Raw genomic sequence first — 56,890 nt, forward strand, 5'->3', positions numbered from 1 at the left:
TACAGCAGGAATCACAGAGCTATAGACAAATTGTCGAGGAAGTACGTATGTCATACGCTCTTTCTCAGTTGCAGTCGACGAAATTACCGATTGGTGAGATTGCAATACGCTGTGGCTATATGTCTGGTTCGAGATTTACGGCAAGATTCCGCCAGCATTACGGGTGTCTGCCGAAGCAGGTACGTTAATGGTATTCACATTTACAGTGTGAAAGTATGCCCATTTACAATAAGAGGGAGAACCTCCATGTCGAAAGTCTGCATCATTGCCTGGGTACACGGTCGGGTACAGGGAGTGGGATTTCGCTATACGACGCAGCATGAAGCGCAGCGACTCGGATTAACCGGGTATGCGAAGAATATGGATGATGGCAGCGTAGAGATTGTCGCCTGTGGTGAAAGCCAGCAGGTGGAACAACTGATGAAGTGGTTAAAAGCCGGTGGGCCACGCAGTGCCAGGGTAGACCGGGTTCTCAGTGAACCGCATCGCCCTGGCGACGAACTAAAGGGATTTAGTATTCGTTATTAAATACATTTTACCGGTTTTGGCAGGCCTGCGATTTTTGTCGCCTGTTTTGCCGGACCTTTGGGAAACAGGCGATAGAGATAACGACTGTTGCCTTTCTCTTCGCCAAACTTATTAGCCATCGCTTTTACCAGCATGCGGATTGCCGGAGAAGTATTAAACTCCAGATAGAAATCGCGCACAAAACGCACCACTTCCCAGTGTTCAGCCGAAAGGGTGATGCCTTCATTCTCAGCAATGACAACTGCCAGCGGTTCGCTCCATTCTGTAGTGTCTTTTAAATAGCCTTCGCTATCGGTACTGATTTCTTTACCTTCAAAGATCAACATATTTCTTCACTACGTTAGTCAGACTGGCGGCAGTTTACCAAAAAAGAAAGCCCCGCATAAGCGGGGCCGGGTAATACGTTTTGACGTCTTAGTCGCGGCTGGCGAAGCCCAGAATGCTCAGCAGGCTGACGAAGATGTTGTACAGCGATACATACAGGCTGACTGTCGCACGGATGTAGTTGGTTTCACCACCACGGATGATGTTGCTGGTTTCGAACAGGATTGCACCTGAGGAAATCAGAATAAACACCGCACTGATGGCCAGATGAAGAGCTGGCAGTTGCAGGAAAATATTCGCAACCATACCGATCAGCACCACCACAATACCAGCCATCAGCATACCGCCGAGGAAGGACATGTCTTTACGGGTGGTCAGCACATATGCAGAGCAACTGAAGAAGACCAGTGCAGTACCGCCCAGGGCCATAGCGATAACATCACCCATGCCTGCCGACAGGTAGGTGTTCAGAATTGGTCCCAAAATGTAGCCGAGGAAACCGGTGAAAGCGAAAGCTGACAGAATGCCAACCGGTTTATCTGCCGTTTTATACGTCAGGAACATCAGTCCGTACATACCTACCAGCGTCAGGATAAGACCTGGAGATGGCAGCATCAGTACCGTACTGGCGGTCGCCGTGATCGCTGAAAATGCCAGCGTCAGGCTCAACAGGAAATAGGTATTGCGCAGCACTTTATGCGTGCTGAGTAGCGATGTACGGTCGCGCGAAGAACTAATAATACGATCCATGAGTCACTCTCTTATGACAGATGTAATTAATGAAGGAGGATAATTAAATCGCTGGAAATGACACAGCGGTTTTACCCATCTTTACGCATTTTAACCCGCCAGGCTTAAGCATTTTATTTCAGCAAAAGCTCCTGAATTAGATGTTATCACTTATTGTCTGCAAATGTCAGATCGACATCTTATAGGTGGCTGAAAAATATTGCGTTATCACCTGAATCCTTTAAGAGTTACAGCGGTGTCATCATATAACAGAACAATAAGGTGAAGGGAATGGCTCAACATAGACCGAAGGTATTGACGTTTACGCTGTTGGCTGTCTGTTTGATGTCTATAAATGGTGTGGTACGGGCAGCAAATGTTCCTACAGGAACACCGCTGGCAGAACAACAGGAACTGGTCAGAAATAACGGCAGCGAGCCTGCATCGCTGGATCCACATAAAGTCGAAAGCAACGTTGAGTTTAATTTAATCAGTGATATGTTCGATGGGCTGGTTTCTGTCAATCTGCAAGGGGAGATTGAGCCGCGCCTGGCGTCATCCTGGGAGAATAAAGACAATACCGTCTGGACCTTTCATTTACGTCCAGGTATTACCTGGTCAGATGGTTCAGCCATTACCGCACAGGATGTTGTCTGGAGCTGGCAGCGTCTTGTTTCACCACAAACTGCTTCGCCGTATGCCTCTTATCTCGGCAATATGCACGTCGCGAATGCGCTCGACATTGCCCTTGGGAAAAAGGAGCCCGCTACACTGGGTGTAAAAGCACTCAATGACACCACCCTGGAGATTACCCTGACGCAGCCAACGGCTGCATTTCTGGCTATGTTGGCTCACCCGTCGCTGGTGCCACTGGATAAAGTGCTGATTAGCCGCTTTGGTGATAAGTGGACCAGGCCAGAGCATTTTGTCAGTAGCGGTGCATACAAGCTTTCTCAGTGGGTGGTCAATGAGCGGATTGTTGCCGTACGTAATACGCACTACTGGGATGATCAGCATACGGTAATTGATAAAGTCACTTATCTGCCCATCAGCTCAGAAGCAGCTGACGTTAACCGCTACAAGGCCGGGGAAATTGATATTGTCTTTAGCGTGCCGGTAAACCAGTTCGCGCAGTTGAAAAAGACGATGGGAGATGAGCTGCGCGTTTCACCTCTGCTTTCAACCTATTACTACCAGTTCAATACAACTCGCGCGCCGTTTAATGACCCGCGTGTGCGCCGGGCGCTGAATATGGCGTTGGATAAAGAGATCATTGCCCAAAAGGTCATGGCGCAGGGGCAGCGTGAAGCGTGGGTAATCAGCCAGCCTGAAATTGGCGGTGTCAAATTGCACGCACCGGAGTATGCCGCGTGGCCGCGCGATAAACGCATTGCTGAAGCGAAAAAACTGTTAGCCGCAGCCGGCTTCGGTCCGGATCATCCGCTCTCGTTAAATTTGCTCTACAACACTTTCGAAACGCATCAACGTATTGCGATTGCCGCATCGTCGATGTGGAAGAAAAACCTCGGCGTCGAGGTAAAGCTGCAGAATCAGGAATGGAAAACCATGCTGGACACCATGCACACCGGCAATTTTGATGTCGTGCGCTATGCGTGGATAGCCGATTATGACGATGCCTCGAGCTTCCTCAATATTTTCCGTACCGGTGATAGTGAGAACACCACTAAGTACAGTAATCCTGCCTATGATGAAGCGATGCTCAATGCGGCGAGAGCAGGCTCGCTGGACGAGCGAGGGAAATACTACCAGCAGGCTGAGGACATTTTGGGCGAAGATGTTCCGGCAATACCTGTTTATCACTATGTCCATACGCATCTGGTGAAGCCGTGGGTTGGGGGATTTGCTCCTGATAACCGTGGAAATTATTACACCAAAGATATGTTCATCAAAAAACATTAAACCAAAGAGAGCAAGATACGTGCTGAATAAACGGTCAATTTGTTGTTATTTCAGTCAATTAACATTATTTTGGCTGTTTTTCAGGCAAACGAACACTTTGGTGCTTTACAGGTCCGTTCGGGATGTTTATAGTGCGCCTCATTGGAAGCGTGGCCGAGCGGTTGAAGGCACCGGTCTTGAAAACCGGCGACCCGAAAGGGTTCTAGAGTTCGAATCTCTACGCTTCCGCCAAATTTAACAAGGGGTTAGCTAAATGCTAACCCCTTTGTTTTTGAAGCAAAGAATAAAAAAAGAATATCCTCAAAGAATTCGACCTACCTCAAAACTGCATAAAAAATCATTTTAACCCGAACTTGTAACCCTCTAAACTACATAGCATTATGTGTTCATGTGAGCACTTTTATGGTCATAATTTGACTATTAACAGCAATGTTAAGGTAGAAAAGATGGATTTTAATTTACGACACTGCGTAATTCATGAGCTAGTCAAAGAGAGTGGCAGGCAGAAAGTTGAAACAACAATCAAGCCGGTGCTTCCGAGCGATGATAAACACGTTTGTCAGTTGATAGAATCTTTGAACGACTTGATCGGTAAAAAAGAGAATCAGGCCGCACGAGGAACCTTCGATTCCGAGGATGTGACGTTTAAAGTACCTACTGCTTTTAAAACGTATTATGGCGGGGCAGCTTCATCCGATGATTTCCATAAGTTCTCGTTAACTTGCATGAGTGAACTATCTCGCCAAGCTAAAGATCCCACTAGAGTGGCAGCATCTGGGGGGGCCATAGTCTTTGCTCACTATACTCGTGGTCAATCCCATTTCCTTCTGATTACTATGGTTAAACAGAAGGATGCGTTGCGTTTGGATGAGAATCTAAAGCCAGTGGGGACGGTACAAATTGACTTAGCAAAAATTCATCAGGCTGCACGTGTTAACTTTGATAGGTTTCACTTGTTTGAAACACTTCCTGACGATGAAAAGCCAACTTATTTAGCATTTGTTAGCCCCAAAGTGAATCAGGATGCTTCTGGGTATTTCGTCGCAGCTCTGGGGTGTTCAGATAGTGTTCCCTCAGCTAAAGCTACAGACGCAGTTCTTAATGGTGTCAGAAGTTACTTTGATGCACACGCAGATATCAAAGCGTATAAAAATGCCGCTTACGATGCTGTGCTGTACCATCTAAAAGAGAAAAAACCGGGGGAAACTGCTTCTCTGGCCGAAATTGAGCATATTGTAAGACAAGCTGTGCCGGCAGGTAAACATGCTAATATCGACAATTTAGTTGAGTATCTCAATGGCGAAGAAATAGGGGTTCCATTAGAGTTTGCTATAAATAGGGCTGTCGTAAACAAAAGAACTAAAGTCAGGACAAAATCCAATGGATGGGAATTAAGTTTTGAAAAGAAATTCTTCGGTGAACAGGCTGGCTCTGTAATTCAGTATTTGCGTAAAGAAAAGAAATTAATAATTTCTCAGTTGGATGATAATACAATCCAGAAGCTAGAAGACGCACTCAAGAACGAAGGGTAAATTATGTCCTCAATATATTTTGAAAAGTTGGTTGCATTTTACAGAGGGTTAGGAAAACCTTCTGTTATTAACTGCTCATTCGAATATAGAGGACAACTTACTACCCAGTTCGATATTTTTAAAGACTTATGGAATAACGCGAATCAGAGTATTGCAGATTTTGAGTTGATTTTTGACTCAATATCCTGTGGTACATGCTATGAGGATGTTTTTCCTGACAGTCTGACAGCAGATAAAGATGTTATTCTAACAGTGTCGTTACCTGTTGGTGATTTTAAGTTTATTGAGTCATTAGAAGATTTTCTACTCATAGATAATAATTTAAATACTGGTGATCGAGTTGAGAATGTTTACCTTGTAAAAGAGGATTTTTTATTTGGTGAGGTAAACTCAAAAAATGAGCAAGTTCTGAAGGCGTTACAACTTTCAAAATTCATTACAGAACTTTATGATTTAGCGAATTATAACGATCGTGTAGAGCATAGTGGTCTGCTAAAACTTGTATTCATTGATACTAGCAACTCGAAAAAAACATCACCGATTGTTATTGAACCCAGAATAACTATTGAAAGCATTTCTTTTCCTATGGTTGACTTGGCTATCTTTAAAAGTATAAAGGAAAATGGAACGGATAATGCTCACATTCAAGAAAAACAAGCTATGTTTAGAGTGTCAATTATTGAGGTGCTTAAAGACATAGATGAGAGTAAGGATAAATTTAATTTTCTGATTGAACAATGGGAGTTATTGAAAGAAACATATTATGGTAACTTTGAGTGTTATTTAACTAACTTTTCATTTTTGAAACAGAAAAAAGAAGCAGCTGAAAATTACATGACTGTGTCTTCAAAAATTTCAGGCACTCTTTCATCTATATCTGGTAAGTTGTTTGGACTTCCAATCTCTTTTGCCGTGGCTGTAGCTATTTTAAAAGCAGATAAGTTTGAAAGTGTTTTAGCATTGTTAGGTGTTGCTATAACATCCCTGTTAATTGCACTTACTATTTACGATCAAAAAAAGGTACTTAAATCCATCATGGATTCAATAGATGCTTTGTTTAGCCATACAAAAGCTCAGCGGAGCGGGGAACTTGCAGAGCTAATTTCAAAGCATAAAAAAAATCTCTACTCTCAGGCAAAGAGTTTAGATACGGCGATGGTGTTTTTACTGATTATTTCTGCTTTGCCAGTTATGATTTCTTTAGGTGTATATATATTTAAATTCCACCCTTCTGTAATTTCACATTTCAATCATTTCATCGACATATTTATGGCTCAGCTGCTTAAGTGATTTTATTTATTAAAGGTTTATCAAGGCTAGGGCTGATTTGCACCTTCCTGTCATAAATAAGCACTTGGCTTTCCGTCTTGTGTCCGCTGAATATCTGCTTATCCCTACTGCTCCCTTCAAAATCTGAAATAGCTTTTGCCTTAATGTCGTGGAACGTGTAATCAAGTTGTCGATCAAGTTCACTCTGTGCTGCCCGCACGGCCTTTAGCCAGCGATTATTGAACGTCTTGCGGATGAATTGCCCGCGATCGCTGTTATAGAGAACCAATGCGTCAGGTGAAAGCTTCGGACATGCTGCCTGTGCCGTTTCCAGTGCTTCCTGCAGGCGAGGTGTCCAGACCTTTATCTGTTTTTTCCCGGTTTTGCCCTGTTGGATAAAAATCCCTTTATCAGATATTTGCATCCAACGTAGCTCGAGTACGTCAGCTTGTCGCGCGGCACATAAGTAAGATATTTCCATTGCAGCTCTGACGACGTGATCAGCATGTTTATAGATTGCCAGATAGTCTTCGTCAGTGATGTATTGCTCACGAGCCTTGAGAGAAAATTTGCTGACGCCGGCACAGGGGTTTCCCTTAACGTATCCGCGCTCATATCCCCAGCGGTAAACGCGAGACATGCTGCTCATTTCCTGGTTGGCCTGGTTTTTACTTTGCAGACCACGACGATCCATAAACTGGCGCACGTCTTCTGGTTTGATTATGTCAGCTTTAACCTTGCCGAATACAGCAAGTAGTTTTTTCTGATGTTGCAGATAGTCACGCTGGGTACGTATTGCCAGTTCTGTGTAGTAGGCGCTTTTCAGAAACATTCCCCAGAGCTTTTCGAACGTCATTACATCTGAATAATTGCGTCGTTCTTCCTCATACCGTTTCCATAAAGCTGACATAGTGAGAGTGATTGGCCCCAGTGTCACGGTCTCCCGTGACGTGGGTTTGTAGTAGTAACGCGTTTTTGTTTTAGATACGCGCGGCGGCAGTTTGTTATCTCCAGGATCCTTTCTTCTGCGCCCCATTTAAATAGCTCCGAAATCGGGTTTTTCTTCTGTGCTGGTCTGTACGGTGATCTGTCCGTTCAATACAGCGTTAATGTGCGTCCAGGTAACCATCGGGCGACCTTCCCGATCGGGTATGTACGAGACGCCGCCACGGTCGAGAATTTCCCTTTGTTTGGATGCCTTCTGATAACCGGTAAACTCAATCAGTTCTGCGTCTGTTAGCAGATCGTTTTCTCTGGTCATGTTGGTCTTTCCTCATCATCCGGTACACGGCGTCATCAGCATCACTGCATGCGTGTTCGATGTCGGACTGGGTCAGGGTCTTCTTTCGTACGCTTGCCGATAACCGGCCAATCTTTATATCGAAATCTGTGAGCAGAGTAGCTCCGGGTTGCCATCGCAGCATTGCAGCCTCCAGTGTTTGGTGAGGCCACAATGCTAGCGATAGTATGGTTTTATTTCTGATTACGCTTAATCAGGTTTTCGGGTAGGAATGCGCCTTTCTCACGAGTCACTTTAACGCTTTTCGGCAGGTGCATTCCCAACTCGCAACGGCTACGCGCTTCAATAATGCCGTTACTGCCATCTGAAAATACTACGTGAACCGCATCGCCACGTTTTAGGGATAGTTTCAGCATAGTTAACGTACCTGTAGTGAGCGTTCGCCGATCTCAAGGTGAGCACCCGGTACCGGATTTAACAATTCTGCTGGTACTTCTCCACCATCAGCCGTGATTTGCGCTGCGGCAGCTTCCGCAGCCTCGATCGCTTCTTTGATGGCTTTTTTGTCCGGAGCGACAATCGTCTGAACAGTAACCAACTCATCCGGTAATAGCTTTTCGTTGTCGATAACAACGCTGACGCTACCTTTTCGGGCAGTAAAGCTATTCTTAGGGGTCTTGAGCTTGTCCAGATTGGCAGCAAGCAGGCAAGACAGAATATATTTACGAAGCGTTTTATCTTTATTTTCGAAAGACTTTTTACGCTCAGCCAGGCGCTTGATTTCTTCATCGCATGTTTTGGCATGGCCAAGGTTATTACGCGCAATGACCATGATGGCATCCAGCTTATCCGCCAGTTCCCCTTCAATTCCTTCCAGTGTATCGGTGATCATCTCCGGAGTTAGTTCATCAGAGCTTTCCAGCAATTGCAGAAGGTTGGTGTAGTCAGCAGCTAACGCGATTGCAGTAGTCATTATGCATTCTCCTGGGATTTGTTCAGTTCAGCGATACGTTCATCTTTGATGGTTGTCAGGCGACGCAGGCGCCCACTTAAATAGCGCGCATGTTGCGTGTCACCCTTCGCCTCTGCATCCTTGCGATGCACTTCTGCTTCACGGGCAATCGAAGAATAAACCTTGTTGATCTCGTTCTCTGACACAGCTGATGCAAGAGTGTTTGCTACTCGGGTCAGTTTATCGTCCAGTTCCTGACGTACGCGGGCTGCATCCTCTGCGTTTTCGCTGGCGTTTTTGAGCGCAAATTCAGCTTTATTTTTCTGGCGATATTCCGGGTTGTCGTACAGGCCCATGAAAATATCTGCGCAGAAACCGAGTGCAGATAATGCTTTTTTGGTTGCGTCAGTCAGTGATTTTTTTGTCGCTTCACCATCGCAAATAGGACCGTGTTTGCTGCCGTAAATATACGGAGTACACCCGAAGGATATCTCTTCCCCGCGTTTGCCATTCCGGATGTACCAGAGCCTGATTTTGATAACATGGTTTTTCTCAGTCAGGATGCCGCCTATACCGTCAGGGATAAGCTCCCATGTATCGTTACCGTCAGATCCTTTTACCTTGCGAGTGATTGGTGCACCATCATCAAAGCGTTCCTCCAGAATATCCACACCCCAGCCGATACCTTTCGGACCAAACTCGCGGGTCGCGATCATGGTCATGTAGGTACCATTGATGGAGGTTCCGCCGCCATTCACAGAGAATGCGGAGGTAAAGCGCTCATCTGTTTTGAAAACTTCTTTCCACAACTCCAGGTTGTCGCTTTCGCCAGCCTGCATTTCATTAATGCTCTTAACCAGTTCGGACGCCTGAGGAAGTGATTCTTTACGCTTAACGCGCTCGACGATCTGATCCACATCCTGAACGAGAGTTTTCACTTTATCGCTCAGATTTTCATTCGGTTGGTCAGCGGTCTCCTGGCTGGTCGCATATACTCCGTAACCCATATTGTTTAGCGTTTCACGAGCTTGTTCCGCCTGGTCTTCTGTAACTGTTTCCTGTTCTGCCACTTCCGGTTTTTCATCTTCATTTGAGGCTGTTTCAGGCATAGTTCCATCACGCGAAAGTGTTCCGTCATCGTGGGTTGAATCCTGTGGTTGGGTATCGTTTTTAACCCATTTAGGATCATTTGGGTCGCTGATACCTTCCACATATTCGCCGCGTTCCGCCGCAAGCTGCTTGCCAGTTCTTTCTGCATCCGTTTCGGCACATTCGAGTTGACCATGTTCAGCCAGCCATGAATCAATATGGCGTCGCAGTGACTCAGGGAAATGGTATGTATCTTTAGATGGGACATTCTGAATAACCCCAAAGATACTCGGACGGTCATATTTGAGAATCTGCTCGGTAGTACGTAATGCCGCTGACCAACGTTTGAAATCTTCCCGGTCATCGGAAATCATTTTTTCCGCATCACGGAGATTTCCTGATAACACAGGCGCATCCGGAGCGATGGGAAGTAGGGCAACGGCAATTTCCTGATCCAGTGTTGCGTAGGTGTGTTTATAACCACGTTGTGGCGCCACAGCGACATTGTTTATTTTAACGCAGGTATTAAGTGATGATGTTTTGTTTGGCACCATCTCTTCACGCTTACTTGGGTTTTCCAGCCAGCGTTTAATAAATTGCGAAATCGCAGCCTTACCCGGAGTTTGATCTTCAAAGTTTGCGTAAATGGCCTGAATGAGATTATTCAGCCCTTCAACATGCATATGTTGCACGGGTTCGTTATTGTGCAGCGCGTGGAGAATATTGAGATTAACCCGATCATCCTCATCAAAGGATTCATCGTTATTTTCCAGATTATCGAGATAATCCAGCACCTGAGAGTAAAGAACTCCATCGATGGGAGAATCGCTGAACATAAGGACGGCCGCGAAGCGTTCTCGGGATGGTATCTTTGCCAGATCGATAATCTCGTTACTGGCTGGAAGGTTTGAAACGTTAGCCTCCGGTACGTTGATGACCCATTTTTCCCCGTCGAATGTGTGTGTCAGGGCAAATTGTTCATCAAACTTACCAACAGTCGGCAGCGGCAGACCTTCAGCATGTTCCCATAACTTGGGTTTGAAATAGTTGTCACCGTTGGCAGGGTAGGCTTCCCAGAGTTTTCCGGTCATGATGCTCTCTGCCACTTTTTTGTTTGGCGCATCAATTGCGATCGCCAGTTGTACGGCCCCGCAATCTTTAACCGCTGATTTTTTTGGCTCGAATAAGCCGTTGTAGATGGTCATTGGTCTTTCCTCTTTGGTTACTGGTGCTGGTCAGACACCTGATTTTGCAATCCTGATAGCTACTTTGATTCCTGCGTTCTTCTGTTTAAAAACAGGGAATTTACCTTTAACTGCATTGGCATATACCGTTTCAGTTGTTGGATAGAATTCAACGCGACGAACACCGCCGACGATGGTTAAATGCATTACACCGTCTCCGAAATCGCCGTTGTTCTCATGCTCGAAAACAGACAAGCCCGCGTCAATTACCTTTTCAATAATCATTTCAGTTTTCATTGTTACCTCAGAACGGAATATCGCTTTCCTGAACAGGGGTGTGATCAATGCACAGCAGTTGCTGAATTTTGTCGTCGACACGGTCTATCTGACGTTGTGCTTCCGCCGCAATAGTCTCTTTCTGGCCGCGCAGCTGGTCGACCTGCAGAGCAATGATGTCGAATGGTTCAGGCTGGTTTATATCGAGGGTAATTTCACGGGTTTCCAACAAAACGTATGTGTCCGGAAAGTTGCGTGACATGTCACAGGTGGCAACGATGTATTTATCCGAAGAAAACGTTTGGGTGTGGTAGTGAATGTACAGCTTTACTGGTATGGCAAGCGCTTCCATAGCGGCTCCTTGTTAGTTATACTCAGAGCTGGCTGTCAGCTCCTTCGGGAGAGATGGTCTTTCCTCGTCACAAGCTTGGTCGCTTGTGACAAATCCGAATGGTTTGGTCACCGTTCGGGGTAACTGGCCCGCTTTGTGCGGGCCTTTTGCTATCCAAAAGTTGCCCGTCTTTCCGGGCTGTCAGGGCTGGTCATGCCCAATTGGTCTTTCCTCCCGGACTTTCCCGGCGTCATACTGCTGGTCAGCTCTCACCTTCAGGGAACGCTATCGCAACAGCAAAATAGGGATGTGGCGCCAGGTGCTTATCTTCTGGTTGTCTCGATGGACTGCAATTCGCCACAATTCGAATTCTGTGCGGTCTTTCCCGCATGTCAGCGTACTGGCGGCGCCCCGCAGAATTCTTTGCCTGTCTTTCCAGACCGTCAGAACGTTTTTCTGAACAACTGCCGCGTGGTTAGTGCGTCGTTGATGTGGCTTATATTAGTTATGCGTATATTTATGGTCAAGATTAAAATAATCGTAATGCGAATATATTTTGTATGTTCTTGATAAGAAAGGATAAAAAAAATCCCGACGATGCGGGATTATTTTGGAGGGGAATTTACTGTTTTCTTGTGGCTAGAAGTTCTTCAAAAAGTCGGTCAAATCCACTAACTTTGTCTTTTAATTCAGATAGATGCCTTTCTTTTTCACTCTGAGGAAGTCTTTCATAAAGTGCTATCAACTCGGCATCTTCTGGTTTCAGGAGTCGCCAGCCAGCAGCTGAATAATCTTGAACGTGGGCTCCTGATTTCCGGACATAATTCATTAGTTCGGCAAGGTCGGGTCTAATGTCTTCAGGTTTTACACCGAGAAGAGCTGAAAATTTTAATGTCGCATCTGTGTTTAACGGAATACTTCCATTCAAATACTGACTGACTGTAGCCTGAGTACTAAAGCCGAGAGCATCCGCCGCCTTTTCCTGAGTAAGACGTAAAGTTACTTTTTTCTCGTTCCATATGTCGCGCAGCCTTTGGGCTGCATCAGCTTCAGCTGCATCAAGCGTTTTCTTTCTCATGACGCCCATATTATTCGTAAAATTAATTTCCTCCCAATCGTGTAACTATTGACACATGTGTATTCGCAATACTAATATTCATGTGTCACATACATTTTAGGAGGACAAATGGATCTCAAAACCTATCTAAAGACCTCTGGCGTTCGCCAGCAGGATTTCGCTCAAGTGGTTGGTGAGACGCAGGGCTATGTCAGTCGTGTTGCATCTGGAAAATGCCTTCTTGGTGCTGCAACTGCATTGAAATGGGCCGCAGCAACTGGCTATCAAGTTACACCACATGATCTACTCCCCAATATTTATCGAAAACCAACTGACGGACTGCCGGAACAGAATGCAGCTTAACAAAGGGCGTATTTGAAATCTGATTACGCTTAATCAGGTTTTCAGCGACAGGAGACGCGACGAAGTGGAAAACCTCGACGAACTGAAAAGAGAAATCTTCAATTGGGCTGCTGAGCGTGGGCAGGAACATGTTGCTATTGAGATCACTCGCATGTGGTTTCGAATGGGGGGCAATACCAACTGCGTAAAACTGCACCCGATGGAGGATTCGAAAGGTAATGCTGACTGGCGGGCTATCAACAACAACCGGCAGCAGATTTTTCGCTGGCTACGTGGTGAGACGAAAGCGGCAAGAATCAAAACTAAAGCGCTGGCCATGGCGATGGAAGCTGCATTACCTGCCGAACGATATGCACAGCTGGGAATGACCACTCAGCAGTTAATTTGCATTGCGATTCGTGATTTTGCCGCAGCGATTATTGCTCTGTTGCTTGATGCAAGGGATCGACCCCAGCGGATAGCACAGGCATTACAAGCCATACAGGAAACACAGCGCCTGACCAGCGTTTAACTTGTATCGAGGAAAGACCAATATGCAGACATCAACAGACCGCATCACCTGGCGGAACGGCTGGCGTTTAAATGGCGAACCATCCTGTGCGCATGATGTACGGGGAATATTTGAAGAACGCCTGTCCGCAAAAAAATGGGAAATCTATGAGAAACGCAAAGCTGAGATGATCGAGACGTGCGTTTTCCTCACACCAAAAGAATACGAAAAAGCCTGTCGTGAATTGGCTGAGCTGCTGGGGATCTGACTATGAGTATGACCCTAATGGCCCGGGCGATGGCAATAAAAACCGGAAACCCAATCCGTAAATTGGTTCTGATTAAGCTTGCAGATAACGCCAATGATAATGGTGAATGCTGGCCATCTTATCAGCACATAGCTGATCATTGCGAATGCAGCAGGAGTGCTGTTCGTACGCACATTGACGCGCTTATTGGCATGGGTGTTTTATCAAAAGAAAACCGTATTGGTATTAACAATGGTAAGGGAAATACATCGAATGTGTATTACCTGAATCTTGATAACCCTGTGTCACCAAAAAGCACAGCCCCTGTGCCGTCAAAAATCACAGGTATGCCGTTAGAAAACACACCCCCTATGCCATGTGGTGGCACCAGAACCAGTCATTCTTTTGAACCAGTCAATGAACCTAATGATCCCCCTAACCCCCAGAAGGGGGAGGGTGACGAATGGATCCTTGCTGACGCTAAAAAAGCCCTGGAATTCTACAACGAACAAACCGGTACCCGTTGCCGTGATGTTAAGCCGTTCGTTCTCATGCTTACGCCGACACAAACGCGGGAAGCATACACACTGGCTGAGCTGCAATTAGTTATTCGTTGGGTTCTGGCGACCTGGCGCCGCCGTGGTTCTGGATTACCTAAACCAGCCAATATCTGCCGCGTAAATCGCTTTGATGGTTATCTCGCAGATGCAGAAGCATGGGCCACTACGGAGGCTGATGTTGATCCGGATGCCGTCATGAACGGCTACAACGAGATATTCGCGGACACACTGCCTGCTGCTGAACTGGATGCAGATCGCCGCCGGATGATTATTCGCCTGGCGGCCCACATGAAAAATAAAACTACGGGAGCATTCCTGGGTTACTTCGAAAAATTCCGTGCTGATGCTCCTGATTTTTATTTCGGTTCTAACGGTGGATGGCGCGCCAGCTTTGACTATTTGATGAAACCAGAAACTTTACGTAATACCCGGGAAGGTTCGCTATGACTCCGCAGGAACTGGAAGCGTGTGTGCTGGCAGGGTTGCTGAATGGCGGTGCTTCACCTGACGCATTTGACGTGATCGCATCAACGCCAGAGGAATCATTCACCATTGGTTTTTATCGCCGCGCATTCAGCGAGATAAAAAAACAGGCACTGACTAACGGCATGATCGACATGCTTTTCATCAGTGAGGCGCTGGGCGGTTCAAGCCTGGCTGATTTGTCGGAAATTTCCCGCATACCTGCAACGATTCCGAATCTCAAAGGGTATGCAGGGAAGATGGTTAAGGCATGGCGTAGCCGTGCGCTGGCGAAACTTTTGCAGGATGGCGCCGACGGCATCCGCAATGCAGCCAACCAGGAACAACGTGATCAGGTTGTGGAAAAGGCTGTGGCGCAGCTGCTGGATATGACCGCTGAAAGCGGCGACGTCCAACCGGTACACATTAACGAGCTGTTGCCTGCCTACATAGACACCGTACAGAAACGCATGGAAGGCGATGAATCCACGCGTAACCTTCTGACCGGGATTTCGGATCTCGATAACGCTACAGGAGGTATTAACCCGCAGGATCTGATTGTTGTAGCTGGTCGACCTGGCATGGGGAAAACCGAATTTGCTCTGACTGTCGTGGAAGGTGTAACGGCAAAAGGTGGCGGCGCGCTAATTTTTAGCATGGAAATGGCTGCTGCTCAGATAGTTGAACGCTCCCTGGCTGGGGCCGGAAACCTGTCTGTTTCCCGTCTGCGTAACCCTCAGGATATGTACGATGAGGACTGGGCGCGATTAACGGCTGCGATAGGTGAGCTTACGGATCGTGATATCTGGATTGTCGATGCAACCGACCTTACGGTTGAACAGATTCGCGCCATTGCCGAAACACACAAACGACGTCACCCGCATCTGGCAATGATTATGGTCGACTATCTCGGTCTGATTAAAAAGCCAAAAGCAGAGCGTAACGATCTCGCCGTAGCGCATATTTCCCGAAATCTTAAAACGATGGCTATGCGCCTGCACACGCCAACCTTCGCGCTGAGCCAGCTCTCCCGCGCCGTCGATGCGCGCCCGGCGGCACAGCGCCGCCCGGTAATGTCAGATCTGCGTGATTCAGGCTCTATTGAGCAGGATGCTGACAGCATTCTGTTTCTGTACAGAGATGAAGTTTATAACCCCGAAAGCCCGGCTGCAGGTGTAGCTGAGGTCATCCTCGGAAAATGCCGCTTTGCAGCTGCTGGGACCGTAGTTTATCAGGAGTTTAAAAACGGACATTTCCTGCCGATCGACCAGCACATTGGCAAAGAAAAAACACGAATTCAACTGGAGGCAGCAAAACCAAGAAAACCGCACCGTAAATATGCAGAGAAGTACAACACCGACGCATTTTAAAACGCCTGACCAGCGTGAAATACAATGAGGAAAGACCAATGACCGACTTAATTTATCCTAAAGTAGCGACAGTTGACGATGCCTGTGACTGGACAAATGTAATCATCTGGCGGATGAACGCAGGCGCCAGAGCTCGCAGCCGTTCGGTTTATGTACCTTGCCCGCGCCCGGTCCCTGTTCCGGGATTAACTGCTCGCGCGGCCAAAAAAACTAAAAAATCAAAACCTGCTGAAACCAACCCACGGTGTTTCAGTAAGACACATACCGGAACCGTTATTTATTCAGGTGGAGAGAAGACAGTAAAACTTCGTGAAACGGCAACTGTATGGACTTCCGGAAGCAAAGAGAATTACGACAAAAAAACGGGCTATAGGGTGGGTATTACCAGCCGCTGTCGTCTGCTGCTGGATACCATAAAACCCATTGAGAATCCCACTGAATCCCAATTACCTCAAAAATCCAGCGAACTGCCGGCGGAACATCTCGTGGAGATTATGAAGGGCAAAACCCTGTCTTATCAGGGGATCATGTCTGCGATTAAAAAATATTACCCGGACATCAAAATAAGCCTGGAGCAGCTACAGAAACGCGTCTTTGCGCTTTGCATGTCGAACTTTGTTGGCATCGAGCGGCATGACGACATGCCTGTTACACACTTCACGCTGAAAAGCGTTGATCCCCGTTTCTACGTTCACTCAGAGAAAAATATGAGGACTTAAGGCATGACCGGGCAATCGGATTACCTCCCGCCCGGTCTCCCGTTCAATCGTGCGAAATGGCCGCAAGAATACCAACTCAAGGAGCATTACGACATGCGCGCCGCCGCGCTCGTTCGTCAGCTCTATGAACGGAAAGTTACACGCCAGACGGTTATTCAGCACATTGACGCGACGCCGGAGAGTTATCGGGATTTTTTCAGAGAACGTTTGAATTACTGGCGGCAGCAGCGCGAAAGGGGAAAGAGTGAATAAAAAGTACACATTAATTTATGCGGATCCTCCCTGGGCATACAGGGACAAAGCAGCAGATGGTGACCGCGGCGCCGGGTTTAAATATCCGGTGATGAATGTTCTCGATATTTGCCGTCTTCCTGTGTGGGACCTCGCTGCTGAAAGTAGCCTGCTGGCTATGTGGTGGGTTCCGACGCAGCCGCTTGAAGCACTGAAGGTAGTCGAGGCATGGGGGTTTCGTCTGATGACAATGAAAGGCTTTACCTGGAACAAATGCGGAAGCCGTCAGACAGAAAAACTGGTGATGGGAATGGGGCATATGACCCGCGCTAATAGTGAAGATTGTCTTTTTGCAGTTAAGGGGAACCTCCCCGAACGTATTGATGCAGGGATTATCCAGTCATTTACAGCGCCTCGCCTGGCTCATTCGCAAAAACCTGACATTGTGCGTGAAAAGTTAGTTCAACTGTTGGGTGACGTCCCACGTATAGAACTATTTGCGCGCCAGTCCTCTCATGGTTTTGACGTGTGGGGAAATGAGTGTGAGTCGTCTGATGTAATGCTGCTGCCTGGAATAGCTGAATTTATCAAAGAAGAGAGAGTGTGTGTGCAGCAAAACTAATGCAGCAACAATTCTTGATATGTACTTGGAGAGAGCAGAAAGAGATGAGTTATTGTTGAGTATTTGGATTCTTATTAACATCAGTATATTATAGGGGTTAACTATTTGTTCATTAAGGAAATCATGAGATGAGTAATAATGACAAACCAATAAATAACAAACAGGATGGTGATGCTTTATTTGAAAGTGTGAACCCAAAACCGGTTTCGTTTCAAAGACCACCTCCTCCAAGAGTCCCTGCTCCAACCCAACAGACTAAGAAATAGTTTTAAGGAGCAAAGATGGAGTCTCTAAGTTCAGAATTATTTAATATTCTGAAGTTCTTACTGCCCGGGTTCTTGGCTGCTTGGATTTTTCATGCTTTTACTTCTTATCCAAAACCCTCTCAATTTGAGAGGGTGGTTCAGGCTCTTATTTTTACGATTTTTGTTCAAGCACTGACGTTCTGTCTGAAAGTCGGGTTACAACTAGCGGGTAAGCATCTTTATAGTTTTGGTCCTTGGTCAGAAACTGTAGGGCTAACGTGGTTATATATCTCAGCAGTAATCGTGGGGCTTTTATTCAGTGTTTGTGCAAATACTGATTGTTTTCATACAGTCTTACGGTGGTTAAAGTTAACGAAACAAACATCCTATCATTGTGAGTGGTTTGGTGCGTTCCATACAAGAGAAAAAAGCTGGGTTATCCTGCATCTTATTGATGACAAAAGAGTTTATGGATGGCCACATGAATGGCCATCAGATCCCACAAAAGGTCATTTTGTGTTGACCAATCCATCTTGGATTGAAAATGAGCAATACTTGGATCAGCCACAAGTTGAATGTATTTTATTTAAAGTGACTGATATTAAATGGGTGGAATTTTTACAGGACCCAACGGAGAATGAAGATGGCCAGAAAAGTACCGAACCCGACGCCCCCCAGAAATCCGCCTAATAGCCCTTCGCAGGGGGGAAGAAATCCCCCGCCAACTCAGGGAACTAGACCTCCGCCGCCGAGAGTCCCGAAGTCTAGCTGAATTGAAGAATTTCACATTAAACCGCCAAGTAAAGGCGGTTTTTCTTTATTAAACATATGATTAAAAATTAACCCTATCACCATTTTTAACGTTTTGTGCCTTTAAAAGTTTGCACTTACTGCCACTTGGGAGTATATATACTGTATGTTTATACAGTATGCTTGTGAGGGAGGGAACGTGTTCAAAAAGACGGAGGTAGGGGAACATCTCCCCGATAACGGTCGCGTTCTCATAACCTGCAAGAATGGCAAGGTGACAGCACTCAGAAAAATCTATGATGATGAGCATGTCGCATCGCTTAAGTCGTTGTTAGAGCTGGCAGAACAAGCAGGTTGTGTCGTTGTTCAAAGAGGCAAAACTAAGATATAATTACGGTACCGGACTGAACACCCGGAACCTGTATTTCTGAGCAATTGCTGCGCTAAAGGGGAAACCAATGGCGCAGTATTCATTCGTAAAATCAGCAGGCGGAGTATTAATTCCGGCGACGCCTGACGCACGGGAATTTATCGAGAAAAAATTCCGTCTTGGTGCTGTTTTATATGCAGACTTTAAACAGGCACGTAATGCGGCATTTCACCGTAAATTTTTTGCACTCCTGAATCTTGGTTTCGATTACTGGCAACCGTCGGGCGGTGCAATATCCCCAGCAGATAAAAAACTGGTTCGTGGGTATGTGCAGCTGGTGGCCCATTATGCTGGCCATGAAGAAACACTCCAGGAACTGGCCGATCAGTATCTGCGTGAAGAGGCAGAAAAACGCGCCGGTAATATCAGCGCTGTAAAATCCTTTGAAGCCTTTCGCGCCTGGGTAACTATTGAGGCGGGTTTTTATACTCAATACGAAATGCCAGACGGTACTACCCGCAACGAACCCAAATCCATATCGTTCGCCAAAATGGACGATCTTGAGTTTTCCCAACTCTATAAATCCGTACTTGATGTGCTATGGAATTATATTTTGTTCCGCACATTTCCCACCCAGCAGGCTGCAGAAAACGCCGCCTCACAATTATTCAGTTACGCCGCATGAAGAAAATCGATCTCACCAAACAGGCGCGCGGTCGCATGTGTACTGTGCGCATTCCAGGTATCTGCAATTTTGATCCAGAAACCAGCGTTCTTGCCCATTATCGCATGAGTGACACCTGCGGGATGGGAATCAAACCACATGACATGCAAGGCGCAATTGCCTGCAACTGTTGTCATGACGTAATCGATGGCCGTGTAAAAACCGATATTGAACAGGACACTCTGAGGCTATATCACGCCGAAGGTGTTTTCCGTACCCAACAAATCTGGAGAGAGGAGGCGTTTATATGATTAACCCATCAACGACAGGAAAAGGGGGGGAAATGCTGCGATTAAACACCCTCGAGTCAGTCTGGATTCAGGGTAAACTTCGTATGTGGGGGCGATGGTCATATATTGGATCCGGGTCTGGAGGACATATGTTTAATAACCTTCTCGCGTCAAAAAAAGTCAGTAAAACTGCCATTCAACAGGTATTGAAGCATCTCAAATCATCGGGACTGGATCACGGTGAACTGATGTCATATTTTCTGGACATGCTTTCCGGAAAAGAAAAAAGCAACCTGGCATTCTGTACCGATGAAGAAGGCCTGTTAATGGATGCTGTGATCGGTGAAATATTGGTTCGGACAGGTCATCAGCGTCTTTTTAAATTGGTAGTTGATCGGTACAAGAATCGTATGAGTAAGAAGGCTATGGCAAGAGAACTGAATACTCGTCACCCGGAATGGTGCCTACGTACTTGCGTAAGCCGAATTGATGTCTGGTTGCAGATGGCAGAAGCCATGCTGTACTTACCAATGTGTGATGTATTCGATAAAAAAGCTGATCGATTCCGGTTGCAAAGTTGCACGGGGATTGCTTAAATTCAGCTATGCTCGCGAAGCTACACCCGCAGCGACAAATCAAAAAGACCCGCTCACATAAGGCGGGTTTTTTATTGATTTAAACCTTCGACTCAAGTTTTGGTTATGTTATGTATTTACTTCCTTGCTTGCTTTAAATGGAGTGATGCAATGAGTAATACAGTGTGTAGTAACGAGAGTTGTAAGAAGGAGTTCATCTACTGGGAACATAGTGGAGGATTTCCCGGCGGAAAAGAGAAAGAACCTATTGTCTGTCCTTACTGTGGTCATATAAACGGTTATGAAATGACAAGTGGTTTGATTTCAAGCAAGAAACTAGAAGATCGGTAACTATCAATTATTCACATGGGCCTCGGCATACGCCGGGGCTTTTTCATTTAAGGCCGCTGACAGGTCCGTTTAGCGCAACGCCTTTCCCCGTTTCCGCTCCTAGATGTTCGGGGATTTTTTATTCCCTCAATTAGCACCCGCAATATGCGCGAGGTGAGAGATCATGAAAATGCCTAATAACCCCAATACCTGGCCGGACTGGCTGGAATTATTCCAGAGCTGGTGGCGCGGAGATACGCCGCTGGGCGCTGTTCTCATGTCGTTATTCATGGCTGGTTTACGCATCGCTTACTTTGGTGGTGGTGGCGGCTGGAAGAAAAAAACACTCGAAATTCTTCTTTGTGGTGCTCTGACTTTGACCTTCTCATCAGCGTTGGAATATTTCGGTTGGCCTAAATCTCTGTCTGTGGCCATCGGTGGCGGAGTCGGGCTGATTGGTGTTGATGCCATCCGAGGATTTGCAATGCGGTTAATTGGCAATCGACTTGGTGTCGGTAGCGACAATAACAAGGTGTGATTATGACAATTCAGACTCCGCGTGGGATCCGTAACAATAACCCCGGAAATATTCGCTGGGGTGACGATTGGAAAGGCCTGGTCCCAAAAGATCAACGAACGGACAAATCATTTTGCCAGTTCACTACTCCTGAATATGGCATCCGGGCAATGATTATCATTTTGCGTAATTATCAGCGTAAGTATGGATTGGACACGGTAAGCGGCATTATCAAACGCTGGGCACCACCGAACGAGAATAACACGCAGGCCTATATCAATAGCGTGGCTCAGGCGACGGGCTTCACTCCCGACCAGCGCATTGATACCAATGACAGTCGCTTCATGGTTAAGTTGCTACAAGCCATCATTAAGCACGAGAACGGGAACCAACCATACAGCTCTGATACATTTGATCGCGCTGTCGAACAGGCAGGTTAATTATGGTTCTCGCGCTGATACGAAAATACTGGAAGCCATTATCAGAAATACTGCTGGTGGCTTTTTTGTTATGTGCGGCAGCGTACTGGTGTTATTCACGCGGGTATCAGGAGGCGGACTCATCCTGGAAATTGCAGTGGGCGCAACGTGACCTTACTGATGCGACCATCACATTGCAGCGTGAAGTAACCGAAAGAGCAGAAGAGCAGCGCCGCCAGCGTGCCGTTAATGAGGAACGAGAGAAAGCCGATGAAGAACTGGCAAAAGTACAGGCTGATGCTGACGCTGCTAAGCGTGCTCGCGGTGGGTTGCAGCAGCAGCTCGCCGAAATACAACGGCAACTCGCAACAAGTGAAACCGGCAGAGTTTCCGCCCTTGCAGCAGCAAGCCAGGCAAAAGCCGAGGCCGGAATATTGCTCGCCCAGCTGCTTGGCGAAGCTGACGATCTGGCGGGAAAATTCGCAAAAGAGGCTGATGAGCGTTATGTCGCCGGAAGTACCTGCGAGCGCACCTACGACAAAGTAATAAGGCTCAATGATGAATAATGCCCGCATTTGCGGGCATTAACTTTTAACGATTTTCTGGATGCACTCTCGCGTTGAGTGTATCGATAAAATCCTGTTTAGTAATGCCCACATTGTGAACCCAATTCTTAGCTCTAGCAGGAAGGAAAACTTCAAGCATACGTTGGTAAATTGCAACAGAGGGCATGTGAGAGTTCCGGGTGAGATCGTCTTTGCCGCTAAACCGTCCCATTCGTTTCAATAAACTACCAATCAAAAGAAACTTTGATTCGTTGTTACCGTCAAATCCGGGGAATGTGAGTGATAATTTCTCATCGAAATTACGAATAGATTTGGCAACCTCTGCTTTGTCTTCCGCACTGAATCGTTCGTATGTGTATTGGAGAATGTCATACATATCATAGGTATCAACGAAAAGCTGGACTTCCCAGGGGGTCTCCTCTTCTTCATCTTGAAGGCTTGGGTATTCCCAGGATAAAGCCCAGTAGTTATCCGTGCTGACTGCTTCGTCAATGAGGTCAGGATCAAATGAGTTTTCAATTTCTAATGCTCGGTGAATATCACTGAGCATCATGATCTGTAGTTTTTCTTGCTGTGAGTATTTCATTCTAAATTCCTTGAATTAATAGAGCGTTGATACTGCGTTATCAAAGATACATCTGATTAAATAGTTTTCAAGAAACTGAGGGTTAAAATGGCAAAACCGGACTGGGGAGCACTGCAACACCAGTTCCTCGCCGAGCATGCTAAATCCGGTATTTCCCCCAAAGACTGGTGTGAAGCGCAGGGACTGAATTACACATCTGCCCGCCGCTACATAAAAAAACCGACTGCGCAAAATGCGCAACAATCTGCGCAGAAAAAAATGCGCACTGCGCAGGCAAGAAAAAGCGCAGAGAAACTTCTCGATAGTGAACTTACTCCCCAACAGAAACGCTTCGTTGCTGAATATCTCATAGACCAGAACGCGACAGCCGCAGCCGAGCGAGCTGGTTACAGTGACGCAAGCTATGGTAGGCAACTCCTAACATTACCTCACGTTGCGCAGGCAATTGCGCAGCAGCAAAGAGATTCACTTGTGCGCACTTTGGCGAGTGCGGATGAAGTGCTCGAAAAGATGTGGCAACTCGCCACATTCGACGCTAACGAAATCTCGCAATATCGCCGGGGATGTTGTCGTTACTGCTGGGGCTTTGGCCATCACTATCAATGGCGTGATGTTATCGAGTTCGAAGAGAGGGAAGCGGAGGCAAAAGCCAAAAAAGGGAAAGAACCGGACGATGCTGGTGGATATGGCTACAACCACAACCGCGAGCCTAATCCGGATTGCCCTCGCTGCAATGGTGATGGAGTTGGCAGGCCGTATTTTGCTGACACAACCAAACTATCCTCAATAGCCCGCCTGGCATACTCCGGTACCAAGCTTGTGAAAGGTGGGATCGAAATATCGACCATCAGCCGCGAAAAAATGTTTGAAGCGATTATGCGGCGTTTGGGGCTTACCGAATCCGAACTGGCGCAACGGCTGCTGGATCTGGAAATCCGAAAACGCACCGCCGAAGCCGAACGTCTGGAACAAGAAGTTGAGCTTAAGCGTAAAGGCAAGGGCAAAGACGACGAGCCGACAGTGGTCATTAAACTGGTGAATTCCCCTGATGGCGACTGAACATGTTATTGAGTTCCTGCCGTTCCATGCAGGGCAAAAGAAAATTTATCGTTCTCCTGCAAAACGAAAAGTTATCCGTGCCGGTCGTCGTTACGGTAAGACAACGATGCTGGAGCAGGCAGGAGGGAACTGGGCAGCGCGGCAAATGCGCGTAGGCTGGTTTGCGCCGTCTTATAAAATTCTGCTGCCGTCGTTTAAAGCTATACGCGACCTGTTAAAGCCGATCACGATTAGTTCCAGTAAGACCGATGCGATTATCGAAACCATTGGTGGGGGGCTGGTCGAGTTCTGGACGCTGGATAACCCTGATGCTGGTCGATCCCGTAAATACCACAAAGTCATTATTGATGAGGGAAGCCTCGTTAAGAAGGGCATGCGTGATATCTGGGAACAGGCAATAGAGCCAACTCTGCTCGACTTTGATGGCGATGCAGTAATGGCCGGTACGCCTAAAGGCGTTGATGACGAGAATTTTTTCTATCAGGCCTGTAACGATAAATCGATGGGCTGGGAGGAACATCACGCACCGACCGCTGCCAACCCGACTATTAATCCGGCTGCGCTGGCGCGAATTATTGATGGTCGTCCGCCGCTGGTGGTTCAGCAGGAATATAACGCCGAATTTGTGGACTGGCGTGGGCAGAACTTTTTCAAACTCGATTGGATCCTGGAGGACGGCGCTCCTGTCGACTACCCATTTTCCTGCGATACGGTTTATGGCGTCGTTGACTGTGCGCAGAAGGGGAAACTCCAGAACGATGGATCCGCATGCATCTGGTTTGCGCTGGATAACCTGCCGTCGCCACACCTCGTTATTCTGGACTGGGACATTATCCAGATTGATGGATATTTCCTGAAAGACATTGTTCCTCAGTGGGAAGGAAAGGCCAAACAGCTTAGCGAAATATGTCGCGCGCGTATGGGGACTACAGGCCTGTTTATCGAGGACAAGGCAACCGGGATCACCCTGTTACAGCAGGGGGCTAATGAGGGGTGGAACGTACACCCTATCGACAGTGATTTAACGTCACTTCCCAAAGAATCCCGCGCCATCAACATTTCTGGTTATGTGGCGTCCGGGAAAGTACGCATTTCTAAATACGCCTTTGACAAAATCGTTGAGTACAAGCAATCGAAGAAAAATCATCTTCTGACGCAGGTGCTCAAGTTCATCATCGGTGAAGAAGACCAGGACGACGATCTGTTTGACTGCTTTAACTACGGCGTCGCGCTTGGCCTTGGTAACGGAGAGGGGTTCTGATGCAGGACGACGACGATATTTGCATGGGCAGTAATGCTGGCGTCCTCAGTAAGATTCTGGAGGGCGGAAGCATTGAACCCGGCGCGCAGGCAGGGTACGAGCTCTGCAAGCTGATTTATTTGTTTCACCCGCTGGGCGGAAAGATGGTCGATCGCCCGATAAAACTGGCGATGTCAGAACCACGAACTGTACATGTTACTCGTGGACCTGAAAGGCGCCTGCGTGAAGCTTTCGAGCGCGAGTGGAAAGCGATTAAAGCCGATCGCATCATTGCTAACACTGCGCGCCAGTCCAGAATTTACGGTGTAGGCGCTGTGGTGATGCTCATTGACGGCGAGCCCACGAACGAAGCCGCTGAGTTTGACACGCTGTATAAAAAATCCATCACCTTCAACGTGCTGGATCCGATGAATACAGCTGGCTCTGTGGTACTCAATCAGGATCCTAATTCTGCTGATTTCCAGAAGGTGGGAAGTGTGACCGCCGCCGGGCAACCTTACCACCATAGCCGTTGCTGCGTGATGATGAACGAGGATCCTATTTATCTGGCTTACACGCCGTCATCCTTTGGTTTTGCCGGGCGCAGCGTTTATCAGCGTGCGCTCTATCCGCTGAAGTCATTCATTCAGTCGATGCGGGCTGATGACATGGTAACGATTAAAGCCGGGCTGCTGGTGGCGTTTATCAAGCAAGCTAGTTCTATCGTTAACAACATGATGCAGAAAATGTCCGGCATTAAGCGCTGGATGTTGAAGCGTGGAGGAAACGGAGATGTGTTACAGGTCGGTGAGAATGACAAAATTGAATCGCTCGATATGCAGAACCTAGAAAAGCCGCTGGATACTGCACGTAATCACATTCTGGCTAATATCGCTACGGCGGCAGACATGCCTGCCATTTTGCTTAACAGCGAGACATTCACACGCGGATTTGGTGAAGGTACCGAGGATGCAAAAGCGGTAGCGCAATACATCGATGACGTTCGCAAAGACCTTGAGCCGCTTTACGATTTCTTTGTGCGCATCGTGCAATACCGCGCCTGGTCCCGCGAATTTTTCGAAGCATTGAAAAACGACATGCCAGAGTACGAAAAAATCACCTGGGAGGCGGCATTCAATTCCTGGGTGAACAATTTCGACTACGTCTGGCCGTCAGCGTTGAAAGAGCCTGAAAGCGAAAAGGTCAAAGTTGATGAAACCCGCTTTAAGGCGATTACTGAGATGCTGAACGTGCTGCTGCCTCAGCTCACTAAAGACCCGCAAAACAGGGCAACGCTCATCAAATGGGGCTGTGAAAACGCCAACATGAACGAAAACCTGTTTGCTGATCGGCTTGAGCTGGATTACGAATTGCTGGAGCAATGCCCTCCGGACCCACCTCCAACAGGCAACGATAACGAGGATAACTACGATGGCCTCATTCGTGAAAGAGCTGCGTGACGCCATTAAACATTTTCTGGAATACGGTTACAGCAGCGAAGAAAGCCTGATCATGTGGACTGAGCGCCTGCGGAATGCCACAGAAAACAAAGTTGATGGAAATGACCTGTACCGATACGTCAGCCGCCGGCTAACTGCAGCTTATGATCTGGAGATCGGACGGGAAAAAGCGCTGAAACGCCATCTAGGTGTGAGTCGTTTCACGCTAAATTACCTTGAGCCGAAACTTCGTGCTGAGCTGGACCGCCGGATCATGGCATCCGCCGATCTGATAAAACTCAACCGTACGCAGGCCATTGATAAGACAATTCAGCGCTTCAGCGGGTGGGCAACCAGTATCCCGCCGATAAGCGAAATGAGCGTTGGTCTGTCGGCTTCTTCCCGGTCTGGTGTAATTGCTACTAGTCAGCACATCGCAAAATCAGCCCGCCAGATTGATTTCGAGCAGCGTCGGGTGATGGTCGATCAGACGCATAAGCTTATCGCCAACATTGATAACATCATTGCCACTGAGGGTGGGGCAATTGCTGCTGTCTGGCATAGCCACTGGCGACAGCCAAATTATGATTTCCGTGAACCTCATAAGGAGCGTGATTTGCTGGTGTATGCCATTCGTGGCAACTGGGCGATAAAAAAAGGATTCATGAAGGCTGGTCCGGCTGGCTATCTCGATGAAATCACTCAACCGGGCGAAGAAGTCTTTTGTCGTTGCTACCTGACGTTCATCTATAACGTCCGAAGCCTGCCTGATGAAATGAAAACCGAAAAATGGCGGAAATTCATTGAAGGCAACAAATCAGTCGGTCGTCGTTCTGCAAACTTCGAGACCATAAAAAACGGAGGATAAGTGAAAACCTACGCTGCCGGGATCCTGTTTAAGTCTGGCGGGAAAATATTTCTGGTTAAGCGTGGGGATGATGGTTCGTGGGCGGTACCGGGCGGAAAACTCGAAGAGGGGGAAACGCCGGAATCCGCGGCAAGGCGTGAAGTTCTGGAAGAGTGCGGGTTTGATTATTCCGCACCGCTGACGCCTCATACCCTGATTGATGGCTATGTTACCTACCTTGCTGATGATGCTGAGCAATTCGACGCGGTTTTGAACGATGAAAATCAAGCATGTGGCTGGTTTTCGCCAAATGAACTGCCCGATCCGCTACACCCTGGTATGGTGGCGATGCTTGATGCCGAACCACTCAATGAAATGGATGTTGCCGGGCTTATTGCCGACGGGCAACTCACATCCCCGCAATTTTTCAGAAATATGTACCTGTGGGCGCTGCGTATCACCGGAACGGGTGTTACATGGCGATCCAAATTCAGGCAATACGCCTACCGCTCCCCTGAAAATTACCTGACGGATGAATTTCTCGCCCGGTGTTCTGGCCTGCCGGTTATCTGGTGGCATCCAGAAAAAAACACACTCAATAGCGAAGAATTCGCCTCAAGGACGATTGGGGCGATTACGTTTGCCTGGATTAAAGGTGATGAGGTGTGGGGAATGGCCCGCATTTACGACACCGACGCCGCCGCGAATCTTTCAACGCGGCAACTCAGTACATCCCCCACGGTGACGGGCGGCGATGACGTTCTGATCGACGTCGATGGCGAACCGCTACTGCTGGAAGGAACTCCTGTTTTACTAGATCACCTAGCTATTTGTGAGCAGGGCGTCTGGGACAAGCTGGGGGAACCGACGGGAGTTAAATCCGACACACTTTTGAACGAGGTCCAGAAAATGGATGAAGAAAAAGTATTAGCACTCATTAACCAGGCGCTGGACGCTCGCGAAGCCCGCGCAAAGGCCGATGCTGAGGAAAAAGCGAAAGCAGATGCCGAAGCAGCAGAAAAGACGAAAGCTGATGAAGATGCTGCCCGTCTCAAGGAAGAGGAAGAAAAAGCGAAAGCTGACGCTGATGCGAAAGCCAAGGCAGATGCAGAAGCCGAAGAAAAGGCAAAAGCTGATGCTGAACTGGAAAAAATCCGTGCGGACATGGAAGAAATGAAAAGCCGTGTACCTCAGGAACTCAGCGACGAAGAACGTAACGAAATCGCTGATACCCAGTGCAAAGCTGACAGTGTATTCGCTTCTTTCGGGGAGCGTGCGCCGCAACCAATGGCGGGTGAACGTGCGATGCCATATCGCCGCCGCATCATGACACGTCTGCAAAAATATTCTCCTGATTATAAAGAAGTGGATCTGCATGCCATTGCAGACAGTCAACTCCTGAGCATCGCGGAGAAAAAAATCTATGCCGATGCGCAGGCATCAGCGGCATCCAGTCTGGAACCAGGTGCAGGGTTGCGTGAAGTCATTCGCACCGACGCCACCGGACGCCGTATCAGCACCTTTATCGGTGACCCGTCCGCAACGTGGGCTCCGTTCCAGGCAGTCAGCCGTAAGCTCGCTGGCATTAACCAGTAATCAACCGGAGAACAATTAACATGTCGAGCGTTCTGTCAGTAAACCCAATGCAGACCACAAATGCGCGCGGTACTTTCTACACGAAATCCGATGGTCTCATTCAGGGGGTTGCGCTGGATGATCCAGCTGCGCGCTATGCATTGGCGTCCGGTACCCTCTCCAACGATGAAGTAAAACCTCTCTGGGGCGGTCTGGCTGTCAATGAACTGGTGCCGGGAGCATCCTCAGCACCACGAGGCAGCGTTATCAAACGAGCTACCACTCTTTCACAACTGGTGGGGTTCTCTGTATTCAACCAGGCACACAATGGCCTGACTACTCCGCAATCGCCAGTACCTCTTTTTCTTAGCAACATGAGCGTGTCTTTCTATCGTCTTGGTTCCGGGATGCGTGTTCCGGTCAAAGCCTCTGATGCAGTGATCTCTCTGGCCAGCGCGGGGATTTCCGTTAACCAGCCGTTGGTCTGGAACTTTGCTGAGGATTGCCTCGATGTATTCAGCACAGTAGCGGCAGATGTGGCGACTACGGAAATCACATGGACTGCACCCACTGCCAATGCGGCAGGGTTCGCTACCGCGACGACAGCCAGTGCTCATGGACTGAAAGTGGGCGGTTATGCGGATATTACGGGCGCGGCTCCTGCTGCATATAACGGCATCGTTCAGGTGCTCAGTGTTCCTACGGCAACCACATTCACCTTTACCCCGGTTTCAGTACCTGCGGGCAATGCAACCACTCAGGGAACGGTAGGCGCGGCAAAAGTGCAGGACGTTGCCCTTCCGGTAAAAATCATCGAAATGCAGATGGGTAACAGCAAAACCGTTTCTTACGATTCGGCAACGGGTTTTGCTACCTGGAACGACAGCGGAAACGCTGCGGTAATTCTGCTGTAATCAGGAGAGGCTAAGAGATGCCAGCTATTACACCCGCTTATCAAATTGTAAATCCGTCGTACATCATGCCGGAAATGATCCTGTCCTATCAGCAGGCATCCGGCGCGTTTTCCGTTATGGCCAGCGGTAACCCGCTGGTTCGTCTGTCTGACGGTGACCAGTACGTTTACATGAAACGCCTGGATATTCGTACTCAGGTTACCTCCAGCCAGTCAGGGAATGCCAACCAGTTACCCTCCGTTGCATTGGATGCACGAATGGTTAGTACGCCAACGTATATGTTCCGCGCCCGAGCCATTTACGATCATCATGATATGGCCGCTGCGGGGAACTGGGGGATTGCATTGCCGGAAGCTCAGCGTCTTGGTACCCGGCAGGCAATTTTCCAGCAACTGCGAAATGCGCTGCTGTACGGCATGAATCCAGCTGGCGGTGAAGGTGTTCTGAATACCAACGGTGCGACCACTATCAGTCTTCCGGCAGACAGTGGCGGAAATACTACCGTCCTGACTTACGATCATGGCGAAATGGCTGTATTCCTGCTGGCACAGATTCAGGCAATCCGCACCCGCACTATGCAAATGGGCCGTCCGTCACGAATGGTTATTCTTGGCCCTCAGCGTACGCTGGGTACGATGGAGATGCAGCAGATTGTTCAGTTGACCAGTTACCAGCGTCCTGGCGGCGGTACTGCGACAGTTAAAGGGACCGTTGCTGGTGTTGCAGACGATGCAGACTGCGGCATTGACTGGGTTTATGACGATACACTAATCGGTGCTGGGGCAAATGGTACTGATGCAGTCATTATCGCCATGCCAGAAGTTGAACGGCCGGAGGTGAACGCGAAAATCAACACTAACGAATTCGCGAAACTTAGCCCGTCGTTGGAAGCGACATCACTGATGCTGTGTGACATGGCCGCACCGCGAGAAATCCCAACTCCGATTGCTGGCGGGGCGATCGACGTACTTTCCGAACTGCGCTCCACTTCCGGCTGGGTGCTTCGTCCTGAGGCGCTGACCATCATTTCGATGAAATACAGCAATTAATTTCCCCTCGCAGATTTCCCTGTGTACCTGGTGGTACGCGGGGATTTTTTTAACCAGGAGTACACATGAAACTGTATATCGCCAATACCACCAAGCAGCGTCACGATTTCGCCTATCGCAAACCTGAAACAGGTCGCCTCGTGTATCACCCGATTAATGCTGGTTCACAGGCTGTCGTTATTGACGGAACACGCGCAGAGATCGACCTCATTATTCAGCAGCACGCTGAGTACGGCCTGATTGACGCAACAAAAATTGACCAGAACCGTATTTATATCGGGCTGTGTTACAGCATTGATAAACCCGTGGCGTCAAAAGTGATCGAAAAAGCCATGCGGGATAACGATGGTCACCTGAATCGTGCTGCTCATGACCGCCGGCAAGCGTCAGTACTGGCAACAGACAGCGCGCTCAGTGAACAAGACAACGGCTATCGGGGAGAGTTGGAGGTGAGCGCAGAGCAACGCCTGAACGCTACGGATGATAAAGATGAAACCGAATTCGTTGACGAAACACTGGCGGTGAATGCGGGATCCAAAAAGAAAAATAAGTGAGGAACGCCATGCCTGATCTGGCCGGATTTATCCTGTTTATTCGCAATACGATGGGCGTAAATGTCGATGATTTACCCGATGATGCGCCCTCTATTTACCTTACCTGGTCAATGTCGCTGGACTGGGTGAACCGCCAGATTGCGTGTATCAGCCCAGTTCTTTATTCGCAGGCGGTTTATAACCTCGCGGCTTCCTTCCTGATTAACTTCGGACCCGAGGATGTTTTCGGCCCTGTACGTGAAAAACTGGGTATTAATAATTTCACTGCCGGTGTTATCAGTGCTTCCGCAGATGAGTCAACCAGCCAGACCCGGGAAGTCAGCGACGCGCTAAAAAATCTTTCTCTTGCTGACCTCCAACAACTCAAAGATCCCTACGGTCGCTGGTACCTGGCAATCGCTCAGCAATATGGTGATTTGTGGGGGCTTACATGAAACTTCACCTGGGCGTGATGGATATACCCTACGAAAACGAGAATACGACCACCGGAGATGTGGCCGAAATTCTTGAGGGAAAATATCACATCATGCAGACGTTCTTTGATCGGCATGGTGAGGAGATTGCTCAACTGATGAGTAATGACCTTGCTGCAGGTCTTGAGAACTTGCTGGCAGGTGCGCCGCCTCCCTCCGATCCTTTTGCGGAATCAATGTCGCAGGTTCATCACCTTTTTGTCGCTTTTCTCGATAACGCCGAAATGAACGGTACCGAAGGTGTCCCAACAGCCCGGGCGCTAGAAGGAATCAGCAAACGTTTCAAAAACAAGAAAGGGGAGCCGCGCCCCTCTTTCATCGATACGGGAATGTTTCAGGCCTCTATGCGGGCCTGGGTAAGCGGGGTGTTGAATGCCTTCCCTCAGTGAGCTATCTCAGGCAAAAACGGAGCTTAATGCTTCGCTGGTTCAGGGGTTGGACGATTTAAGCCGTTCGGCCTCAGTGACCTTCACAAAATATGTTCGCAAGGTGCTGCCGTTAGATGGGTTCGTTTTCTGGGTTAAGGCTTCGATTCTTGCAGATGATCCAGATAGCGAACCCGACTATAAAGACGTCAAAGGTTACCTGCATTTAACGACGGAAAGTATCCAGGATGAGGAGCAGCTCTACGATAAAAATGTGGTCACGTTCACTGCTCAGTCTGACATTGACCCGTTCAACGATATCGGTTCTGAGGTACTGTACATAGGTGAGTTTTACGGCATTAAGTTTGCGTTTTCCCGGCGCTCTGGGCTGAACGAACCTGCCAATATTTACCATTACACCGGGAATGCGATTTATCCACACATGCTGTCACAGATAGTTGACTCGCCTGACGATATTGATCTTGCAGATGTGGTGGTTTCTAACTCGCTACCGATCTGGCTCTCCCTGAGCCAATTCATGCCGATGTATCCGGCAAAACTTTCTTTGCAGAACCTTTCCCCACCTTATGCCACCGTGAAATGTGGGGATCCTGAGCCTGTAGCCGGTGCGTTTTACCTTGACGAAAATCAGAACCAGTATCAGCTGGTGACGGAGGATGTGACGGTATACGTCACCGGGCTACGGAATGCCGCAGCTGAGGATTTTCTTCGCTATGTGCAGGACTACACGCTGAATGATACGGCTGAAATGGGGGTGATGAATATCCCCGTTATTAAAGATGACCGCGTGACGCAGAACGAGCTCAACGTTATGGCGATGCGAAAAATCATCAAACTCAAAGTTAATTATTATCAGCAGCGGATGAGGAATGTCGCCCGTCAGCTGATCACGTCTGCAATTCCGTCCATTTACGTGGAGAAATAATGTAATGGCAATTGTTAATATTAATGTGTCGGTGACGAATCCGCCAAAGCCGTCGAACCTGTTAAAATCCGGCGCCCTAGTCTCTACCGGTGGCACGACGTTAACACCCGGTAGTTTTCAACTGCTGACTTCAAAAGACGATCTGAAATCGCTTGTCTCTCCGGCTAAAGCAATTTCAGCCATTGCATGGGCAACCAATACCGTCACCGTCACGCTGGTTGAGTCGCTCGGCTGGAGCGACGGCGATAAAGTTCCCGTTTTTATCGACGGCGTTGCACCGAAAGGCTACAACGGAGCATATACAGCTACGGTGACCGGCGATAAAACCCTGACCTACACGCTGAACACCGATCCGGGCTCTGCTACCACGATGGGGACCGTCACCGCCGTTGCAGCGGGTGAAATCCAGCAGATGAATACCACGTACTGGGCGCAGGGCACCAGCCGAGCGGTATATGTTCTGGAGCTGGGGGAATTGAGTGTTCCTGCTGCGGTTGCGGCGCTGGGAAACTTCATTGATGAAGATATTTCCCTGGGCAACACCTACCAGAAGTTTTTCTCTTATCTGGTGCCGCGGGAGTGGGATACAGAAACCACGTTTAAGACGCTGGCGAACAATTACACGTCGCCGGGCTCGCTGGTGAAATTTTTCGTTACTACCACGATCGCAACCTACGAAGCATGGGTATCGGGAAAATATCCGAACGTGTTCGCAGGGGTTGAGGCTCCGGCGATTGGCGCAACAGAGTTTTCGATGGCTGCTCCGTTTCAGTCGTCCCTGGCTAACGATCCGGGTTCGTCCAACATGGTGCCGCCGATGGCGTACCGGTTCATGTACGGCGTGACCGAGTACCCGCCAGCGGGCAACGGTACTTTGCTGAAAACGCTGCAGGACAACAACATCAACTATATCGGCACGGCTGCTGAAGGCGGCCTGAGCAATAAAATGCTGGTGGCGGGCCACATGCTCGATGGTATGCCGTTCAACTACTGGTACTCCGTCGCCTGGTGTGCCATTAACCTCGAGCTGGATCTGGCGAACGAGGTGATCAACGGCTCGAACACGACGACAAACCCGCTCTACTACGAGCAGCGAGGTATCGACCGCCTGCAGAACCGTGCGCTGAAAACGTTACGTTCTGGCATCAGCTATGGGCTGATCCTCGGGCAGGTTATCGACACCCGCCTGACTCAGGACGCTTTCAATGAAGCGTATGAGAAGGGCACCTATGCGGGCAGCGCCGTCATTAACGCGGTGCCATTCGCCAGCTACACCAGCCTAAACCAGTCCGATTACGCCGATGGTAAATATAACGGCCTGAGCGCCGTCATTACGCCGAAACGCGGCTTTGAGTCCATCACGTTTAATCTCAACGTAACCAATTTTGTGGGGGCGTAATAAATGCCAAATCCATTAGTACCACAGGGATTTCTTAACCGGGTTCGTGGGGCGGTGACCGTCACCGATAACCCGGCACTGAATGTCAGCGCGTCCTATCTCGGAAAAGAGGGGATTAGCATGCGGCCAGACACGGCCGCAACGGATATTTTACCCACGCTCACCGGGACCGTTGGCAGCCAGGCTCCGTATCAGCAGGTCACGCTGACGATTCATCTGCTGAAAACACAGGGGCTGGGAGCCAGCTATCAAAAGCAGTTTGCTACCGATACCGCGCTGGGCGAAGTAGTGGTGACGCCGGACGCGACCACGTTCGGCAACTACACCGTGCTGAACTGCTATCTGGTCAATTTTAACGAGCTACAGCTCAACGGTATGGATGCGGGTTACGTAGTTACGCTGTCCGGGTACCTGATCACCAACGATAAAATGTGGGATTAATTACCGTGAAAATTGATAAAAAACTTAACTTCGTCAGCACGATCACTCGCGATGATGGCTCAATGGTTTACCTGCACGTAGTGCCATTTCCTTATGAAGTGGTTGAGCAAAACTGCGTGTTGTTGGGCAATCTGTTCAATAACTTTTTTACCCTTGTTGGTACCGTTGGCGCGCCGCGTGTGGCTGCAATGATGCTACGAAATATCATCAAGTCGCGACAGGAGAATGGGGACATTGCTCCGGGTGCGCCGACGATCATTGATGATATTCAGCGCCTGACTACGGTTATCTGGAATGATAACGGGGTGTGGAAAACTTCCCCGCTGGACGCTGCATTTAAAAACGACCTCATTACTCCGGATGAATATCGGGAGATCGAGGGTGAAATCGTTTTTTTTATGGTGAGCTCTGCTATTCAGAAAGCGAACCTTGTGGCGGGCACGATGGGGCACGCGCTCGAAATGTACAGTGGGCAACTCGTCTCATTGAGCATTACGGAGTATCGCGATTCTTTGCCGAAGTCGAAAACGGCTACTGCTATCCCGACCCTGACAGCCCCGCAGGAACAATCACACATTCCCTCCTGACCTGGGCGTCCTGTGAAGGGTTCGCCGAACTATGCCGGGAACTGGACTGTGGTGACTACAAAAGCCCGCTCCACTTCCGGCAGCGGTTCATTCTCGAAGAGATAAGGAAAAAGGGCTATTTCAATGGTGGCTAAATCCGTTGTTGAAATTGATGTTCAGGATGAAAAATTTCAGTCATTTCTGGAAAAATTCAACGAATATCAAAAAGCGCTTGAGGAGTTACCCGAGCAGTGGCGCGGTGCCGTTCATGGCCTGAGCGAAACAGCAAAGGAAACGGAACGTGTTCGCGGCAGTACCGAGGCGATAACGCAGGCCTTCACTGATGGTGTGGCCGCAATTGCATCCGTCAATGATGGGCTGGACAGGCTGAACGGCAATCTGGAAAAGGCCAACAAATCCCAGACTGCGCTCAACAAAAAAACCAGCGGCGTTCGTAACTTTCTGAACAAAGCCAGCAAGGATGCCAAATCACTCGCGGGTCACATCAAGGATGCCACCACCAGCCTGTTATCCTGGGGGACAGTGCTGGGGCTCTTTACTGGGCTGGCTGGCGCTGGTGGGTTGTGGGGGATGAATCGTCTTGCGGGTACTGCCTCTGCACAGCGGTTTACGGCTATGGGGCTGGGCACGACCGCTGGCGGTCTTAATTCTGCCGCCATCAATTATCAGAAGGTACTGGGTAACCCTGTCGGTACACTCGGTGCTATCCGGGATTCACAACTGGACCTCAGCAAGCGCTGGCAGTTTAACGCGATGGGTGTTAACCCCAATCAGGATCCGGCAACGTTATTGCCCCAGATGATTAAGTCTGCCCGCGATATCTTTGTGCGCAATGGCAGTACTCAGCAAGGGGCCGAGGCCTACGGTCTGACCAACTACTTCACTCTCGACGATCTGAATCGCTTTAAAAACATGAGCGATGCAGAAATCGATGCGATGACAAAACAGGCCCAGAAGGATACTCAGAGACTACAGATTACCGATCAACAGCTGAAGCAATGGCAGGATTTCAATGTTCAGCTTGACCGCAGCAAAGTCAGTATCGGCAATACCTTTATCCGGGGGCTCGCTCCTCTGGCGCCAGAGCTGGGAAAACTGTCGGATGCATTTTCAGGTGCGATCGAAACGGTTCTGAAATCCCCGGAACTGGGAAAATGGATTGATGGCCTGTCTGAGGGGATCCGGAGCTTTGGTAATTATCTCGCCTCACCCGAATTTAAAAATGATGTAGCGGCCTTTATGACAGGTGTTGAGCGGTTAGCGACGGTTATTGGGAAAGTTATCGACTGGATAGCAGGAAAATCCAGCATATCCATAGACGATGTGAAATCTCACTCCTCAATACTCAGTAATGAGCCAGTAACAGACACTACAACCGGGGAAAGTTATGTGAAAGGCGGTCAGAACGATCCGGCCGTCTGGTCATGGCTGAAATCGGCCGGTCGTTCGCTCAATAAAATAACAGGCACGGCACCCTCAGAATATGACGAGTATTTTGAAGAGGCTGCTAAAAAGTACAACCTCGACCCCAAAATACTTAAGGCCACAGCCGCTGCAGAGTCATCGTGGGATCAGAACGCTAAAGGCCCGGTAACCCGTTCCGGGCTACAGGCTCAGGGGTTGATGCAGGTTATGCCGGCTAACTTCCAGCCAGGGGAAAATCCATGGGATCCCCGCGATAACATAATGGCTGGTGCGCGTGTTATGTCCTGGGCGAAAAAACAGGCTGGAGGTGATACAGAAGAAATGCTGCGTTGGTACAACGGCGGCAAAAACAGGGGCAGCAAAGAGAATCGCGAATATGCTGGCAGGGTTAACGAACAGTACCGAAAAATTTACGGTACTGATATGCCTGGCTCCAGCCAGAACACTCCGGCAACTCAGGGTATGCCTCCTCAGCGAAATACTGAAGATACGCAGCTTTTGCGACAAATAGCTGAAAACCAGCGGCGCGGTAATTCTCAGGGGGTGGTGATTTACAACAATACGGGAGGTAGTGCCGTGGTTTCCAGCACGCAACTCGGAGGATTTGGCTGATGGCATTTACTCGTGAACTATACAAACTAGGTTTTGAAATTTCCCCGGTGATCCTCTGTGACGGTATTGCGCAGAGTATTCCCGGAGGGATGCTCCCGATTGTGGCGTTGACCCAGAGCGCCAGTTTTGTTACCGGGTTGCTGGGCGGAGCAATGGAACTCACCGATCTGGATAAATATTTTTGCCACTGGCGGGCGGCGCAGGGGGCGACGATGATTGAATATGATATCGGTCGCTATCCTTTCGCTAACCAGGCTGTTGCCGCGAATGCGCTGCTTGCTCAGCCGCTACGTGTTTCTATGTTGATGGATGCGCCCGTGAACGATAATACCGGCGCTATGACAAAACTGGTCACGCTCAGCGCGCTACAGGCTGTGCTGCAGGCGCATGCGAATCTTGGCGGGACGTACATAGTTGCAACGCCAGCCATTATTTACAACAGCTGCATATTGAAGACTGTGCGCGATGTGACGGGATCTAATGATCCGTTGCCACAGCGGCAATGGTTGTGGGATTTCGAGCAACCTCTCATCACTGAAACAGGTACTGATCAGGCTATCAACAGCTACCTGAGTAAGATTGATAATGGTGATAAAACGACGGAAAGCGCATGGACAAATACTCTCTCTGCAATCGGTAACACTTCACTTGGTAGCAGTGTATCTGGGGCCGTAATCGGACTTATCGGTAAATTAAGTGGGGCATTTGGCCTATGAGCATAGCAATTTATCCTTTCTCAGGTAATGAGCAAAAGAGCATGATTTTTACGCCTGTGCTCGATGGTGAGGTTTATAACTGCCAGACGAAATGGAATATAGCAGCTCAGCGCTGGTATCTGAACATTACGGATAACTCCGGCAACCGGCAGTTGACTATTCCGATAGTAGCGTCTCCAGTTGGGTACGATATTAATCTGCTTGTCGGAGCGTTCAATATTTCAAAAATGGTCTGGCGATACTCAAAGGGGCAAATAGAGGTCATTAACTGATGCGCTATTATGATATCCAGATTTTTTCCCCTCCTGATGAAAACGGTAATCCCGGAAAACTCTTCAAACAATATTCCAGCCTTAAAAACGGTGTTTTCAACCCTGGTAATTTAATGATTGAGTTTGACCTACTGCGATTTGGTGAATCAACGCCAAAAGGCCAGAGCACAATCACCATCTGGGGGATTAGCCCACAGGATATGCAGCAGGCCAGACAAAATATGTTTGGTATGACGATCAAAATGTGGCTGGGTATGTCGAAAGGGCTCCCACTGGCCAAACCTGGTCAGAATGGTCTGGTGCTTGAAGGAACCATCTGGCAGGTTCTGGGTAACTGGCAGGGTACCGAGCTAAGAATGGATCTTATCGTTACCGCAGGTGCGGTTTCGAGCGTGAACCCTGCACCGCTTGCGCCGATTAATTTAACCCTTCCATGGAATAAGGGGATAAAACTCTCGGTAGCGCTCACTCAGTGTTTTCAGAATATGGGCGGGGATTATCGTTTCTCTATCAGCGTTAGTGACAGGTTAATAAATAACTACGATAGCGGAATGTATTGTGGAAGTCTGACTGAGCTTGCACAGCGGTTAAATACGCTGAGTAAAAGCATTATCAAAGACAGTAATTATTCAGGTGTGGAAATTACCATGGTGAATGGTAAAGAGATTCGCGTGTTCGATAATGATTTTGACCACCACCAGGATAAAGACTCAAACAAAAGCGCATCGTACAGAAGTAAAAATCCTATACAAATAGTTTTTACTGATTTGGTGGGGCAGCCGACCTGGGTGCAGTTCGGTACCGTCTCTATTCCCTGTGTCATGCGCAGTGACATTCAGGTGGGGGATTACATCCGGATGCCGCCGAAACTGCGGCCGATGATCCAGGCATCTTCATATTCTCAGTTTCGAGACGATTCTGCCTTTACTGGTGACTTTCTTGTGTCGTCGGTCCGTTTAATAGGAAACAGCAGGCAACCGGACGCTAACAGTTGGATCACGCTGCTCGAAGCTCACCCTACAGGAGGAGTTGCCGCATCATGAGCGTAAATCAAAAAATGAACTTTGGCGGAAATATGAATAATTTCGCCGAAAGTAAAATTGCCGATGCGATGCAGATGGCCGGTAAGGTGTTACCGGCAACGGTGGTAGCTCGGGATGGACACATGGTTACCGTCTCCTTTCTTCTGCGAAACATCCCCTATGTTCTGCCACAGCTAACGATCCCACTGTTTGGACCAGAATATATTCGTTACCCAATGCGCAAGGGTAGCAAAGGTATCGTTATTCCTGCTGATACCTATCTGGGCGGGGCCAGTGGCCTAGGCGGTGGAACAGCTGACCTGACACCTCCGGCAAATCTCAGCGCTTTGGTATTCCTGCCTATCAGCAATACGGAGTGGCAGGACGTTGATTATGACGTTCTGACGCTTTACGGACCCGAAGGCATCACGCTTCGGGATTCTGGCAGCAACACAACTTTTCTGCTTACCCCCGAGAGCATCACCATTGTTACGCCTGCACAATTTAAGGTAACGGTCGGTGGCACAGTGCTGACTCTGACGGAGGGCATGTGGTCTCTTACCGGCCAGAGTGGAAAAATTCAGGACAGTGCCGCCAGCACCAGCCCCAAGGTTATGCATGAGGGATGGAAGCAACTTCTAGCATGGTTGAATTCACATCAACACTCTAACGGCAACAACGGACAGAACACCGGAAGGCCAACGTCACAATTCAACGGGAGTATTACAGAATGAGGACATACGGACGAGATAAAGACGGGAAATGGGTGACAGTCACGACGGACGAAAACGGGTTTAACGATTCGGTGTATCTCACAACGCTGGTGCAAAATCTGAAACTGGCGCCGCAGGAATCCCCATTCTTCGCTAATCACGGCATACCGGCTAATGGCTCAGTCATTCAGCAGATACTGCCGACATTCTATGTTAACCGGCTACAGCAGCAGTTCAGCCCGTATTTTTCCTCTCTGCAGATTGCGCTGACAGAAACCGACCCTCCGGTATACAGCATTTCTGCAATTACCAACTCAGGCTCTAAAATTGTCATGCAGGTATATGTATGAGTGATTTACCCGTTAGTTACACAATTTCTGGCCCGGTGCCGCAGACGACTGATGCGCTACGGCAGCAGGTTATCAATACGGCCACCGCGTTGTCTCCGGGGATAACCACGGATTTACCCGGCTCTTTAATTGATGACATGGTTGGGACCAGCGTCGGTGCGCTGGTAGTTTGCGACCAGGCTCGTGTTGATTTGATTAACTCCTGCAGCCCGTACAGCGCCAATATTCACCTGCTGGCGCAGTTGGGCGCGATTTACGGCGTCCCGCGCGGGGTGGGTACAAACACCTCAGTTTACGTTGTCTTTATGGGGCCGCCAGGGTTTCCAATCCCGAAGGGTTTTACCGTCGGTGATGGAAGTTACACCTACACGGTGCTGCGTGATACGGTGATCCCTGAGAGCGGCCAGACAGCCCCTGTGTATTGCCTGGCGACAACAGAAGGGACATGGGCTGTGCCTGCGGGTTCTGTTAACCAGATCAAAACCTCGGTGCCGAGTGACTATGAGATAACCTGTACCAATCTCACCGCGGGGCTACCCGGCGCGGCGGAGCAAAACTACGCATCATATCGCGCGCAGGTTATGCAGGCGGGGATGTACGGAGTGCAAGGAACCCCAGACTGTTATCGTACCGAGCTAAAACTGGTCTATGGGGTGCAGGAAAACCTGCTCTCGTACAGACAGGCAACCTTAGGGCGCTGGGTTGCGGTTGTCGGCGGCGGTGACCCCTACGAAGTGGCCTACGCCATTTACAAGGCCGTGCCGGATATCTCCATTCTGACTAATGATGTTTCGAATCCATCCGGAGCGCCAGTGGAGAAGAAGACCATCGCGATCACTGTTTATCCGGACGTGTATCAGGTGCCGTTTGTGGTTCCTTCCTCGCAAAACGCGACAATCCTGATCACCTGGAACACAGCCTCCACTATCTACATCGATCCGGACGGCATAGCAAAAGCGGTACAACAAAACATCGCTGACTATATCAACGCAATCGCAGTAGGACAGCCCATAAATATTTTCGAGGTTCAGGATATCTTCCTGAGTTCGGTGTCGGGTCTGGTTGCGCCTTCCCTGGTATCAATGATCGATGTTCAGGTCGGCATCAATGGCGTTATCAAGCCGCCTGATGCAGGTTCAAGCCTTGTTTACGGCGACACGTACGCCTATTTCTCTACCTCAGCAGCTCAAATTCAGGTTAAGCAATATGCAGGCTCTAATTGAAAAGATTATTCCAGCTTATCCTTACACTCAATATAACGACGACTCCAACATTACCGCTTTCTTTGATGCTTTTAACTCACTGGCTCAGGCCAACCTTGATTATCTGAATGCACTAAATCTTCCGTGCTGGACATCACCGAGCATTACCGGCGATCTGCTGGACTGGATTGCGCTGGGGATTTACGGGGAAAGTCGACCTTTACTCCAGATTTCAGAGGATGCGATTGCGCGCGGGGCGTATAACACGATTGAGTATAACGCCATCACTTATGCAGGCCTTAAAAACTACGTTCCCGGTTCTGCTTCTTATGTCCCTGACGATTACTTTAAGCGGATCCTGACCTGGAATTTTTACAAAGGTGACGGCTCGCATTTTTGTATCGACTGGCTGAAAAGGCGTCTTGCGCGGTTCATACACGGAGCCAACGGGATCGACCCTCCAGTTCAGGATACCTTCGATATCAGTGTGACGCCCGATAAGGGCGTTTTTTCTATCACTATTCCGGATTACGGCGATGGTGTTGGCTATTTCCTCAAGGATGCGATCACCCAGCAACTGGTGAAATTGCCATTTATTTACACATTTACAGTAACGGTGGTTCAAAAATGATTACTGGATTCGGTAATAACGTCATTTCATCTCTGGCAGCAGACATTACCGCCGGGCAGACAACGATTCAGGTGATGCCAGGTACCGGGGCGAAATTTGCAGGTCTGCTTAGCTACGATTACGCCAATGCCTCTAACCCTCTGCAAACATACGCCAAAATCACACTTACGGATGCGAAAGAAACGGTTTTCGAAATCTGCCATCTGACTTCGGTCAATAATGATGTGTTGACGGTGGTTCGAGGCCAGGAGGGCACCACAGCGAAAGGGTGGGCACTTAATGACGTGATTGCTAACTTTGCTACCCGAGGTTCAGAAAACCAGTTTGTTCAGATTGAGCAGCTCCAGAGCGGGCATTACATTTCCGGGGTTGCTGGTGGCACTGCGAATGCACTGACGCTGGAGCTTCCGGCCACGTATTTTGTTAATGGTGCGACCGGTTGGACATTGCGGACGCCGATTGTCGTTTACCCGACGCAGAATAATACCGGGCCGAGTACATTGCAGTTGACGATGGGCGGTCGCGTTCTGGGGTCGTTCAAACTTTATAAAGGGAACAAGACCGAACTGGTCGCCAACGACATTCAGAAAGATGTTGGTCTGATGTGTCTTCTGGATAACACCAAAACGTTTTTCAACGTGACCAATCCGGGGGCTATTTATGCTGGTTTGGGTACAGCTGCATATCGGGATGTAGGAACCAACCCTGGTAATGTGATGGAGGTAGGTGCCGGCAGGCTTCTGGCTGGTACCTTTATCAGCGATGCAGCCGACAAAACTTCAATTGGCGCGCGGGCAGCTACTGGATGCCAGTTCATGCGAGCACACCAGGCACCTGATGCGCCAGACCAGGTTAGTTACTGGCAAATTATCACTCTTACTGAGGTCGTGAATTCGACTTCCGTGGTGGATGTTCTGGCCATCAGTGGCAATAACGTATTGTTTGGTCATGGCACTGGTGCGGGAATTACTTCATGGCGTCATGTGGCGATGCTGGAAGGCGCGGCCTTTACGGGGGATATTTCTGCTCCAAATGTGCGTGGCAGCACCTCGGTCACGGTTGGTGATGGTTCCGGGGGAATGGCTATAGGCGGCGTTGATGGCGCAGGTTTTAACGGCAATAACCTAAACATTAAGTCATGGAATGGTATTGGGTTTCCGAGCGCTTTAGATGGCATTACCCGAGCTTATATCAGCACCAGACTCGGCGTTATCGCTGCTGCTGAAAATTTGCGGGCTGGAGATGCGATATTCAACAAAAACGGCGATGTTTACGGCGATATATGGAGCCTCGGCAACGGTCCTGGCTGGCTAAGTGCTTTTGTGGCGACTAAACCAGAGCGTCATTACATTACCATGGTCGGTTTGTACCAGAGTGACAAAACAAAGCCATTCATGCTTCATGACGATGGCTCTGGTGTATTCTTGGCCACGACGGACATGCTTAGTGGGTATGTTCAGGATGTACGCCTTGGTGGTGCGGTATTTGTGGGGCCGTCTGTTAATGGTAGTTATGCTTCTCTGACTGCCCCAAGTGGTCATATGTTAACTGCCATTCTTGATGCGGATACCTCGCGATGGCCAATGCCTGACAGCCCGGACTCAGCTTATGCTCGTCCGATTCAGAAGTTAGTTAACGGACAATGGATTACAGTGGGACAATTATGAAACATTTCACAAATTTTAAATTATATGAACCAGACGATAAAAAACTACCTACTGCTCTGTATTTGCGTGATGAAAACGGAAACGACTGGTATTCGGTTATTGATAGTTTTTTACCCGATACGTTTAAAGTTTCTTATCGTGATGATGGCGTCGTTATTGGTTGCGAGCTGGATGCTACCGGGCTATTTCCGGTCAACCTTTCAGTTGCTGAAATAGCTCATGCAGATGTTCCGGCTGAATTTTCTGTTCCAGATGGGAGCTGGTTTTACAAGGACGGAAAACTACAGCAAATCCGTGACTACCAGTCTATGGCTTTAGCGGAGCGTGACATGCGCATGGCTGAGGCAACAAAGCGCATTGACTGGCTGGATAATGCACAGAAAGATGGTGATATTTCTGCTGAGGAAGAAACTGAACTGGTAACCTTACGGACTTATCGTTCTGAGCTACGCCGGCTGGATTTGAGTCATATCACCGACAAAGAGTCATACGATGGAATTGAATGGCCGAAGAAACCTGAATAGCCGCACACATTACAGGTTTATTTGAGGCGCAGTGGTGATGGTGTACACTGCGCTTATCGGTGCATATGTTTAGGAATGAAAAATGAATAAAATTGGTATAGTGGTTTTGTTGTCATTTTTTATGATCGGTTGTAGTGCTTGGGATAAAGGTAGAGCAAAAACAGTTGAGCAAAAGCGGGATTATCTATTGGAGTATGGCCCGCAGTACGTGCCCAGTTATTTAGTTCCTCAGTCATTGGTACATCAGCCTCCTCTAAGCGTTACTGTGTTACGAACTAAACTAGTTGATAATGGCGGGGAGACAAGTGAATTTCTCCACCGATTGGTTGATAAGTGCTTTGAATCTTCGGATAGGTATTGCACTGTTAGTCTGTATTATTCTGAGAACGAAAAAATAGAGAATAAACGGCAGAAAATAGCCAATAAAAATAAACAAATATCAGTAAAAAAAGGAGACCTTTTTACTGTCGAATGAGGTTCAATCAAGCTAGTGGGCCAGTTGATACAAGTCGCATGAGAGTTCGTGTAAAGGACAACGTTGATTCCGTTGGTTTCCTTTTTCCTGACGATAAGCAAATTATCTCACCAAAATTAGAAGTTGTTGATTCTGACTCAGGTGAGAGATATGGACGGGCGCCTGATGGCTCCATAACCGTATCGGCTAGTTATGATGGCCATGCTTACGCAATTCAAATATTTAATACTTTACCTGTAAGTCAATTTAACGGGGCGGTGGTAACACACACTTCGGTACTCGATTTTGCAGGCAGTATTGATGTATTTGATTGTAAAAAGGTTAAATAAAGCACATCTCAATATGATTAGAACCATAGAAATATATTGACTTAAATGGTGCACATTGGCCTATATTACAATGATGTTGGTTCAGTGATAACAGAGTGAGAAACAGTTATTGGTGAGGAAAAGCAAGCCGTTTTTGACGATGTATGCAGGGTTATTGGACGCGTAGTCGTCATGCTAAGAGAAACTATTCAGCCAGTTACCAAAAACAGCATAACCCTGATGTTGCAAGTTCACTCGGATCAGAGTGATGATGCGTATCTGTCAAGAATCTATGCTGTTGCAAAAGATGTAATGGAATAGGGTAATCTGTCCGTTTTTACTGGATTAGGTTTCCTGAGCGGCGTTCTATCCCCGCATTCATGTAGTCGATAGCCTTTTGAAGTTCTTCTATGAGTGCAACCGCCCGCGTACGAGAGATACAGATAAACTGGTCAGGAAACTCTTTAATTGGCCAGTTTGGTATACAGGCCATGTTATCTGTAAATGAAGCTGACAAGTAAACTTCATTAGTAAGAAGGGAATAGCCTACTTCAAAACTGGTGAGCTCGGGTAAGCTGCTAACGTTGGATTCTCTGTTTTTCATAGAGGGTCTCGATACTGTGTTTTTATACAGCAATTATGTTGAGTAGCAGATCATCAGTCAAGAAATTGTGCATAATTCAGAAGAATATCGATGGTTGTGATATGTATAACATATTGTTTTTCATATGCTTAATGCAATGCTGTTATTCTTTTTTATTGTGTTATCGTATTGATTTTAAATAGTTATTTTTCGGTCTTGAAAACCGGCGACCCGAAAGGGTTCTAGAGTTCGAATCTCTACGCTTCCGCCAAATAAAACAAGGGGTTACCGAAAGGTAACCCCTTCTTGCTTTGGGCGGTTGTATACTGTTGGTATCTTTTCAATATTATGAAGCCTACTACCGGGCTTTTGGGTGTGAATTTTCCTGTCCTTGCTCGTTCAAAACTGGCGTGGTTTTTATCTTTCGAACATAAGCCAGAAGCTGGTTTTCTGTTTTATCGCCTAAGAAACGTTACTTCTCCCGGCTACTGCTTTCGTAATTCGAAACTCTTTTGACTTTAGTATCGTGAAATGTACATCCACTGTGCACCAGTTGTATGGCGCAGCGCAGACGTGATGACCATTCTTGTAATCTGCTTCGTGTCGGTTTTGTTCTCCTCAATAATCGTACCTGTCAGCACGATTCTTACTTCTCCTTGTACACAAATCAAAATTCGCTAAAGGTTGCCTTACTTTTTATTAAATGATATTAATTATCATTATCATTGACGAATAATTATAATAATAAGAATACCTGGGAAGGGTGTGAGCTTAACGAACAACCACTTTAAAGTTAGGCATTTATTAGGGAATGGGTATGAGAATTAACAAGATCCTCTGGCCGCTAACCGCGATCCTTGTAGGGTTGAATAGTCAAGTATCAGCAGCCAAATCCACCGATGATAGCGGCGAGACCATGGTGATAGAAGCTACTGCTGAGCAGGTACTAAAACAACAACCTGGCGTATCGATTATTACCAGCGAAGATATTAAAAAGAACCCTCCGGTCAACGACCTTTCCGATATTATTCGCAAGATGCCAGGGGTAAATCTGACCGGTAATAGTGCATCGGGTACACGCGGTAATAACCGGCAAATTGACATTCGTGGCATGGGGCCGGAAAACACCTTAATTTTGATTGATGGTGTACCAGTGACGTCGCGCAACTCTGTGCGCTATAGCTGGCGTGGGGAACGCGATACCCGCGGTGACACCAACTGGGTACCGCCGGAACAAGTCGAACGCATTGAGGTGATTCGCGGCCCTGCGGCGGCGCGCTACGGTTCGGGTGCTGCGGGTGGGGTGGTGAACATCATTACCAAACGTCCCACCAACGACTGGCATGGTTCCCTGTCGTTATACACCAATCAGCCGGAAAGCAGCGATGAAGGTGCCACGCGTCGTGCCAACTTTAATCTCAGCGGGCCGCTGGTCGGCGATGTGCTGACTATGCGCTTGTATGGCAATCTGAATAAAACCGATGCCGACAGTTGGGATATTAACTCCGCAGCCGGAACTAAAAATGCGGCCGGGCACGAAGGGGTACGTAATAAAGATATTAACGGTGTGGTATCGTGGAAATTAAATCCGCAGCAAATCCTTGATTTTGAGGCTGGATATAGCCGGCAGGGAAATATTTATGCTGGCGATACGCAAAACAGCTCTTCTAATGCGGTTACCGAAAACCTCGCCAAATCCGGGGAAGAGACGAATCGCCTGTACCGTCAGAATTACGGCATTACGCATAACGGTATTTGGGACTGGGGACAAAGCCGCTTTGGTGTCTATTACGAAAAAACCAATAATACCCGTATGGATGAAGGGTTATCCGGTGGTGGTGAAGGGCGCATTTCGGCTGATCAGAGGTTCACTACCAACCGTCTCAACTCCTGGCGAACCAGCGGGGAACTCAATATTCCGCTGAATTTGCTGGTTGATCAGACGGTTACCGTTGGTGCGGAGTGGAGCCGCGATAGACTCGAAGATCCTTCTTCTACTGGCTTAACGGTGAGCGATAGTAATATCGGTGGTATTTCTGGCTCGGCTGCGGAACGCAGCAGTAAAAACCATTCCCAAATCAGCGCGCTATATATTGAAGATAATATTGAGCCTGTTGCCGGCACGAATATTATTCCCGGCCTGCGCTTTGATTATCTCAACGATTCCGGCGGTAACTTCAGTCCCAGTCTGAACCTCTCGCAGGAATTAGGTGATTACTTCAAAGTCAAAGCGGGGATTGCGAGAACCTTCAAAGCACCAAACCTTTATCAATCCAGCGAAGGTTATCTGCTCTACTCGAAAGGCAATGGTTGCCCAAAAGATATTACGTCCGGCGGTTGTTATCTGATTGGTAATAAAGATCTCGATCCGGAAATCAGTATTAACAAAGAAATCGGTCTGGAGTTCGCCTGGGAAGATTACCACGCCAGCGTGACCTACTTCCGCAATGATTACCAGAATAAGATCGTGGCCGGGGATAACATTATTGGGCAATCCTCATCCGGCGCATATATCCTCCAGTGGCAGAATGGCGGGAAAGCGCTGGTTGACGGTATCGAAGCCAGCATGGCGATCCCACTGGTGAAAGATCGTCTGAGCTGGAATACAAATGCCACTTATATGATCACGTCGGAACAAAAAGATACCGGTAACCCGCTTTCGGTCATCCCGAAATATACTATTAATAACTCTTTAGACTGGACTATCACTCAGGCGTTCTCTGCCAGCGTTAACTGGACATTATACGGCAGACAAAAACCGCGTACCCATGCGGAATCGCGCAGTGAAGATACTGGTGGTCTGTCAGGCAAAGAGCTGGGGGCTTATTCACTGGTAGGTACCAACTTCAATTACGATATTAATAAAAATCTGCGTCTTAATGTCGGGGTTAGCAATATCTTCGACAAACAGATCTACCGCTCTTCCGAAGGGGCGAATACCTATAACGAGCCTGGCCGGGCTTATTATGCCGGTATTACTGCGTCATTCTGATCGCATTGTTACAGTCATACTGCCCGCGTATTAGCGGGCAGTATTTAGCGGCTGGATTAATGACAGCTTGGGGTGTTATCCGCATTTTCACCGCTGATATCCAACAGTGCGCTGCGGAAAGAGGCGTTGAACATTGGGCCGTGCCCTTGCCCCGGGAAGTCCCAAAAGGTGGCATTGACACCTTTATCTTTCAGTATGGCGATAGTGGTATGAATTTTCGTCAGCACCCCGGCAGCATGCGTTTCCTGGTTATCGCCTGGCGCCGCTGACCCTTCCATTATCGTCAGGTGCTTAGCGCAGTTTTGTGAGGGCTTGATCGCCGTGATGCGGTCCAGCAGAGAATCGTTGCCTCTGCCCAATGACGGGCTGGCGCTGTAGTATGCCTGGAAGTAAGAGGATGTCAGCCAGGAATCCAGTACGAACAGTCCGCCGTAGGAGTGTCCCCACAGGCCACGACGCTGTCGATCGATATTTAATCCTTGCTCCGCTTTTGCCGCAATACGTGTTTCAAGTAACTGACGGAAGTCATTGCTACCGCCGCTCTTACGACCCTGGCGACCACTTCTGGCGTTTGTTTTGCCGTTTTCTGTCGCTGCCGGCGTATAGTCGTAGGCCCTGCCATTGAGATCGAAGGGGAGGTTGGTCTGATATCCGACGACCACTATCACCGGTGGTGATTTGTCTGTCAGCTGTTCGAGCAGTTCGTCATTCAGGCGATCCATCACTGCGTTGCCGTCGAGCATATATAAAACAGGGTAGCCTGACGCTGGCGCGGTTTTATTCGGTACTGCCGTCCATACGCGATAATGGCGGGTGCCATCGGCGGAGTCGAACTGGTTGATGCTAAAGCGGTAAAACGCGGAGCCTTTATCGGCGATATTTGGCCCCAGCGGTTGCATATCCGGCTTTGCAAAAGTGTGCGCGCTATAAATGAGAGTGAGGCAAGAAAGAAGAGAAAAAAGCGCCTTGCGTGGGCGTGTCGAACGATACTCGCGGGCATACATCTGATAATTATTCCTTTTCCGCAGGTGACATTTTATTTTTTCATGAGCACATACAGTTGCCTGAAAGTGCTCGCGGGTCAAGCTAACCCTGCAGTAAGCCGAGCCCGTCAATCAGCGCGCCGCGCCACCATGCATAATCGTGGCCGCCGGTATAAATTGCGCAATGGCTGTCAACGCCGGCGTCAAGCAACCGCTGATGGAGTTGCTGAACGTGCGGCACCGTCGAACCCTCCAGAGAGCCCACGCACAGGCGGATACGCACGCCCTGCGGCGGGGCAGAAAGCAGATGCTCGCTCACCCATGAAATATCGCTTTCGCTAAATAGGTTTGGCCGGCTGGCGCCATCTGGCGTCCACCACATTGACGGGGAGTGGCTGAGCGCAAGACCGAAGGTTTCCGGCGCGTGGCGCGCGGCCATCAGCGCGCTGACCCCGCCGAGGCTCTGCCCGGCCAGTACAGTGCGTGAACGATCTGCCCAACGCCGCTGCGGTTGTTCAGCACGGATCGCCGGTAGCAGATGTCTGGCGATATCTTTTATCAGTTCGCTGCGTCCGCCGAGTATTGCAGTCCGTTCGCACTCATCGATGTTATCGATGCCCAGCACGGCCACGGGAACGATACGCCCGTTATTGATGGCGGCATCAATTGCCGCGCATACGCCAAGGTGATCAAACCAGGTTTCGCCATCGGGCAGCACTACCAGGCCGAGAGGCTGTGTGTTATCAACATCAGGAAGATAGAGCCGAATCCGGCGGGATTGCCCGGCGACAATTCGTACTGAGGTAAGCAATTGCCCGGCGTGGGCGCTACCGCTCCATTCGGCCTGGGCGGGAGCCTTATCGAGCGCCAGAACAGATTCCTGCGCACTTCCCCGTACGTTGATGCCTGGCGTCTTGTTAAGTGGATCAGCCTGCCCGGCGAGGGCGGCAAAGCGACCTCCCAAATGAGCAATCGTCTCATTTGACGTACCGGGGGGAATTTCTACCAGCGAATAGGAGCCGCAGTAGCTTGCCGGCAAACGCAGCGTCAGAGTCCAGATACCCGTGTCGGGAATGGCGGTCATCAGCCCCTTTGCCACGTACTCTTTATCCGTCACCCGATTCAACCGCAGATAAACTCCCTGCAGTGGATGTCGGGCGTGCCACAGGAAGGTCACTTCACGCTCATCTTCCACGCCTTCAGCCGGCACAACCAGCGGTATATTCAGCGACTCAGCTTCGCGCCAGAAACGAGAAGGGTTGGTAATGCGGCCCGCGGCCAGCTGGTTGCGCAGGCTGGCGATGGCAGAGGGAGAGGCAGACGGATGTTGTGGCATGTTCAGCATTCTATCTCGTTAAAAAATTTGGATACCAGTATGGAAAACTCAAGCGGCTATTCCCGGAACAGCCGCTTGAGAGCGTGTTGATTAATGTCTTACGCGTGTAATAACTATCCCACGATATCCCCCGTGATGTCGCGTTGGCGATGTGGTTTATTACTGCCGACGCTGTCGTGCCATAAGCGGGTATAGAGGCCGCCCGCGGCTAACAGTTGTTCGTGGGTGCCGTATTCCACCAACTGGCCTTTATCGACAACGGCAATCAGGTCGCAGCGTTGCGCGGTGGTCAGACGGTGCGCCACAATCAGCGCCAGGCGCTTCCCGGTATGTGCTACCTCCGTTAACGAGGACATTAATCGCTCTTCGGACGTACGATCCAGACGCGACGTGGCTTCGTCGAGCAGCAGGATGTGAGCATTTGCCAGTTGGGCACGGGCCAGTGCAATCTGCTGGCGTTGACCCGCGGAAAGATCCGCGCCGCCGTTATTCACCGGCGTACGGAATCCTTGCGGCAGATTTTGCACGGTCTCAAACAGTCCCACACACCGTGAAGCGATCTCAACTTCGGCGTTAGTGCTGGAGGGTCGCGAATAACGAATATTTTCCGCGATATCTCCGCTAAACAGCACCACATCCTGATCGACCAGCCCAACCTGGCGACGGTAATCGGCAAGCGAGGCATCCTCAATTAGTTTCTCGCCGATGCGGATCCTGCCGCTGGTGGGGGAATATAACCCGGCGATCAGCTTAATCAGCGTCGACTTACCGGCACCGCTGCGACCGACGACCGCGACGACTGTTCCCTCGGGGATAGTCAGGGTAAGCGAGTTTAGCGCCGGTTCAGGGGTATCGGGATAGCTGAACGTTACCTCTTCAAGGTGCAGCGCGCCGGTGGCTGGCTGTGCGGAAGAGGGCTCGACGTTCTCTGTGCCTTCGGTCGTCAGCAGTTCATCAATATGTTTACTGCTGGCTGTCGCTTGTTGCCAGGCGTCGACTATTCCTGATAGCTGCTGCACTGGTCCATAGAATTGCCCCAATAGCAGGAAGAAGGCAGCCAGCACCCCGGCAGTCATCTCACCTTCGGCGACTCGTGACGCGCCAACCAGCAGAACGGCAGCATAGGAAGCCTCAGTACAGAAGGTCAGGAACGGGAAATAGACGGCAAGGTATTTTTGCGCACGTACGCGGGTAGCGCGGAAGCGGTCTGATAACGCGCGCAGACGGGCGGCCTCCTGCTCCTGCTGGCCGTGCGATTGCACGACGCGCAAGCCGGAGACTTTCTCCTGCAGGGTGCTATTTACTTTACCTATTTCCAGCCGCGCCTGTGCATAAGCGGGGGAGCTCAGGCGACGATAGAGCCAGGTCGCCAGTGCGACTACCGGCACTGCGCTTAATGCCGTCAGTGCCAGAAGCGGGTCGAGCCAGAACATAGCTGCGGCGATGGCAAACATTGTCACCAGGCTGGTGGCCGCACCGGCAAGGCCGTTTTGCAAAAAGCGGGCGAGAGAGTCGACATCAACGGTCATGCGGGTCAGGCGCGAATCGACATGTTTTTCATGCCAGGGCAAGCCAAGACGCAGCATATGACCGAAGCTACGTAAGCGCACCGTATGCTGGACCGACTCCGCAGCCCTGGCGGCGAAGACTGTCTGCAACGAATAACAGCACCAGCTCACAACTACCAGACACAAGGCGAGCAGGGCGCAGAGGCCGATAGTCGACATGTCACCTGCGGCGACGCCCAAATCAATGCCGCGCTGCAGCAGTATCAGTACCCCGACGCCTGCCGCGGAATCGATCGCGATCAGAAGGGCTGCGATGACGAACATCCACGCCACCGGCTTCAGCAGTGAGGTAACTTTGCGGCCTTTACCGGCTAACGCTTGCTGTACTGCATTCTCCGGTACATGGGTCATACGGGCGACAAAGCTTTTGCCATCCCCCTCCAGCGCATCGTTTTGCTCTACAGGTATTGTCGGCCATAATTCGCTGTGCCCACCAGGGGAAGGCGCGAGGAAATCGCCGTCGCCGGTTATAAGGGAGCGGAAGGCCGGACAGCGCGCTTCAAGCTCCGCCTGGGTTCCAATATCCACCACACGGCCTTTATCCAGCACCACAATCCGGCTGGCTAACTGAAGCGTTGAGCGGCGTCGGGCAATCACCAGCAGCATATGTTCCTCGTCGGCATAGCGGCCCAGAGCGGTATTGATCTCCGCTTCGGTCCCGGCGTCGACTGCCGAGGTGGTGTCATCGAGGACCAACACCTCTGGCGCAGTAATTAACGCCCGGGCCAGTGCGATTCGCTGCCTCTGCCCGCCGGAAAGATTGGTCCCGCGTTCGGTTAGCCGGGTATCAAAGCCTTTTGGCAAGGCGTTGATAAAACTGCTGGCCCCCGCTGCAGTTGCCGCGCGACGAATATCTTCTATCGTTGCCTGCGGGTGACCGTAGGCGATATTTTCCGCCACCGTACCGGCAAACAGAAAAGCATCTTCAAACACGACGCCCACCCGGCGACGAAGTGCCTCCAGCTTGAGGTCGCGAAGGTTCTGCCGACCTGAGCGGGTGTTAAGCCATATCTCTCCGGCGCTGGGATCGTAAAAACGCGCCAGCAGCATCAGTAGTGTCGATTTTCCGGAACCTGATGCTCCCACCACCGCCACGGTTTCACCGGCATGCAGGGAAAAGGAGACATCGCTAAGGATGCGTCTGCCATTACCGTAGTCGAAGCTCATTTTTTCCAGCTCCAGACCGACAACCTGGCCGTTGACTGCCTCAGTCCCGTCCTCCATTTGTGAACGGGTGTCGATCAGGGCAAATACCCGCTCCACGGAAGCCTGGGTTCGCTGGGCAATGACCAGAAATGACGCCAGCACACGAGTCGGCCCGGTCAGCATCGCGAGGAAACTGGCAAACGCCACGAAGGTTCCGAGATCAATCCGTCCGTGCATGACTGACCAGCCGCCGTAGCATAGCAGGACGATTTGCCCAAGTACTGGAAGCGCCAGCATGGTGGCGCCTGGTATTGCTTGCGAGATGGCCGCGCCGATGCGAACACGTACTATCTGCCGTGACTGGCGGTCCAGCCAGCGCGTTTCACGAAGCTCCGCCACGCAGGATTTCACCACAGAGATCTGTGCCAGCACTTCGCGCATATGTTCGGTGAGATTCGCCAGCCGGTCCGAGGCCAGACCGGTTTGTGAGAACACTCGCCGGCGGGCGCGTAGCGCGGTGATGGCCAGGCATGCCAGTACGCAAAAGACGATTAGCGTCATTGCTGGTGACATCCACAGCATTACTGCAATTCCGGCGATGTAATAGGTGAATACTGCCAGCGGTACCGGGCACATCTGCAACAGAGTATGCACCTGCTGCAGATCGCTGTTGGTCCGTGAAATCACCAGTCCGGTGCGCAGAGCGTCCTGACCCGCGCCATCCAGTTTCTGAATACTGTCGAAGGCCCGTCCCCGCAGGGTGTGCTGTACCCAGAGCGATAGCTCCCCGGCATAACCGCGGCGCACGTAGTTACCGATGAAATCAAAAAAGGCGATCAGCAGTAGCCCGCAGGCCAGCCACGGCAGGCGGGTAGGATTGCCTGCCAGCGCGTCGTTCACTGCTTGCCGCGTCAATAATGGCGTCAGCGCAGCCAGCAAAATGGTCGATACCGACGCCACTACCACGATGGTGCTAAGTTTCTTACGTTCCCAGCACACGCGGCCAAGGCGAACTATCCAGGAGCGCGCAGGGGTGGGAGAGTGAGTCGCAGGCATTAAGCCTCCTCCGTCTGTAAAAAATACGATCCGGAACGGATCGAACTGCAAAAAAAGAGCGCCAGCGCGTTCCGGTCTCGCATCGGTGCGGGAGAATAGAGCCGGGATTTGTGCTGGCGCATTATCTTCATGACAGCGTGGTGGCTATCCTTTTTGCGCCATCGCGATCAGGCTTTTCGCCACCTCAGTCGGGCAGGCTTGCGCCGCCATTTCCGCCGCCACCTCTTCAGAGGCGGCACGAAGCGCACGATTTTCAAGGAAGGCATTGATCATGGCGCTCGACAGGCCGCCGTCGCCGGGGATGATCCCGCAGCCGCGATCGACTACGGCGCGGGCATTCACTGGGCGATCGGCGCCTTCGCCGAATACGATTTGCGGAATCCCGGTGTGGAGCGCTGTCAGAGTGTTACCAGCGCCGCCATGATGAATAAATCCATCGGCGCCGTTGAGGAAGACACCCATTGGGATCCAGTCGACCAGGCGAACATTTGACGGCAGCGAGCGCAGATCGGATCGCGCATTGGGCGACAGATGCAGGATGATTTCGGCATCGACTTCACTGGCGGAATCCATCACCCAGGAGATCAGGTCAAGACCGTCAACCATCGGTTTGACGGTCCCGAGGCTGACCAGCAGACGTTTACGATCGGGCGTTCTCTCCCACCATTCTTCCCATACCGCGCCGCCGTTGTAGGGGACGTATTGCATAGGAATAACAGGCTCGCCGTCGTTTTGCAGAATGCTCATACTCGGCGGCGTTACGTCGATCCATGCCATATCACGCGGCGCGGCCTCGACCCCGTGTCGGCGATAGGCGTCTGCGAGCGATCGCGTCACGCCTTTGATATGCCAGGGAGTATGGCCGAAGCCGACGGTCTGCATCACGACCGGTATGTTGTATTTGGCGGCAATCAGCGGCCCGACGACCCCAAGTGGAGGGTAGACGATGAGATCGGGTCGCCAGTGTCCGGCGAACTCCACCAGGTGGTCGGCCATCTCTTCGCTGAAGAACGAGAAGTTGCCCATTTTGGTACCGATGTTACTTTCCTTTCGCTGCGCTTCACGGCGGCGATAGTCGGCTTCAGAATCAAAACCGGGAGCGGCGTCAAACACCACCAGCCCAGCCTCTGCCGCTTTCTGGGCGAATTTTCCTCCGCTGGCGATCAACACTTCGTGGCCGTTAACGCGAAAAGCTTGTGCCAGAGACAACACCGGATACAGCAGCCCATAGAGAGGCGGGCCTACAAACAGAATACGCATGAGAAAATCCTTCTCCGCTTGACGAATTAAATCAGGAAGTCGACGCAGTCATGTGCCAGTCAGCAGGTCGTTAATTTTCGTTAAACCTGCTTTGCCAGATGCTGCGCCATTTTTGAGTTTCTCCAGCGTTACGCACGGCCCTGCCGACGACTATCTCGCAGCAGGCTATTCCGTGACGTACACTGGAGAATCGGGAACTCCGTGTCCCGACTTCCATTAACGCTTGAGCGCCTTTGTCCTGTTGAACAGTCAAAACAGCGCCGTGCTGCCACGACGCAGTGTTCTGACGCATTTGTGCTGTGTGAGACCGGTCAACAAATCTGGAGATGTCCTTGATTCCTTAGACACACGGTT

General features: G+C 49.6%; 62 protein-coding genes, 1 tRNA gene and 1 pseudogene (1 of these 64 cut by a window edge). 48 read left to right on the forward strand and 16 right to left on the reverse strand.

Annotation, left to right across the window (positions count from 1 at the left end):
* A protein-coding gene (locus AACS05_RS08015; protein WP_045441360.1) for a helix-turn-helix transcriptional regulator crosses the window boundary here: on the forward strand, positions 1–188 show its final stretch. 601 nt of this gene lie to the left of the window's left edge; only the last 188 of its 789 coding nucleotides appear in the window; the start codon falls outside the window, past its left edge; the stop codon is at positions 186–188.
* 58 nt (positions 189–246) lie between these two features.
* Positions 247–528, forward strand: coding sequence for an acylphosphatase (yccX, locus tag AACS05_RS08020; protein ID WP_045441361.1), 282 nt, complete (start codon positions 247–249; stop codon positions 526–528).
* Here the strand turns inward: yccX and tusE are convergent.
* Positions 525–854, reverse strand: coding sequence for a sulfurtransferase TusE (gene tusE / locus AACS05_RS08025; RefSeq protein WP_045441362.1), 330 nt, complete (start codon positions 852–854; stop codon positions 525–527). The genes yccX and tusE overlap by 4 nt on opposite strands.
* A gap of 88 nt (positions 855–942) precedes the next feature.
* Complete coding sequence (gene yccA, locus AACS05_RS08030; RefSeq protein WP_043015806.1) at positions 943–1,602, reverse strand: FtsH protease modulator YccA; 660 nt, start codon at positions 1,600–1,602, stop codon at positions 943–945.
* Positions 1,603–1,872: 270 nt separating this feature from the next.
* On the opposite strand from yccA, the gene AACS05_RS08035 reads away from it, so the two are divergent.
* From AACS05_RS08035 to AACS05_RS08050, 4 genes are all read left to right on the forward strand, one after another.
* On the forward strand, positions 1,873–3,501 hold the full coding sequence (locus AACS05_RS08035) for an ABC transporter substrate-binding protein (RefSeq protein WP_045441363.1): 1,629 nt from the start codon (positions 1,873–1,875) through the stop codon (positions 3,499–3,501).
* A gap of 143 nt (positions 3,502–3,644) precedes the next feature.
* Positions 3,645–3,732 (forward strand) — tRNA-Ser (locus tag AACS05_RS08040).
* A gap of 215 nt (positions 3,733–3,947) precedes the next feature.
* Positions 3,948–5,033: a nucleoid-associated protein gene (locus AACS05_RS08045; protein ID WP_045441364.1), complete on the forward strand. Its 1,086-nt coding sequence runs from the start codon at positions 3,948–3,950 to the stop codon at positions 5,031–5,033.
* Positions 5,034–5,036: 3 nt separating this feature from the next.
* The gene (locus AACS05_RS08050) at positions 5,037–6,323 is read left to right on the forward strand and encodes a hypothetical protein (RefSeq protein ID WP_045441365.1); all 1,287 of its coding nucleotides are present in this window, start codon (positions 5,037–5,039) and stop codon (positions 6,321–6,323) included.
* Here the strand turns inward: AACS05_RS08050 and AACS05_RS08055 are convergent.
* The 8 genes from AACS05_RS08055 to AACS05_RS08090 form a co-directional block, all read right to left on the reverse strand.
* Positions 6,316–7,338: a tyrosine-type recombinase/integrase gene (locus tag AACS05_RS08055; RefSeq protein ID WP_045441366.1), complete on the reverse strand. Its 1,023-nt coding sequence runs from the start codon at positions 7,336–7,338 to the stop codon at positions 6,316–6,318. The genes AACS05_RS08050 and AACS05_RS08055 overlap by 8 nt on opposite strands.
* Complete coding sequence (locus AACS05_RS08060) at positions 7,339–7,563, reverse strand: DUF4224 domain-containing protein (RefSeq protein ID WP_001648801.1); 225 nt, start codon at positions 7,561–7,563, stop codon at positions 7,339–7,341. It abuts the gene before it with no gap.
* A 212-nt stretch (positions 7,564–7,775) separates the two neighbouring features.
* On the reverse strand, positions 7,776–7,958 hold the full coding sequence (locus AACS05_RS08065; protein WP_016152506.1) for a hypothetical protein: 183 nt from the start codon (positions 7,956–7,958) through the stop codon (positions 7,776–7,778).
* Positions 7,959–7,960: 2 nt separating this feature from the next.
* A complete protein-coding gene (locus tag AACS05_RS08070; protein WP_001648803.1) occupies positions 7,961–8,515 on the reverse strand; it encodes a siphovirus Gp157 family protein in 555 nt (184 codons plus the stop codon).
* Positions 8,515–10,788 carry a hypothetical protein gene (locus AACS05_RS08075; RefSeq protein ID WP_045441367.1) on the reverse strand — a complete coding sequence of 758 codons (2,274 nt, stop codon included), beginning with the start codon at positions 10,786–10,788 and terminating at the stop codon, positions 8,515–8,517. The genes AACS05_RS08070 and AACS05_RS08075 overlap by 1 nt, the downstream gene beginning before the upstream one ends.
* A 30-nt stretch (positions 10,789–10,818) precedes the next feature.
* Entirely contained in the window at positions 10,819–11,064 is a 246-nt protein-coding gene (locus AACS05_RS08080) for a hypothetical protein (RefSeq protein WP_045441368.1), read from the reverse strand.
* A gap of 7 nt (positions 11,065–11,071) precedes the next feature.
* Positions 11,072–11,395, reverse strand: coding sequence for a hypothetical protein (locus AACS05_RS08085; protein WP_001648806.1), 324 nt, complete (start codon positions 11,393–11,395; stop codon positions 11,072–11,074).
* 601 nt (positions 11,396–11,996) lie between these two features.
* Complete coding sequence (locus AACS05_RS08090; protein WP_045449542.1) at positions 11,997–12,452, reverse strand: helix-turn-helix domain-containing protein; 456 nt, start codon at positions 12,450–12,452, stop codon at positions 11,997–11,999.
* A 108-nt stretch (positions 12,453–12,560) separates the two neighbouring features.
* On the opposite strand from AACS05_RS08090, the gene AACS05_RS08095 reads away from it, so the two are divergent.
* The 15 genes from AACS05_RS08095 to AACS05_RS08165 all read left to right on the forward strand — a co-directional run bounded on the left by AACS05_RS08095 (position 12,561) and on the right by AACS05_RS08165 (position 22,221).
* Complete coding sequence (locus tag AACS05_RS08095; protein WP_000364674.1) at positions 12,561–12,794, forward strand: helix-turn-helix domain-containing protein; 234 nt, start codon at positions 12,561–12,563, stop codon at positions 12,792–12,794.
* Between the two features lie 64 nt (positions 12,795–12,858).
* Complete coding sequence (locus AACS05_RS08100) at positions 12,859–13,305, forward strand: toxin YdaT family protein (protein ID WP_000429172.1); 447 nt, start codon at positions 12,859–12,861, stop codon at positions 13,303–13,305.
* Between the two features lie 22 nt (positions 13,306–13,327).
* The gene (locus AACS05_RS08105; RefSeq protein WP_045441372.1) at positions 13,328–13,552 is read left to right on the forward strand and encodes a hypothetical protein; all 225 of its coding nucleotides are present in this window, start codon (positions 13,328–13,330) and stop codon (positions 13,550–13,552) included.
* A gap of 2 nt (positions 13,553–13,554) precedes the next feature.
* A complete protein-coding gene (locus AACS05_RS08110) occupies positions 13,555–14,538 on the forward strand; it encodes a helix-turn-helix domain-containing protein (protein ID WP_045441373.1) in 984 nt (327 codons plus the stop codon).
* A complete protein-coding gene (locus AACS05_RS08115) occupies positions 14,535–15,923 on the forward strand; it encodes a replicative DNA helicase (RefSeq protein ID WP_045441375.1) in 1,389 nt (462 codons plus the stop codon). Before AACS05_RS08110 ends, AACS05_RS08115 begins: the two co-directional genes overlap by 4 nt.
* A 38-nt stretch (positions 15,924–15,961) precedes the next feature.
* The gene (locus tag AACS05_RS08120; RefSeq protein WP_045441376.1) at positions 15,962–16,642 is read left to right on the forward strand and encodes a hypothetical protein; all 681 of its coding nucleotides are present in this window, start codon (positions 15,962–15,964) and stop codon (positions 16,640–16,642) included.
* A gap of 3 nt (positions 16,643–16,645) precedes the next feature.
* A complete protein-coding gene (locus AACS05_RS08125; protein ID WP_045441378.1) occupies positions 16,646–16,894 on the forward strand; it encodes a hypothetical protein in 249 nt (82 codons plus the stop codon).
* A complete protein-coding gene (locus AACS05_RS08130) occupies positions 16,887–17,495 on the forward strand; it encodes an MT-A70 family methyltransferase (RefSeq protein ID WP_045441379.1) in 609 nt (202 codons plus the stop codon). Before AACS05_RS08125 ends, AACS05_RS08130 begins: the two co-directional genes overlap by 8 nt.
* Before the next feature lie 281 nt (positions 17,496–17,776).
* A complete protein-coding gene (locus AACS05_RS08135) occupies positions 17,777–18,430 on the forward strand; it encodes a DUF6338 family protein (protein ID WP_052369276.1) in 654 nt (217 codons plus the stop codon).
* A gap of 518 nt (positions 18,431–18,948) precedes the next feature.
* Entirely contained in the window at positions 18,949–19,545 is a 597-nt protein-coding gene (locus tag AACS05_RS08140) for a DUF1367 family protein (RefSeq protein WP_045441382.1), read from the forward strand.
* On the forward strand, positions 19,542–19,835 hold the full coding sequence (locus tag AACS05_RS08145) for a DUF1364 domain-containing protein (protein WP_045441384.1): 294 nt from the start codon (positions 19,542–19,544) through the stop codon (positions 19,833–19,835). The genes AACS05_RS08140 and AACS05_RS08145 overlap by 4 nt, the downstream gene beginning before the upstream one ends.
* Positions 19,832–20,410 (forward strand): DUF1133 family protein, encoded by a 579-nt coding sequence (locus AACS05_RS08150; protein WP_045441385.1) that lies wholly within the window; start codon positions 19,832–19,834, stop codon positions 20,408–20,410. Before AACS05_RS08145 ends, AACS05_RS08150 begins: the two co-directional genes overlap by 4 nt.
* 493 nt (positions 20,411–20,903) lie before the next feature.
* Positions 20,904–21,257, forward strand: coding sequence for a phage holin, lambda family (locus AACS05_RS08155; protein ID WP_144243060.1), 354 nt, complete (start codon positions 20,904–20,906; stop codon positions 21,255–21,257).
* Between the two features lie 2 nt (positions 21,258–21,259).
* Entirely contained in the window at positions 21,260–21,676 is a 417-nt protein-coding gene (locus AACS05_RS08160) for a structural protein (RefSeq protein ID WP_045441387.1), read from the forward strand.
* 2 nt (positions 21,677–21,678) lie between these two features.
* On the forward strand, positions 21,679–22,221 hold the full coding sequence (locus AACS05_RS08165) for a DUF2514 family protein (RefSeq protein ID WP_045441388.1): 543 nt from the start codon (positions 21,679–21,681) through the stop codon (positions 22,219–22,221).
* Positions 22,222–22,246: 25 nt separating this feature from the next.
* Here AACS05_RS08165 and AACS05_RS08170 read toward each other — a convergent pair whose 3' ends face one another.
* Complete coding sequence (locus AACS05_RS08170; protein WP_045441390.1) at positions 22,247–22,807, reverse strand: YfbU family protein; 561 nt, start codon at positions 22,805–22,807, stop codon at positions 22,247–22,249.
* An 87-nt stretch (positions 22,808–22,894) separates the two neighbouring features.
* Between AACS05_RS08170 and AACS05_RS08175 the strand changes: the two genes are divergently transcribed.
* The 26 genes and pseudogenes from AACS05_RS08175 to AACS05_RS08300 all read left to right on the forward strand — a co-directional run bounded on the left by AACS05_RS08175 (position 22,895) and on the right by AACS05_RS08300 (position 45,633).
* Positions 22,895–23,866: a terminase small subunit gene (locus AACS05_RS08175; protein WP_045441391.1), complete on the forward strand. Its 972-nt coding sequence runs from the start codon at positions 22,895–22,897 to the stop codon at positions 23,864–23,866.
* Complete coding sequence (locus AACS05_RS08180; RefSeq protein WP_045441393.1) at positions 23,856–25,127, forward strand: hypothetical protein; 1,272 nt, start codon at positions 23,856–23,858, stop codon at positions 25,125–25,127. The genes AACS05_RS08175 and AACS05_RS08180 overlap by 11 nt, the downstream gene beginning before the upstream one ends.
* Entirely contained in the window at positions 25,127–26,566 is a 1,440-nt protein-coding gene (locus tag AACS05_RS08185; protein ID WP_045441394.1) for an anti-CBASS protein Acb1 family protein, read from the forward strand. Before AACS05_RS08180 ends, AACS05_RS08185 begins: the two co-directional genes overlap by 1 nt.
* On the forward strand, positions 26,538–27,413 hold the full coding sequence (locus AACS05_RS08190; protein WP_001648832.1) for a hypothetical protein: 876 nt from the start codon (positions 26,538–26,540) through the stop codon (positions 27,411–27,413). Before AACS05_RS08185 ends, AACS05_RS08190 begins: the two co-directional genes overlap by 29 nt.
* Complete coding sequence (locus tag AACS05_RS08195) at positions 27,414–28,988, forward strand: NUDIX domain-containing protein (RefSeq protein WP_045441396.1); 1,575 nt, start codon at positions 27,414–27,416, stop codon at positions 28,986–28,988.
* A 20-nt stretch (positions 28,989–29,008) separates the two neighbouring features.
* On the forward strand, positions 29,009–29,881 hold the full coding sequence (locus AACS05_RS08200; RefSeq protein WP_045441399.1) for a hypothetical protein: 873 nt from the start codon (positions 29,009–29,011) through the stop codon (positions 29,879–29,881).
* A gap of 17 nt (positions 29,882–29,898) precedes the next feature.
* Positions 29,899–30,930 (forward strand): major capsid family protein, encoded by a 1,032-nt coding sequence (locus AACS05_RS08205; RefSeq protein ID WP_045441401.1) that lies wholly within the window; start codon positions 29,899–29,901, stop codon positions 30,928–30,930.
* 65 nt (positions 30,931–30,995) lie between these two features.
* Complete coding sequence (locus AACS05_RS08210) at positions 30,996–31,484, forward strand: hypothetical protein (RefSeq protein WP_001650752.1); 489 nt, start codon at positions 30,996–30,998, stop codon at positions 31,482–31,484.
* 8 nt (positions 31,485–31,492) lie between these two features.
* Entirely contained in the window at positions 31,493–31,918 is a 426-nt protein-coding gene (locus tag AACS05_RS08215) for a hypothetical protein (RefSeq protein ID WP_001650751.1), read from the forward strand.
* Positions 31,915–32,346 carry a hypothetical protein gene (locus AACS05_RS08220; RefSeq protein WP_001650750.1) on the forward strand — a complete coding sequence of 144 codons (432 nt, stop codon included), beginning with the start codon at positions 31,915–31,917 and terminating at the stop codon, positions 32,344–32,346. Before AACS05_RS08215 ends, AACS05_RS08220 begins: the two co-directional genes overlap by 4 nt.
* The gene (locus AACS05_RS08225) at positions 32,330–33,268 is read left to right on the forward strand and encodes a hypothetical protein (RefSeq protein ID WP_045441403.1); all 939 of its coding nucleotides are present in this window, start codon (positions 32,330–32,332) and stop codon (positions 33,266–33,268) included. The genes AACS05_RS08220 and AACS05_RS08225 overlap by 17 nt, the downstream gene beginning before the upstream one ends.
* Before the next feature lie 4 nt (positions 33,269–33,272).
* Positions 33,273–34,667 (forward strand): hypothetical protein, encoded by a 1,395-nt coding sequence (locus AACS05_RS08230; protein WP_045441405.1) that lies wholly within the window; start codon positions 33,273–33,275, stop codon positions 34,665–34,667.
* Between the two features lie 3 nt (positions 34,668–34,670).
* Positions 34,671–35,108: a hypothetical protein gene (locus AACS05_RS08235; protein ID WP_001650747.1), complete on the forward strand. Its 438-nt coding sequence runs from the start codon at positions 34,671–34,673 to the stop codon at positions 35,106–35,108.
* Positions 35,108–35,695, forward strand: a complete 588-nt coding sequence (locus tag AACS05_RS08240; protein ID WP_077942018.1) for a hypothetical protein — start codon at positions 35,108–35,110, stop codon at positions 35,693–35,695. The genes AACS05_RS08235 and AACS05_RS08240 overlap by 1 nt, the downstream gene beginning before the upstream one ends.
* Before the next feature lie 123 nt (positions 35,696–35,818).
* Positions 35,819–37,732, forward strand: coding sequence for a lytic transglycosylase domain-containing protein (locus AACS05_RS08245; RefSeq protein WP_045441409.1), 1,914 nt, complete (start codon positions 35,819–35,821; stop codon positions 37,730–37,732).
* The gene (locus AACS05_RS08250) at positions 37,732–38,448 is read left to right on the forward strand and encodes a hypothetical protein (RefSeq protein ID WP_045441411.1); all 717 of its coding nucleotides are present in this window, start codon (positions 37,732–37,734) and stop codon (positions 38,446–38,448) included. The genes AACS05_RS08245 and AACS05_RS08250 overlap by 1 nt, the downstream gene beginning before the upstream one ends.
* Positions 38,445–38,720, forward strand: coding sequence for a phage baseplate plug family protein (locus AACS05_RS08255; protein ID WP_045441413.1), 276 nt, complete (start codon positions 38,445–38,447; stop codon positions 38,718–38,720). The genes AACS05_RS08250 and AACS05_RS08255 overlap by 4 nt, the downstream gene beginning before the upstream one ends.
* On the forward strand, positions 38,720–39,763 hold the full coding sequence (locus AACS05_RS08260; RefSeq protein WP_045441415.1) for a hypothetical protein: 1,044 nt from the start codon (positions 38,720–38,722) through the stop codon (positions 39,761–39,763). The genes AACS05_RS08255 and AACS05_RS08260 overlap by 1 nt, the downstream gene beginning before the upstream one ends.
* Positions 39,760–40,476: a hypothetical protein gene (locus AACS05_RS08265; RefSeq protein ID WP_045441420.1), complete on the forward strand. Its 717-nt coding sequence runs from the start codon at positions 39,760–39,762 to the stop codon at positions 40,474–40,476. The genes AACS05_RS08260 and AACS05_RS08265 overlap by 4 nt, the downstream gene beginning before the upstream one ends.
* Complete coding sequence (locus tag AACS05_RS08270) at positions 40,473–40,805, forward strand: hypothetical protein (RefSeq protein WP_045441421.1); 333 nt, start codon at positions 40,473–40,475, stop codon at positions 40,803–40,805. The genes AACS05_RS08265 and AACS05_RS08270 overlap by 4 nt, the downstream gene beginning before the upstream one ends.
* Positions 40,802–42,028: a baseplate J/gp47 family protein gene (locus AACS05_RS08275; protein ID WP_001650740.1), complete on the forward strand. Its 1,227-nt coding sequence runs from the start codon at positions 40,802–40,804 to the stop codon at positions 42,026–42,028. The genes AACS05_RS08270 and AACS05_RS08275 overlap by 4 nt, the downstream gene beginning before the upstream one ends.
* Complete coding sequence (locus tag AACS05_RS08280) at positions 42,012–42,638, forward strand: hypothetical protein (protein WP_001650739.1); 627 nt, start codon at positions 42,012–42,014, stop codon at positions 42,636–42,638. Before AACS05_RS08275 ends, AACS05_RS08280 begins: the two co-directional genes overlap by 17 nt.
* 722 nt (positions 42,639–43,360) lie before the next feature.
* Positions 43,361–44,108, forward strand: a pseudogene (locus tag AACS05_RS24935) (hypothetical protein); the annotation flags it as partial.
* A 193-nt stretch (positions 44,109–44,301) separates the two neighbouring features.
* Positions 44,302–44,829, forward strand: coding sequence for a tail fiber assembly protein (locus AACS05_RS08290; protein ID WP_045441423.1), 528 nt, complete (start codon positions 44,302–44,304; stop codon positions 44,827–44,829).
* Between the two features lie 82 nt (positions 44,830–44,911).
* Positions 44,912–45,304, forward strand: coding sequence for a hypothetical protein (locus tag AACS05_RS08295; protein ID WP_223306983.1), 393 nt, complete (start codon positions 44,912–44,914; stop codon positions 45,302–45,304).
* Positions 45,305–45,342: 38 nt separating this feature from the next.
* The gene (locus tag AACS05_RS08300; RefSeq protein ID WP_223306984.1) at positions 45,343–45,633 is read left to right on the forward strand and encodes a hypothetical protein; all 291 of its coding nucleotides are present in this window, start codon (positions 45,343–45,345) and stop codon (positions 45,631–45,633) included.
* Between the two features lie 316 nt (positions 45,634–45,949).
* On the opposite strand, the gene AACS05_RS08305 is transcribed toward AACS05_RS08300, so the two are convergent.
* Positions 45,950–46,216, reverse strand: coding sequence for a hypothetical protein (locus AACS05_RS08305; RefSeq protein WP_071828911.1), 267 nt, complete (start codon positions 46,214–46,216; stop codon positions 45,950–45,952).
* Positions 46,217–47,012: 796 nt separating this feature from the next.
* Here AACS05_RS08305 and iroN point away from each other — a divergent pair.
* Positions 47,013–49,187, forward strand: a complete 2,175-nt coding sequence (gene iroN, locus AACS05_RS08315) for a siderophore salmochelin receptor IroN (protein WP_144243061.1) — start codon at positions 47,013–47,015, stop codon at positions 49,185–49,187.
* 56 nt (positions 49,188–49,243) lie between these two features.
* On the opposite strand, the gene AACS05_RS08320 is transcribed toward iroN, so the two are convergent.
* From AACS05_RS08320 to iroB, 4 genes are all read right to left on the reverse strand, one after another.
* A complete protein-coding gene (locus tag AACS05_RS08320) occupies positions 49,244–50,191 on the reverse strand; it encodes an alpha/beta hydrolase (RefSeq protein ID WP_045441425.1) in 948 nt (315 codons plus the stop codon).
* A gap of 82 nt (positions 50,192–50,273) precedes the next feature.
* Positions 50,274–51,515 carry an esterase family protein gene (locus AACS05_RS08325; RefSeq protein ID WP_045441426.1) on the reverse strand — a complete coding sequence of 414 codons (1,242 nt, stop codon included), beginning with the start codon at positions 51,513–51,515 and terminating at the stop codon, positions 50,274–50,276.
* Between the two features lie 104 nt (positions 51,516–51,619).
* Complete coding sequence (gene iroC, locus AACS05_RS08330) at positions 51,620–55,276, reverse strand: salmochelin/enterobactin export ABC transporter IroC (RefSeq protein WP_144243062.1); 3,657 nt, start codon at positions 55,274–55,276, stop codon at positions 51,620–51,622.
* 144 nt (positions 55,277–55,420) lie between these two features.
* Entirely contained in the window at positions 55,421–56,536 is a 1,116-nt protein-coding gene (iroB, locus tag AACS05_RS08335) for a salmochelin biosynthesis C-glycosyltransferase IroB (protein WP_045441427.1), read from the reverse strand.
* Positions 56,537–56,890: the final 354 nt, after the last annotated feature.

The organism is Citrobacter sp. S-77 (assembly GCF_963864895.1).
Lineage (GTDB): Bacteria > Pseudomonadota > Gammaproteobacteria > Enterobacterales > Enterobacteriaceae > Citrobacter > Citrobacter murliniae.

Excerpts from the sequence above, each read along its gene's own strand:
- yccX (WP_045441361.1), top strand. The coding sequence starts at position 247 with ATGTCGAAAGTCTGCATCATTGCCTGGGTACACGGTCGGGTACAGGGA.
- tusE (WP_045441362.1), bottom strand. The coding sequence starts at position 854 with ATGTTGATCTTTGAAGGTAAAGAAATCAGTACCGATAGCGAAGGCTAT.
- yccA (WP_043015806.1), bottom strand. The coding sequence starts at position 1,602 with ATGGATCGTATTATTAGTTCTTCGCGCGACCGTACATCGCTACTCAGC.
- AACS05_RS08035 (WP_045441363.1), top strand. The coding sequence starts at position 1,873 with ATGGCTCAACATAGACCGAAGGTATTGACGTTTACGCTGTTGGCTGTC.
- AACS05_RS08045 (WP_045441364.1), top strand. The coding sequence starts at position 3,948 with ATGGATTTTAATTTACGACACTGCGTAATTCATGAGCTAGTCAAAGAG.
- AACS05_RS08050 (WP_045441365.1), top strand. The coding sequence starts at position 5,037 with ATGTCCTCAATATATTTTGAAAAGTTGGTTGCATTTTACAGAGGGTTA.
- AACS05_RS08055 (WP_045441366.1), bottom strand. The coding sequence starts at position 7,338 with ATGGGGCGCAGAAGAAAGGATCCTGGAGATAACAAACTGCCGCCGCGC.
- AACS05_RS08060 (WP_001648801.1), bottom strand. The coding sequence starts at position 7,563 with ATGACCAGAGAAAACGATCTGCTAACAGACGCAGAACTGATTGAGTTT.
- AACS05_RS08065 (WP_016152506.1), bottom strand. The coding sequence starts at position 7,958 with ATGCTGAAACTATCCCTAAAACGTGGCGATGCGGTTCACGTAGTATTT.
- AACS05_RS08070 (WP_001648803.1), bottom strand. The coding sequence starts at position 8,515 with ATGACTACTGCAATCGCGTTAGCTGCTGACTACACCAACCTTCTGCAA.
- AACS05_RS08075 (WP_045441367.1), bottom strand. The coding sequence starts at position 10,788 with ATGACCATCTACAACGGCTTATTCGAGCCAAAAAAATCAGCGGTTAAA.
- AACS05_RS08080 (WP_045441368.1), bottom strand. The coding sequence starts at position 11,064 with ATGAAAACTGAAATGATTATTGAAAAGGTAATTGACGCGGGCTTGTCT.
- AACS05_RS08085 (WP_001648806.1), bottom strand. The coding sequence starts at position 11,395 with ATGGAAGCGCTTGCCATACCAGTAAAGCTGTACATTCACTACCACACC.
- AACS05_RS08090 (WP_045449542.1), bottom strand. The coding sequence starts at position 12,452 with ATGAGAAAGAAAACGCTTGATGCAGCTGAAGCTGATGCAGCCCAAAGG.
- AACS05_RS08095 (WP_000364674.1), top strand. The coding sequence starts at position 12,561 with ATGGATCTCAAAACCTATCTAAAGACCTCTGGCGTTCGCCAGCAGGAT.
- AACS05_RS08105 (WP_045441372.1), top strand. The coding sequence starts at position 13,328 with ATGCAGACATCAACAGACCGCATCACCTGGCGGAACGGCTGGCGTTTA.
- AACS05_RS08110 (WP_045441373.1), top strand. The coding sequence starts at position 13,555 with ATGAGTATGACCCTAATGGCCCGGGCGATGGCAATAAAAACCGGAAAC.
- AACS05_RS08115 (WP_045441375.1), top strand. The coding sequence starts at position 14,535 with ATGACTCCGCAGGAACTGGAAGCGTGTGTGCTGGCAGGGTTGCTGAAT.
- AACS05_RS08120 (WP_045441376.1), top strand. The coding sequence starts at position 15,962 with ATGACCGACTTAATTTATCCTAAAGTAGCGACAGTTGACGATGCCTGT.
- AACS05_RS08125 (WP_045441378.1), top strand. The coding sequence starts at position 16,646 with ATGACCGGGCAATCGGATTACCTCCCGCCCGGTCTCCCGTTCAATCGT.
- AACS05_RS08135 (WP_052369276.1), top strand. The coding sequence starts at position 17,777 with ATGGAGTCTCTAAGTTCAGAATTATTTAATATTCTGAAGTTCTTACTG.
- AACS05_RS08140 (WP_045441382.1), top strand. The coding sequence starts at position 18,949 with ATGGCGCAGTATTCATTCGTAAAATCAGCAGGCGGAGTATTAATTCCG.
- AACS05_RS08145 (WP_045441384.1), top strand. The coding sequence starts at position 19,542 with ATGAAGAAAATCGATCTCACCAAACAGGCGCGCGGTCGCATGTGTACT.
- AACS05_RS08150 (WP_045441385.1), top strand. The coding sequence starts at position 19,832 with ATGATTAACCCATCAACGACAGGAAAAGGGGGGGAAATGCTGCGATTA.
- AACS05_RS08155 (WP_144243060.1), top strand. The coding sequence starts at position 20,904 with ATGAAAATGCCTAATAACCCCAATACCTGGCCGGACTGGCTGGAATTA.
- AACS05_RS08160 (WP_045441387.1), top strand. The coding sequence starts at position 21,260 with ATGACAATTCAGACTCCGCGTGGGATCCGTAACAATAACCCCGGAAAT.
- AACS05_RS08165 (WP_045441388.1), top strand. The coding sequence starts at position 21,679 with ATGGTTCTCGCGCTGATACGAAAATACTGGAAGCCATTATCAGAAATA.
- AACS05_RS08170 (WP_045441390.1), bottom strand. The coding sequence starts at position 22,807 with ATGAAATACTCACAGCAAGAAAAACTACAGATCATGATGCTCAGTGAT.
- AACS05_RS08175 (WP_045441391.1), top strand. The coding sequence starts at position 22,895 with ATGGCAAAACCGGACTGGGGAGCACTGCAACACCAGTTCCTCGCCGAG.
- AACS05_RS08180 (WP_045441393.1), top strand. The coding sequence starts at position 23,856 with ATGGCGACTGAACATGTTATTGAGTTCCTGCCGTTCCATGCAGGGCAA.
- AACS05_RS08185 (WP_045441394.1), top strand. The coding sequence starts at position 25,127 with ATGCAGGACGACGACGATATTTGCATGGGCAGTAATGCTGGCGTCCTC.
- AACS05_RS08190 (WP_001648832.1), top strand. The coding sequence starts at position 26,538 with ATGGCCTCATTCGTGAAAGAGCTGCGTGACGCCATTAAACATTTTCTG.
- AACS05_RS08200 (WP_045441399.1), top strand. The coding sequence starts at position 29,009 with ATGTCGAGCGTTCTGTCAGTAAACCCAATGCAGACCACAAATGCGCGC.
- AACS05_RS08205 (WP_045441401.1), top strand. The coding sequence starts at position 29,899 with ATGCCAGCTATTACACCCGCTTATCAAATTGTAAATCCGTCGTACATC.
- AACS05_RS08210 (WP_001650752.1), top strand. The coding sequence starts at position 30,996 with ATGAAACTGTATATCGCCAATACCACCAAGCAGCGTCACGATTTCGCC.
- AACS05_RS08215 (WP_001650751.1), top strand. The coding sequence starts at position 31,493 with ATGCCTGATCTGGCCGGATTTATCCTGTTTATTCGCAATACGATGGGC.
- AACS05_RS08220 (WP_001650750.1), top strand. The coding sequence starts at position 31,915 with ATGAAACTTCACCTGGGCGTGATGGATATACCCTACGAAAACGAGAAT.
- AACS05_RS08225 (WP_045441403.1), top strand. The coding sequence starts at position 32,330 with ATGCCTTCCCTCAGTGAGCTATCTCAGGCAAAAACGGAGCTTAATGCT.
- AACS05_RS08230 (WP_045441405.1), top strand. The coding sequence starts at position 33,273 with ATGGCAATTGTTAATATTAATGTGTCGGTGACGAATCCGCCAAAGCCG.
- AACS05_RS08235 (WP_001650747.1), top strand. The coding sequence starts at position 34,671 with ATGCCAAATCCATTAGTACCACAGGGATTTCTTAACCGGGTTCGTGGG.
- AACS05_RS08245 (WP_045441409.1), top strand. The coding sequence starts at position 35,819 with ATGGTGGCTAAATCCGTTGTTGAAATTGATGTTCAGGATGAAAAATTT.
- AACS05_RS08250 (WP_045441411.1), top strand. The coding sequence starts at position 37,732 with ATGGCATTTACTCGTGAACTATACAAACTAGGTTTTGAAATTTCCCCG.
- AACS05_RS08255 (WP_045441413.1), top strand. The coding sequence starts at position 38,445 with ATGAGCATAGCAATTTATCCTTTCTCAGGTAATGAGCAAAAGAGCATG.
- AACS05_RS08260 (WP_045441415.1), top strand. The coding sequence starts at position 38,720 with ATGCGCTATTATGATATCCAGATTTTTTCCCCTCCTGATGAAAACGGT.
- AACS05_RS08265 (WP_045441420.1), top strand. The coding sequence starts at position 39,760 with ATGAGCGTAAATCAAAAAATGAACTTTGGCGGAAATATGAATAATTTC.
- AACS05_RS08270 (WP_045441421.1), top strand. The coding sequence starts at position 40,473 with ATGAGGACATACGGACGAGATAAAGACGGGAAATGGGTGACAGTCACG.
- AACS05_RS08275 (WP_001650740.1), top strand. The coding sequence starts at position 40,802 with ATGAGTGATTTACCCGTTAGTTACACAATTTCTGGCCCGGTGCCGCAG.
- AACS05_RS08280 (WP_001650739.1), top strand. The coding sequence starts at position 42,012 with ATGCAGGCTCTAATTGAAAAGATTATTCCAGCTTATCCTTACACTCAA.
- AACS05_RS08290 (WP_045441423.1), top strand. The coding sequence starts at position 44,302 with ATGAAACATTTCACAAATTTTAAATTATATGAACCAGACGATAAAAAA.
- AACS05_RS08295 (WP_223306983.1), top strand. The coding sequence starts at position 44,912 with ATGAATAAAATTGGTATAGTGGTTTTGTTGTCATTTTTTATGATCGGT.
- AACS05_RS08300 (WP_223306984.1), top strand. The coding sequence starts at position 45,343 with ATGAGAGTTCGTGTAAAGGACAACGTTGATTCCGTTGGTTTCCTTTTT.
- AACS05_RS08305 (WP_071828911.1), bottom strand. The coding sequence starts at position 46,216 with ATGAAAAACAGAGAATCCAACGTTAGCAGCTTACCCGAGCTCACCAGT.
- iroN (WP_144243061.1), top strand. The coding sequence starts at position 47,013 with ATGAGAATTAACAAGATCCTCTGGCCGCTAACCGCGATCCTTGTAGGG.
- AACS05_RS08320 (WP_045441425.1), bottom strand. The coding sequence starts at position 50,191 with ATGTATGCCCGCGAGTATCGTTCGACACGCCCACGCAAGGCGCTTTTT.
- AACS05_RS08325 (WP_045441426.1), bottom strand. The coding sequence starts at position 51,515 with ATGCTGAACATGCCACAACATCCGTCTGCCTCTCCCTCTGCCATCGCC.
- iroC (WP_144243062.1), bottom strand. The coding sequence starts at position 55,276 with ATGCCTGCGACTCACTCTCCCACCCCTGCGCGCTCCTGGATAGTTCGC.
- iroB (WP_045441427.1), bottom strand. The coding sequence starts at position 56,536 with ATGCGTATTCTGTTTGTAGGCCCGCCTCTCTATGGGCTGCTGTATCCG.